At 72.0% G+C, this 55,948-nt stretch carries 53 protein-coding genes (1 of these 53 cut by a window edge); 29 read left to right on the top strand and 24 right to left on the bottom strand.

Annotated elements, in window-relative coordinates:
* The 5 genes from ACIGW4_RS10340 to ACIGW4_RS10320 all read left to right on the top strand — a co-directional run.
* Positions 1 to 634, top strand: the 3' portion of a protein-coding gene (locus ACIGW4_RS10340; RefSeq protein WP_359588889.1) for a DUF5936 domain-containing protein. Its footprint begins 254 nt before the window's first position; only the last 634 of its 888 coding nucleotides appear in the window; its start codon lies beyond the left edge, outside the window; the stop codon is at positions 632 to 634.
* 188 nt (positions 635 to 822) lie between these two features.
* The gene (locus tag ACIGW4_RS10335) at positions 823 to 1,032 is read left to right on the top strand and encodes a Flp family type IVb pilin (RefSeq protein WP_399579688.1); all 210 of its coding nucleotides are present in this window, start codon (positions 823 to 825) and stop codon (positions 1,030 to 1,032) included.
* A 44-nt stretch (positions 1,033 to 1,076) separates the two neighbouring features.
* Entirely contained in the window at positions 1,077 to 1,658 is a 582-nt protein-coding gene (locus ACIGW4_RS10330) for a pilus assembly protein TadG-related protein (RefSeq protein WP_399580002.1), read from the top strand.
* Positions 1,659 to 1,686: 28 nt separating this feature from the next.
* The gene (locus ACIGW4_RS10325) at positions 1,687 to 2,271 is read left to right on the top strand and encodes a hypothetical protein (protein ID WP_399579686.1); all 585 of its coding nucleotides are present in this window, start codon (positions 1,687 to 1,689) and stop codon (positions 2,269 to 2,271) included.
* A gap of 9 nt (positions 2,272 to 2,280) precedes the next feature.
* Positions 2,281 to 2,895, top strand: coding sequence for an OmpA family protein (locus ACIGW4_RS10320; protein ID WP_398707225.1), 615 nt, complete (start codon positions 2,281 to 2,283; stop codon positions 2,893 to 2,895).
* Here ACIGW4_RS10320 and ACIGW4_RS10315 read toward each other — a convergent pair.
* Positions 2,892 to 3,812, bottom strand: a complete 921-nt coding sequence (locus ACIGW4_RS10315; RefSeq protein WP_398707226.1) for a hypothetical protein — start codon at positions 3,810 to 3,812, stop codon at positions 2,892 to 2,894. The two genes, ACIGW4_RS10320 and ACIGW4_RS10315, sit on opposite strands and share 4 nt — an antisense overlap.
* Positions 3,813 to 3,934: 122 nt before the next feature.
* Here ACIGW4_RS10315 and ACIGW4_RS10310 point away from each other — a divergent pair, with 122 nt between their 5' ends.
* Complete coding sequence (locus tag ACIGW4_RS10310) at positions 3,935 to 4,345, top strand: hypothetical protein (protein ID WP_123455191.1); 411 nt, start codon at positions 3,935 to 3,937, stop codon at positions 4,343 to 4,345.
* Positions 4,346 to 4,376: 31 nt separating this feature from the next.
* A complete protein-coding gene (locus tag ACIGW4_RS10305; RefSeq protein WP_399579682.1) occupies positions 4,377 to 5,525 on the top strand; it encodes a hypothetical protein in 1,149 nt (382 codons plus the stop codon).
* Here ACIGW4_RS10305 and ACIGW4_RS10300 read toward each other — a convergent pair.
* Entirely contained in the window at positions 5,497 to 5,868 is a 372-nt protein-coding gene (locus ACIGW4_RS10300) for a DUF192 domain-containing protein (protein ID WP_123455193.1), read from the bottom strand. The genes ACIGW4_RS10305 and ACIGW4_RS10300 overlap by 29 nt on opposite strands.
* Positions 5,869 to 5,908: 40 nt before the next feature.
* On the opposite strand from ACIGW4_RS10300, the gene ACIGW4_RS10295 reads away from it, so the two are divergent.
* The gene (locus ACIGW4_RS10295) at positions 5,909 to 6,646 is read left to right on the top strand and encodes an A24 family peptidase (RefSeq protein ID WP_123455194.1); all 738 of its coding nucleotides are present in this window, start codon (positions 5,909 to 5,911) and stop codon (positions 6,644 to 6,646) included.
* Positions 6,647 to 7,049: 403 nt separating this feature from the next.
* On the opposite strand, the gene mgrA is transcribed toward ACIGW4_RS10295, so the two are convergent.
* Positions 7,050 to 8,087, bottom strand: a complete 1,038-nt coding sequence (gene mgrA / locus ACIGW4_RS10290) for an L-glyceraldehyde 3-phosphate reductase (protein ID WP_123455195.1) — start codon at positions 8,085 to 8,087, stop codon at positions 7,050 to 7,052.
* A 110-nt stretch (positions 8,088 to 8,197) separates the two neighbouring features.
* Here mgrA and ACIGW4_RS10285 point away from each other — a divergent pair, with 110 nt between their 5' ends.
* The 5 genes from ACIGW4_RS10285 to ACIGW4_RS10265 all read left to right on the top strand — a co-directional run bounded on the left by ACIGW4_RS10285 (position 8,198) and on the right by ACIGW4_RS10265 (position 13,923).
* Complete coding sequence (locus ACIGW4_RS10285) at positions 8,198 to 8,959, top strand: isoprenyl transferase (RefSeq protein WP_123455196.1); 762 nt, start codon at positions 8,198 to 8,200, stop codon at positions 8,957 to 8,959.
* Between the two features lie 296 nt (positions 8,960 to 9,255).
* Positions 9,256 to 10,581: a PhoH family protein gene (locus ACIGW4_RS10280; protein WP_123455197.1), complete on the top strand. Its 1,326-nt coding sequence runs from the start codon at positions 9,256 to 9,258 to the stop codon at positions 10,579 to 10,581.
* Between the two features lie 377 nt (positions 10,582 to 10,958).
* Complete coding sequence (locus ACIGW4_RS10275; RefSeq protein ID WP_123455198.1) at positions 10,959 to 11,669, top strand: transglycosylase SLT domain-containing protein; 711 nt, start codon at positions 10,959 to 10,961, stop codon at positions 11,667 to 11,669.
* A gap of 155 nt (positions 11,670 to 11,824) precedes the next feature.
* A complete protein-coding gene (locus tag ACIGW4_RS10270; protein ID WP_123455199.1) occupies positions 11,825 to 13,240 on the top strand; it encodes an AI-2E family transporter in 1,416 nt (471 codons plus the stop codon).
* Complete coding sequence (locus ACIGW4_RS10265; protein ID WP_399579677.1) at positions 13,237 to 13,923, top strand: hypothetical protein; 687 nt, start codon at positions 13,237 to 13,239, stop codon at positions 13,921 to 13,923. The genes ACIGW4_RS10270 and ACIGW4_RS10265 overlap by 4 nt, the downstream gene beginning before the upstream one ends.
* Before the next feature lie 52 nt (positions 13,924 to 13,975).
* On the opposite strand, the gene ACIGW4_RS10260 is transcribed toward ACIGW4_RS10265, so the two are convergent.
* Both ACIGW4_RS10260 and ACIGW4_RS10255 read right to left on the bottom strand, forming a co-directional pair.
* Positions 13,976 to 14,509, bottom strand: a complete 534-nt coding sequence (locus ACIGW4_RS10260; RefSeq protein ID WP_030222466.1) for an alkyl hydroperoxide reductase — start codon at positions 14,507 to 14,509, stop codon at positions 13,976 to 13,978.
* Positions 14,510 to 14,522: 13 nt separating this feature from the next.
* Positions 14,523 to 15,077, bottom strand: coding sequence for a peroxiredoxin (locus ACIGW4_RS10255; RefSeq protein ID WP_123455201.1), 555 nt, complete (start codon positions 15,075 to 15,077; stop codon positions 14,523 to 14,525).
* 132 nt (positions 15,078 to 15,209) lie between these two features.
* Here ACIGW4_RS10255 and ACIGW4_RS10250 point away from each other — a divergent pair, with 132 nt between their 5' ends.
* Positions 15,210 to 16,217 (top strand): LysR substrate-binding domain-containing protein, encoded by a 1,008-nt coding sequence (locus tag ACIGW4_RS10250; protein ID WP_399579676.1) that lies wholly within the window; start codon positions 15,210 to 15,212, stop codon positions 16,215 to 16,217.
* Positions 16,218 to 16,313: 96 nt separating this feature from the next.
* Here ACIGW4_RS10250 and ACIGW4_RS10245 read toward each other — a convergent pair whose 3' ends face one another.
* The 3 genes from ACIGW4_RS10245 to ACIGW4_RS10235 are packed head-to-tail and all read right to left on the bottom strand — an operon-like array spanning position 16,314 to position 19,887.
* Complete coding sequence (locus ACIGW4_RS10245; protein ID WP_399579674.1) at positions 16,314 to 18,686, bottom strand: FtsX-like permease family protein; 2,373 nt, start codon at positions 18,684 to 18,686, stop codon at positions 16,314 to 16,316.
* Positions 18,683 to 19,366 (bottom strand): ABC transporter ATP-binding protein, encoded by a 684-nt coding sequence (locus tag ACIGW4_RS10240; RefSeq protein WP_123455204.1) that lies wholly within the window; start codon positions 19,364 to 19,366, stop codon positions 18,683 to 18,685. The genes ACIGW4_RS10245 and ACIGW4_RS10240 overlap by 4 nt, the downstream gene beginning before the upstream one ends.
* On the bottom strand, positions 19,363 to 19,887 hold the full coding sequence (locus ACIGW4_RS10235) for a PadR family transcriptional regulator (protein ID WP_123455205.1): 525 nt from the start codon (positions 19,885 to 19,887) through the stop codon (positions 19,363 to 19,365). The genes ACIGW4_RS10240 and ACIGW4_RS10235 overlap by 4 nt, the downstream gene beginning before the upstream one ends.
* Positions 19,888 to 20,238: 351 nt before the next feature.
* On the opposite strand from ACIGW4_RS10235, the gene ACIGW4_RS10230 reads away from it, so the two are divergent.
* Positions 20,239 to 22,458 carry a transglycosylase domain-containing protein gene (locus ACIGW4_RS10230; protein ID WP_399579671.1) on the top strand — a complete coding sequence of 740 codons (2,220 nt, stop codon included), beginning with the start codon at positions 20,239 to 20,241 and terminating at the stop codon, positions 22,456 to 22,458.
* A gap of 66 nt (positions 22,459 to 22,524) precedes the next feature.
* Here ACIGW4_RS10230 and ACIGW4_RS10225 read toward each other — a convergent pair whose 3' ends face one another.
* From ACIGW4_RS10225 to ACIGW4_RS10215, 3 genes are all read right to left on the bottom strand, one after another.
* Positions 22,525 to 24,534: an ATP-binding SpoIIE family protein phosphatase gene (locus ACIGW4_RS10225; protein ID WP_359588876.1), complete on the bottom strand. Its 2,010-nt coding sequence runs from the start codon at positions 24,532 to 24,534 to the stop codon at positions 22,525 to 22,527.
* 311 nt (positions 24,535 to 24,845) lie between these two features.
* Positions 24,846 to 25,511 (bottom strand): DUF402 domain-containing protein, encoded by a 666-nt coding sequence (locus ACIGW4_RS10220; protein ID WP_398707237.1) that lies wholly within the window; start codon positions 25,509 to 25,511, stop codon positions 24,846 to 24,848.
* A gap of 152 nt (positions 25,512 to 25,663) precedes the next feature.
* Positions 25,664 to 27,064 (bottom strand): class II fumarate hydratase, encoded by a 1,401-nt coding sequence (locus tag ACIGW4_RS10215; protein ID WP_399579670.1) that lies wholly within the window; start codon positions 27,062 to 27,064, stop codon positions 25,664 to 25,666.
* A gap of 106 nt (positions 27,065 to 27,170) precedes the next feature.
* On the opposite strand from ACIGW4_RS10215, the gene ACIGW4_RS10210 reads away from it, so the two are divergent.
* Positions 27,171 to 28,700 (top strand): ricin-type beta-trefoil lectin domain protein, encoded by a 1,530-nt coding sequence (locus ACIGW4_RS10210; RefSeq protein WP_399579668.1) that lies wholly within the window; start codon positions 27,171 to 27,173, stop codon positions 28,698 to 28,700.
* Positions 28,701 to 28,762: 62 nt separating this feature from the next.
* On the opposite strand, the gene ACIGW4_RS10205 is transcribed toward ACIGW4_RS10210, so the two are convergent.
* The gene (locus ACIGW4_RS10205; protein ID WP_399579665.1) at positions 28,763 to 29,404 is read right to left on the bottom strand and encodes a lipoprotein; all 642 of its coding nucleotides are present in this window, start codon (positions 29,402 to 29,404) and stop codon (positions 28,763 to 28,765) included.
* 115 nt (positions 29,405 to 29,519) lie between these two features.
* Between ACIGW4_RS10205 and ACIGW4_RS10200 the strand changes: the two genes are divergently transcribed.
* Positions 29,520 to 30,023, top strand: coding sequence for a dirigent protein (locus ACIGW4_RS10200; protein ID WP_123455212.1), 504 nt, complete (start codon positions 29,520 to 29,522; stop codon positions 30,021 to 30,023).
* Positions 30,024 to 30,028: 5 nt separating this feature from the next.
* Here the strand turns inward: ACIGW4_RS10200 and ACIGW4_RS10195 are convergent, their stop codons facing one another.
* Both ACIGW4_RS10195 and ACIGW4_RS10190 read right to left on the bottom strand, forming a co-directional pair.
* Positions 30,029 to 30,658, bottom strand: a complete 630-nt coding sequence (locus ACIGW4_RS10195) for an HAD family acid phosphatase (RefSeq protein WP_359588870.1) — start codon at positions 30,656 to 30,658, stop codon at positions 30,029 to 30,031.
* A 176-nt stretch (positions 30,659 to 30,834) separates the two neighbouring features.
* On the bottom strand, positions 30,835 to 32,505 hold the full coding sequence (locus ACIGW4_RS10190) for a fumarate hydratase (protein WP_399579661.1): 1,671 nt from the start codon (positions 32,503 to 32,505) through the stop codon (positions 30,835 to 30,837).
* A gap of 379 nt (positions 32,506 to 32,884) precedes the next feature.
* Between ACIGW4_RS10190 and ACIGW4_RS10185 the strand changes: the two genes are divergently transcribed.
* Together ACIGW4_RS10185 and ACIGW4_RS10180 are read left to right on the top strand one after the other, a co-directional pair.
* Positions 32,885 to 33,595, top strand: coding sequence for a DUF1707 domain-containing protein (locus tag ACIGW4_RS10185; protein WP_123455214.1), 711 nt, complete (start codon positions 32,885 to 32,887; stop codon positions 33,593 to 33,595).
* A gap of 156 nt (positions 33,596 to 33,751) precedes the next feature.
* A complete protein-coding gene (locus tag ACIGW4_RS10180; RefSeq protein ID WP_399579659.1) occupies positions 33,752 to 34,123 on the top strand; it encodes a WhiB family transcriptional regulator in 372 nt (123 codons plus the stop codon).
* A 132-nt stretch (positions 34,124 to 34,255) separates the two neighbouring features.
* On the opposite strand, the gene glpX is transcribed toward ACIGW4_RS10180, so the two are convergent.
* On the bottom strand, positions 34,256 to 35,287 hold the full coding sequence (gene glpX, locus ACIGW4_RS10175; RefSeq protein ID WP_359588867.1) for a class II fructose-bisphosphatase: 1,032 nt from the start codon (positions 35,285 to 35,287) through the stop codon (positions 34,256 to 34,258).
* A 127-nt stretch (positions 35,288 to 35,414) separates the two neighbouring features.
* Here glpX and ACIGW4_RS10170 point away from each other — a divergent pair, with 127 nt between their 5' ends.
* Positions 35,415 to 35,939, top strand: coding sequence for a DUF4245 domain-containing protein (locus tag ACIGW4_RS10170; protein WP_123455216.1), 525 nt, complete (start codon positions 35,415 to 35,417; stop codon positions 35,937 to 35,939).
* A 65-nt stretch (positions 35,940 to 36,004) separates the two neighbouring features.
* Here ACIGW4_RS10170 and ACIGW4_RS10165 read toward each other — a convergent pair whose 3' ends face one another.
* From ACIGW4_RS10165 to ACIGW4_RS10150, 4 genes are all read right to left on the bottom strand, one after another.
* Positions 36,005 to 36,595: a malonic semialdehyde reductase gene (locus tag ACIGW4_RS10165; protein ID WP_359588865.1), complete on the bottom strand. Its 591-nt coding sequence runs from the start codon at positions 36,593 to 36,595 to the stop codon at positions 36,005 to 36,007.
* A gap of 164 nt (positions 36,596 to 36,759) precedes the next feature.
* On the bottom strand, positions 36,760 to 37,020 hold the full coding sequence (locus tag ACIGW4_RS10160) for an exodeoxyribonuclease VII small subunit (RefSeq protein WP_399579657.1): 261 nt from the start codon (positions 37,018 to 37,020) through the stop codon (positions 36,760 to 36,762).
* Positions 37,021 to 37,123: 103 nt separating this feature from the next.
* On the bottom strand, positions 37,124 to 38,341 hold the full coding sequence (xseA, locus tag ACIGW4_RS10155; RefSeq protein WP_359588864.1) for an exodeoxyribonuclease VII large subunit: 1,218 nt from the start codon (positions 38,339 to 38,341) through the stop codon (positions 37,124 to 37,126).
* Positions 38,342 to 38,583: 242 nt separating this feature from the next.
* Positions 38,584 to 39,936: an APC family permease gene (locus ACIGW4_RS10150; RefSeq protein ID WP_123455219.1), complete on the bottom strand. Its 1,353-nt coding sequence runs from the start codon at positions 39,934 to 39,936 to the stop codon at positions 38,584 to 38,586.
* 54 nt (positions 39,937 to 39,990) lie between these two features.
* On the opposite strand from ACIGW4_RS10150, the gene ACIGW4_RS10145 reads away from it, so the two are divergent.
* Together ACIGW4_RS10145 and ppgK are read left to right on the top strand one after the other, a co-directional pair.
* A complete protein-coding gene (locus tag ACIGW4_RS10145; protein ID WP_359588863.1) occupies positions 39,991 to 41,022 on the top strand; it encodes a 4-hydroxy-3-methylbut-2-enyl diphosphate reductase in 1,032 nt (343 codons plus the stop codon).
* Positions 41,023 to 41,053: 31 nt separating this feature from the next.
* A complete protein-coding gene (ppgK, locus tag ACIGW4_RS10140; RefSeq protein ID WP_359588862.1) occupies positions 41,054 to 41,809 on the top strand; it encodes a polyphosphate--glucose phosphotransferase in 756 nt (251 codons plus the stop codon).
* Between the two features lie 146 nt (positions 41,810 to 41,955).
* On the opposite strand, the gene ACIGW4_RS10135 is transcribed toward ppgK, so the two are convergent.
* Positions 41,956 to 42,633 carry a DUF6542 domain-containing protein gene (locus ACIGW4_RS10135; protein WP_398707250.1) on the bottom strand — a complete coding sequence of 226 codons (678 nt, stop codon included), beginning with the start codon at positions 42,631 to 42,633 and terminating at the stop codon, positions 41,956 to 41,958.
* Between the two features lie 161 nt (positions 42,634 to 42,794).
* Here ACIGW4_RS10135 and ychF point away from each other — a divergent pair, with 161 nt between their 5' ends.
* A complete protein-coding gene (gene ychF / locus ACIGW4_RS10130) occupies positions 42,795 to 43,883 on the top strand; it encodes a redox-regulated ATPase YchF (RefSeq protein WP_123455223.1) in 1,089 nt (362 codons plus the stop codon).
* Between the two features lie 160 nt (positions 43,884 to 44,043).
* On the opposite strand, the gene ACIGW4_RS10125 is transcribed toward ychF, so the two are convergent.
* Genes ACIGW4_RS10125 through ACIGW4_RS10115 form a run of 3 tightly spaced genes read right to left on the bottom strand, consistent with a single transcriptional unit; the run spans position 44,044 to position 45,047 of the window.
* A complete protein-coding gene (locus ACIGW4_RS10125) occupies positions 44,044 to 44,388 on the bottom strand; it encodes a DUF6000 family protein (RefSeq protein ID WP_398707268.1) in 345 nt (114 codons plus the stop codon).
* 3 nt (positions 44,389 to 44,391) lie between these two features.
* Positions 44,392 to 44,805: a hypothetical protein gene (locus tag ACIGW4_RS10120; RefSeq protein WP_399579655.1), complete on the bottom strand. Its 414-nt coding sequence runs from the start codon at positions 44,803 to 44,805 to the stop codon at positions 44,392 to 44,394.
* Positions 44,802 to 45,047 (bottom strand): CPCC family cysteine-rich protein, encoded by a 246-nt coding sequence (locus ACIGW4_RS10115; RefSeq protein WP_399579654.1) that lies wholly within the window; start codon positions 45,045 to 45,047, stop codon positions 44,802 to 44,804. Before ACIGW4_RS10115 ends, ACIGW4_RS10120 begins: the two co-directional genes overlap by 4 nt.
* A 202-nt stretch (positions 45,048 to 45,249) precedes the next feature.
* Between ACIGW4_RS10115 and ACIGW4_RS10110 the strand changes: the two genes are divergently transcribed.
* Both ACIGW4_RS10110 and ACIGW4_RS10105 read left to right on the top strand, forming a co-directional pair.
* Positions 45,250 to 47,895, top strand: a complete 2,646-nt coding sequence (locus tag ACIGW4_RS10110) for a BTAD domain-containing putative transcriptional regulator (protein ID WP_399579653.1) — start codon at positions 45,250 to 45,252, stop codon at positions 47,893 to 47,895.
* A gap of 129 nt (positions 47,896 to 48,024) precedes the next feature.
* A complete protein-coding gene (locus tag ACIGW4_RS10105) occupies positions 48,025 to 48,801 on the top strand; it encodes a DUF4232 domain-containing protein (RefSeq protein ID WP_398707275.1) in 777 nt (258 codons plus the stop codon).
* A 55-nt stretch (positions 48,802 to 48,856) separates the two neighbouring features.
* Here ACIGW4_RS10105 and ACIGW4_RS10100 read toward each other — a convergent pair whose 3' ends face one another.
* Positions 48,857 to 49,969: a threonine synthase gene (locus tag ACIGW4_RS10100; protein ID WP_399579651.1), complete on the bottom strand. Its 1,113-nt coding sequence runs from the start codon at positions 49,967 to 49,969 to the stop codon at positions 48,857 to 48,859.
* Between the two features lie 185 nt (positions 49,970 to 50,154).
* Here ACIGW4_RS10100 and ACIGW4_RS10095 point away from each other — a divergent pair, with 185 nt between their 5' ends.
* The 4 genes from ACIGW4_RS10095 to ACIGW4_RS10080 form a co-directional block, all read left to right on the top strand.
* Positions 50,155 to 51,729, top strand: a complete 1,575-nt coding sequence (locus ACIGW4_RS10095) for a S8 family peptidase (RefSeq protein ID WP_123455229.1) — start codon at positions 50,155 to 50,157, stop codon at positions 51,727 to 51,729.
* Between the two features lie 272 nt (positions 51,730 to 52,001).
* Positions 52,002 to 53,084 (top strand): DUF4190 domain-containing protein, encoded by a 1,083-nt coding sequence (locus tag ACIGW4_RS10090; RefSeq protein WP_399579649.1) that lies wholly within the window; start codon positions 52,002 to 52,004, stop codon positions 53,082 to 53,084.
* A 376-nt stretch (positions 53,085 to 53,460) separates the two neighbouring features.
* The gene (locus ACIGW4_RS10085; RefSeq protein ID WP_123455230.1) at positions 53,461 to 54,213 is read left to right on the top strand and encodes a GntR family transcriptional regulator; all 753 of its coding nucleotides are present in this window, start codon (positions 53,461 to 53,463) and stop codon (positions 54,211 to 54,213) included.
* Between the two features lie 614 nt (positions 54,214 to 54,827).
* The coding region (locus ACIGW4_RS10080) for an IS110 family transposase (RefSeq protein ID WP_399579646.1) at positions 54,828 to 55,948 on the top strand (1,121 nt) is incomplete at its 3' end.

The following is a 55,948-nucleotide window of genomic DNA, read 5'->3' as shown; positions in this document are numbered from 1 at the left end:
CGGCCTGACCATCGACCGGTACGGGGCGAGGCGGGCGGTCTACGGCTTCCTGGGCGGCCTCGGCGGCCTGGTGATGCTGAGCAAGGGCTCGTACGTGACGGCTCTGCTGCTGCTCGCGTTCGGCGCGTTCTGGACGGAGGTCGGGATCTGGTCGGCGGTCAGGATCCGCAAGGACCAGATTGAACGCACGCTGCCGGACTTCCTGGACGTCCTGGCGGTCGTGGTCAGCGCCGGTCTGGGCTTCCGGCAGGCGCTGGAGCGGGTCGCGGAGAAGTACGAGGGCCCGTGGGCCGACGAACTCCGCATCACGCTCCGGCAGATGGACATGGGCGTCAGCCGCCGGCAGGCCTTCGACGAACTGCGGCGGCGCAACGACTCGGAGCAGGTGGCGCAGTTCGTGACGGCGCTGCAGCAGGGGGAGGAGCTGGGAGCGCCGATCGTCGACACGCTGATCCAGATCGCCAACGACATGCGGCGGACGGACGCGCAGAACGCGCGGCGCAAGGCGGCGAAGGCGGTCCCGAAGGCGACGATGGTGATCACGACGCTGATGGTCCCGGCGACCATGATCCTGCTGGGCGCGGGCCTGTTCCTGGGCACGGGGACGGACTTCGGGTCGGTGACGGGCAAGTGAGGGCGGTGACATATTCGGGGGAAACGGCTTCGGGCGCGCAACCCGATGTGCCAGAGTGCGGACTGAGTGTGAGGGGGGTGGAGCCGATGGACCGGATCGCCGCGACCCGCGCCATCCGGCCCACCCGATGACGGGCCCGTCGGCGCACGGTGCCCATACGCAGGCGTCCGAACGCGGAGGGGACCACGATGTACGACGCGATGCTGAAGGCCCTGACGAGGGCCAAGTTGGAAATGAGCGACCGGCTGCGGCGGGAGGACCGTGGGCAGACGGCGGTGGAGTATCTGGGGATCATTGTGGTGGTGGTGGCGATCGTCATCGCCATCACGGGTACGGACATCGGACAGTCGATCAAGACCGCAATCACGGAGAAGATCGCAGACCTGACCGGCGACTAGCGCGGCGGACTCAAGGAGACTCCGGGCAGGCGTTTCCCGTCTATATCGCGGTCATCGCCGGGCTCCTGTTTCTTGCATTCGCCTACTTCCTGGTGGGGCAGGCGGCTTTGACACGGAACAGCGCCCAGACTGCTGCGGACGCGGCGGCTCTCGCGGCCGCCCAGGATGCCCGCGAGCAGTTGCGGGACGGTTGGATCGAAGTGATACACGATCCCCAACAGTGGGACCGTTTCCTCCAAGGCGAGGTAGACACCGAGGTTTCTGCGTGTCGACAGGCAGCGGAATTCGCAGCGCGGAATGAGGCGGTTCTTGCGGGAGACGGGTGTGTGTCTCTTGCCACCGGTGATCATGGATTCAGAGTGACCGTCAGTACGGCCGGCCGGGAGACGCATCGCGCTACGGCGTCTGCTGAAGCCGTACTGGAACCGCGTTGCAGGTCCGACGCGCCGGAACCCACTCCGGATCCGTCGGAGCCCACACCGGCTCCGACGCCCACCAGCCCCGATGAGCCCGAGGAGAAACCCATAGTCGGCCTTGTCTGCGATGGCGAGCCGTGGGTGATCGATCCTGACAACCCGAGCCTCCCTGGCGCCGTTGACCTCTTCAGAGTCCGATTGTCGGACTGACTCGCGACGAGCAAAGGAAGCACGCTTCATGAACGCGCGCTACACAAGGAAGACCCGCAGAGGGGTGATCGCTGTCGCGATCACGTCCGTGGCACTCTTCGTGGCCGGGTGCGGCGCCGACGAGAAGCCCAGAGAGAACAAGCCGACCGCGACGAGTGCGACATCCCACGGCGGAACTACCGCCGCCCCTGGCTCGTCGGAGGCTGAAGAACCCACGGAGACGTTGGCTGTCCTAAAGGGGCAAAAGGGGCTTCAACTCGCCATTACGTCGGTGGAGCGAGACGCTGGCGGCTTCCTTACCGTTAAGGGCCGGCTGAGCAACGCTGGGGAATCGGGAAGTGCTGTTCCCGCTCAGGTCAGCGGGGATGAGACCGAAGTGGTCAAACACGGCACATCCTTGGGCGGGGCCACACTTGTTGATTCCGTCGGGAAGAAGAGGTACTACGTGCTTCGTGACACGGATGGGCGCCCCTTGACGACGACTGGTCTCGGCGTCGTCAGGGCCAGCGACGCAGTCGACGTCTTCCTCCAATTCCCCGCACCCCCCGCCACCACCACCGAAGTCAGCTTCCAACTCCCCACCTTCGAACCCGCCACCCTCAAGCTCTCCTGAGGCGACCCCATGACGACGACGAGAAACCGCCGCCTCGCCTCCCTCCTCCTCGTGTGCGTGGCCCTCGGGCCGTTCGCCGGGCCCCCCGCGTACGCCGATGACGGGCCCGGGCCCGCCGGTACCTCCTCGCCCCCGCCCGTCATCGATCCCGACTCGCCCGGGCTGATGCTGCCCGACGGTGCCACCCTCGCCCCCGCCAAGGTGCTCGACATCAAGCAGATCGTCGAGGAGGAGGGCGGCCAGGAGCGGCGGCAGGACACCAACGTGGACGTGACGTTCGCGCTGCAGGCCGAGGTGCTGTTCCCGAAGAACAGCGCCAAGCTGTCGCCCGACGCCACCGCCCGTATCGCCGCCATCGCCGCAGAGGTCAGGAAGATGGGGTCCGGGCGGGTCCGGGTCTTCGGGTTCACCGACAACCTGGGGACGTACGAGCACGGGCTCAAGCTGTCTAAGGAGCGGGCCGTGGCCGTGCAGCAGGTGCTGGCACGGGCCCTGGACCCGGGGACGACCTTCGACATCCGCGGGTACAGCGAGGACTACCCGATCGCCGACAACCGCACCGAGGAGGGCCGGAAGAAGAACCGGCGCGTCGAGATCTCCTTCCCCCGGACGACGGCGCCCTAGAGCGCCAGCGCCGCCCGGATCGTCGCCGTCATGCGGTCCGGGTGGCGGAAGACCTCCCTCGCCGTGAAGCGCAGCACGCGGCGGATCTCCGGGCAGGACTGGAGCGCGTTGAAGCGGGCGACGTCCCGTTCGTGGGCCCGGCGGGTGCCGTGGAAGGCGTGGCCCTCGATCTCCACCGCCAGGCCCGCCGTGCGGAAGAGGAAGTCGGGGCGCAGGGGCCGGCCGTCCGCCGTGAGGAGGGTCGGCTGGCACTCGGGGACCAGGCCCGTGTCGCCCATCCTCAACCGGGCGACCGTCTCCGCCGGGGAGCCCGACGCCGGTTCGGCCAGCCGGAGCCAGCTCCGGGCGCGGGCCGCTCCCCGCCGGGGAGCCGCGAGTTCGGCGGTGAGCTCCTCGGGGCGGACGAGCGCCTCGCGCCGTACCCCTTCGACCACGCGCCGCGCGAGCGCGGAGTCCGCGACGGCCACCGCCTCCTCCCGGGTCGCCGAGGCCCGTATCAGGTCGCCGACCGTCCGCGCCGGGGTCGTCGTGCGCAGGCCGCGCCGGACGGACCGGTCCGCGTCCGTCAGGAAGGTCGTGGTGTGGAGCCGTATCCGGTCACCGCGGGACGACCTGGCCGGCGGCGGTGCCGTGAAGTCGAGGCGCTCCTCCGGCTCCTTCCCGCCCAGGACCTCGATGCGGTGCAGCCGCGCCGCCGTCCCGTGACTGCACACCAGTTCCGGGCGGAGGAGCTGGAGGGCCGTCGCCCTCAGCCGCCAGTCCACCTCCCTCCCCGGGGCCGCCCAGGCGCCCCGGCAGATCCGCTGCCAGCCGTCCCGGCGCAGCCGTCCGGCCAGCCGGCCCGGCGGCCAGCCCGCCGCGACCGCCCAGACCGTCAGGAGGACCCCGCCCCTGGCGAGGATCGCCAACTCGTACATATGCCCAACGATCCACGGAAGAGGGACACTTCGCACCCCCTGTGGAAAACCCGGCGAAAGACGTCGCCAGGAAAGCGTAAATCCGGCGGGACATCCCTCTTCGGCGGGAGCATTCTGGACAGATGACGGCGACCCCGAGCGCGAACCCGAACGTGACTCCGAACGCGAACCCGAACGCGACTCCGAGCGTGCAGTTGGTCAGTGATCTCGTCACCCGGATCCCCGAGTTCCGAGGGGTGTACGAGACCCACGTCTTCCATCAGGGCGGTGTCCTGCCGCACGTCTTCTTCTGGGACGTCGTCCAGGACACCGTCCGGTCCTTCCTCGGCGAGGCCCCCGCCGCCGCCGACTGGCGCCGGACGCTCGACTTCCTGGAGGAGCAGAGCGCGCGCGGCGTCCTCGGCATCGACGAGGTCATCGTCACGTCCTTCCTCGGCGACCTGCCCTCGCCGCAGGAGCCCGGGCACGCCATCGTCGAGCAGCTCGGTCCCGTCATGGCCGCGAAGTTCGTCCGCATAAGGCCTCTCGGATGAGCCCCGCGCACGCCCCCGGATAATCGGGCGCATGCCCCGGACCGCCAGCCCGACCAGCCCGACCACCCCCACTGGTTCCATCAGCCCCATCAGCCCCATCAGTCCCACCCTCCTCGCCCTCGGCGGCTACGCCGTCACCCGCCTCGCCGGCCTCCTCGTCCTCGCCGTGGCCGCCGCCGCGACCGGCGAGGACGGGCTGCACCGGCTCAAGGGACGCTGGGACTCCGTCTGGTACGTCCGCATCGCCGAGCACGGGTACGGCCACCGGGTCACCCTGCCCAACGGCGACGTCCACTCCGACCTCGCCTTCTTCCCGCTCCTCCCGGCCCTGGAGCGCGGCCTCTCCGCCGTCCTCCCCGTCGACGCGGCCACCGCGGGGCTCCTCGTCTCCTGGACCGCCGGACTCGTCGCCGCCGGGGGCATCGCGAAGTGCGGCGCCCACGTCGCGGGGCCACGCGTCGGCGTCCTCCTCGCCGTGCTCTGGGGCGTGTACCCGACGGCGTTCGTCCAGTCCATGGCGTACACGGAGACCCTGTTCACCGCCCTCGCCGCCTGGTCGCTGTACGCCGTGCTGCGCGGGCGCTGGATCCCGGCCGGGGTCCTGTGCGCGGCCGCCGGGCTCACCCGGCCGACGGCCGCCGCGCTGATCGCGGCTCTCGGGATCACGGCCCTCGTCGCCCTCGTACGGGAACGGCGGCTGCCCGCCCGGACCGTGGCCGGGGTGCTGATCGCCCCGCTGGGCTGGCTCGCGTACGTCGCCCACGTCGGGGTCCGGGAGGGCAGTCCCACCGCCTACTTCGACGTGCAGGCCGCCTGGGGCAACTCCATCGACGGCGGTGTCGCCCTCGTCCTGTTCATCGCCGGGCTTCCGTGGCCCGCCGCCCTCGGCCTGTGCGCGGCGCTCGCCCTGCCGGTCTGGCTGATCGTCCTGTGCGTGCGGCAGCGGCAGCCGCTGCCGCTGCTCGTGTACACGGCCGGCGTCGTGTTCGTCTCCCTCGTCGGCGCCGCGTACTTCGGCTCCCGGCCGCGCCTGATGATGCCCGCGTTCGGGCTGCTGCTGCCGCCCGCAGTGGCCCTCGCGCGCGTGCGGACCCGTACCGCCGTGCCCGTCCTCGCCGGGCTCGCCCTCGCCTCCGGTGCGTACGGGGCGTTCACGCTTCTCGGCTCGGGGCCCCCGTGACGTCCACGCGCACGCGTACTCCCGGTTCCAGGCCCCATCCCGCCATCGCGCCCGCCTCCGCCTCCAGGACGTGCCGGCCGAGCGGCCGGATCATGCCGAGCCGTCCCGGCCGCATCGTCACCACGGACCGGACGGTGAAGGAGCCGTCCAGGTAGGCCACGTCGATCGGGAACCGCATCCCGAAGGTGTGCACGCTGTTCGTCCGGACGATGAGCAGCGCCCCCGCGAGCCCGTCCCGGCCCAGGAGGCCCCGCCGCCGCGCCCGGTACGAGGCCGCCACCTCCAGCGGGACGTCCAGAGCGGCCACCGTCAACGTCCCCGTGCCGTCCACCCATTTCCCCATGCGGCAGACCGTAGCGGCACGGCCGCCTAGGGTCTCGTCCGTGGACGTCACGCTGATCGCCGTCGCCGCCCTGTGGGGGGCCGCCGTCGGGCTGCTCGTGCCCCGGGCCGCGTACCGGCTCGCCGTGGAACCGGGGGAGCCGTGGCGGGACCGCTGCCCCGCCGGGCACGTCCTGGCGGGACCCGGGCGCGGCTGGCTCGGCGGCCCCGGCCGGCAGGGCTGCGCGACCACCGCGAGCCCGTACGCCGCCCCGCTGCTCACCGCCCTGGTCTGTGCCGCGCTCGCCGCCGCCACCGGCGGGCCCCGGCCCGAGCTCGCGGTCTGGCTGCTCGGTGCGCCCTTCGCCGTCCTCCTCGCCTGTGTGGACGCGCGCGTGCACCGGCTCCCGGACGGTGTCACCCTGCCGCTCGCGGTCGCCGTCCCGCTGCTGCTCGGCGGCGCGGAACTCCTCCCGTACGACGCCGGGTCCTGGATCCACGCCCTCCTCGGCGGGCTCGTCCTCGGCGGGGCCTACCTGGTGCTGTTCTGGATCAGCCCGAGTCAGCTCGGCTTCGGCGACGTGAAGCTGGCGGTCCCGCTGGGCGCCGCCCTCGGCTGGTACGGCTGGGGCGTGCTCTTCGCCGGGGCCTTCGCGGGATTCCTCCTCGGCGCGGTGTACGGCCTCGGCCTCGTCCTGCTGCGCCGGGCCGGGCTCTCCTCGGCGATCCCGTTCGGCCCCTTCATGCTGGGGGGCGCGCTGCTCGGCCTCCTCCTCGGCGCGTTCACCGCGCTTCCCTGACGGAGGCCGCGATCCGTACGCATGGCTACGGGACCGATCCGTACGCACGGCCATGGGGGCCGATCCGTACGCCATAGCTTCGGGGACCGATCCGTACGCACGGCCACGACACCGTCGCCCGCCGTGACGGATGCGCGTCGCTTCGTCAATGCCGCGCCCGTCCCGTCCGGTCCCTCTTCGGAGGGACGGAACCCCGCCGCCACGCCGGGGCGCAAACCCGCCACAGGGCCCCGGAGCCCTTGTCCCGCTTGGGATCCGGGGAATCCGGGGCGGTTCGTTCGGCGTACGTGGCGCGCAGGAGGACTATCGAAGGGTTATGGTGGAAACCCCCCCTCGGGCCGGTCCGTATCCCCCCCACGGACCGGCCCGTTTTCTTGTCCGGGGCCAGGGGAAGAGCCGATGCTCAGCCGCGGCCGGCCCAGATGTTCGTGCCGGCGGTGTCGACCGCGAACGAGTCGATCTCCTTGAGCTCCTCGTCCGTCAGCGGCGCGCCCGCGAGCGCCGCCACGTTCTCCTCCAGCTGGGCGACGCTGGACGCGCCGATCAGCGCCGAGGTCATCCGCTCGTCCCGCAGCACCCACGACAGCGCCAGCTGGGCGAGGGACTGCCCGCGCCGCTCGGCGATGTCGGCGAGGCCGCGCAGGCGCCGCAGGACCTCGTCGGAGAGCAGGTTCGGGTCGAGGGACTTGCCCTGGGTGGCCCGCGAGCCCTCCGGGATGCCCTTCAGGTACTTGTTGGTGAGCAGCCCCTGCGCGAGCGGGACGAAGGAGATGCAGCCCATGCCGGCCGCCTCCAGGGTGTCGAGGAGGGCGTCCTCCTCGGTCCACCGGTTGATCATGGAGTACGAGGGCTGGTGGATCAGCGGGCGGACGCCCATGTCCGTCAGGATCCGGGCCGCCTCGGCGGTCTGCTCACTGTTGTACGAGGAGACGCCGACGTACAGCGCCTTGCCCTGCTGGACGGCGGAGGCCAGGGCCCCCATCGTCTCCTCCAGCGGGGTGTGCGGGTCGAAGCGGTGCGAGTAGAAGATGTCGACGTAGTCGAGGCCCATCCGGTTCAGGGAGGCGTCGAGCGAGGACAGCAGGTACTTGCGGGAGCCCCACTCGCCGTACGGGCCGGGGTGCATCAGGTAGCCGGCCTTCGTCGAGACGATCAGCTCGTCGCGGTAGGGCGCGAAGTCCTGGGCGAAGATCTTGCCGAAGTTCAGCTCGGCGGAGCCGGGCGGCGGCCCGTAGTTGTTCGCCAGGTCGAAGTGGGTGACGCCGAGGTCGAAGGCGCGGCGCAGGATCGCGCGCTGGGAGTCGAGCGCGCGGTCGTCGCCGAAGTTGTGCCAGAGGCCGAGCGAGATCGCCGGGAGCTTGAGGCCGCTGCGGCCGGTGCGGCGGTACTCCATGGTCTCGTAGCGGTCCGCGGCGGCGCGGTAGAGGGGGGAATCAGTCACGTATCTCTGCTTATCACGGACTTGTGACAGTCCCGGGCTGGGAGGCCGTCGCCCGTCCGCAGTAGTGTGGCGGCTTCGGGGGCCGACACTGCATGGAGGGGTAAAGAACAGTGAACCTGCGCGACCTGGTGTACGGGCTCTACGCACGCCGGGTGGAAGGCCGCCTCGACCACACCCAGGTGCCCAAGCACATCGGGGTCATCCTCGACGGGAACCGTCGCTGGGCCAAGGCGTCCGGCGGGACCCCCGAGCAGGGACACAAGGCCGGCGCGGACAAGATCCAGGAGCTGCTCGGCTGGTGTGCCGAGACGGACGTCGAGGTCGTCACGCTCTGGATGCTCTCCACGGACAACCTGAACCGCCCCGAGGAGCAGCTCGTCCCGCTGCTCGGCATCATCGAGAACGCGGTGCGCGCGCTGGCCGCCGACGGCCGCTGGCGGGTCCACCACGTCGGCACGATGGACCTGCTGCCCTCCCGCACCCAGACGGTGCTGAAGGAGGCCGAGGAGGCCACCCGCACCAACACCGGGATACTCGTGAACGTCGCCGTGGGCTACGGCGGCCGCCAGGAGATCGCGGACGCGGTCCGTTCGCTGCTCCTGGAGCACGCGGAGCGGGGGACGAGCTTCGAGGAGCTCGCCGAGATCGTCGACGTCGAGCACATCTCGGAGCACCTGTACACGCGCGGTCAGCCCGACCCGGACCTGGTGATCCGCACCAGCGGCGAGCAGCGGCTGTCCGGTTTCATGCTGTGGCAGAGCGCCCACTCCGAGTACTACTTCTGCGAGGTCCACTGGCCGGCCTTCCGGAAGGTGGACTTCCTGCGCGCGCTGCGGGACTACGCGGCCCGGCACCGTCGCTACGGCACCTGAGCCCCTGTCGGTCACTCCCGGTCGGAACCGATCACCTGGTGTTCATGAACACGTCGTCATATGCCATGGCATGGCAGAGGGTGTTCGAGGGCATATCCCTGTTGAAGTGAGCGGCACGGAGACCGCCACCCGGGAGGCCCCTTGCACCAGGACGACCGTGCGGGACAAGCACGGGAGAAGCGGAGGGCCGTGGTTCGGCCCGCGCATCGCGGCCTGAGCCCGGTCCCATTCCGCAGCGACACCGGTTCCGTCGCACCCCGACCTCACAGGGGTCTTCCGAGGGGGTCTGTCCTTCCGTGGTGACCAGCACGAAGCGCCGCCTTTCCGACCGGCGCACCTATGTTCTCGACACCAGCGTCCTGCTGGCCGACCCCAAAGCCGTCTCGCGCTTCGAGGAGCACGAGGTGGTGCTCCCGATCGTCGTGGTGACGGAGCTGGAGGCCAAGCGGCACCATCCCGAACTCGGCTACTTCGCCCGGCAGGCGCTGCGCCTGCTCGACGACTTCCGGGTCCGGTACGGACGCCTCGACGCCCCGCTCCCCATCGGGGACCTGGGCGGCACCCTGCGTGTCGAACTCAACCACTCCGACCCCGGCGTCCTGCCCGCCGGCTACCGGTCGGGAGACAACGACTCACGGATCCTCGCGGTCGCGCGCAACCTCCAGGCGGAGGGGTACGACGTCACGGTCGTCTCCAAGGACCTGCCGCTGCGCATCAAGGCCTCCTCGGTCGGGCTCCTCGCCGAGGAGTACCGCGCCGAACTCGCCATCACGGACGCCAACGGCTGGACCGGGATGTCCGAGCTGGCCCTCTCCGGGGAGCAGGTGGACCTGCTCTACGACCAGGACTCGCTCTACGTGCCCGAGGCCGCCGAGCTCCCGGTCCACACGGGCCTGGTGCTCCAGTCCGAGCGCGGCAAGGCGCTCGGCCGGGTCACCGCCGAGGGGAACGTGCGGCTCGTCCGCGGCGACCGGGAGGCCTTCGGGCTCCGCGGCCGCAGCGCCGAGCAGCGGATCGCGCTCGACCTGCTGCTCGACCCGGACGTCGGCATCATCTCCATGGGCGGCCGGGCCGGCACCGGCAAGTCCGCGCTCGCGCTCTGCGCGGGCCTGGAAGCGGTCCTGGAGCGCCGTCAGCACCAGAAGGTGATGGTCTTCCGTCCGCTGTACGCGGTCGGCGGCCAGGAGCTGGGGTACCTGCCCGGCAGCGAGTCCGAGAAGATGAGCCCGTGGGCCCAGGCCGTCTTCGACACGCTGTCCTCGGTCGCGGGCCGGGAGGTCATCGAGGAGGTGCTCGGCCGCGGGATGCTGGAGGTCCTGCCGCTCACCCACATCCGGGGCCGCTCCCTCCACGACGCCTTCGTCATCGTGGACGAGGCCCAGTCCCTGGAGCGGAACGTCCTCCTGACCGTTCTGTCCCGTATCGGGGCGAATTCGCGGGTCGTCCTGACCCATGACGTCGCCCAGCGCGACAACCTCCGGGTCGGCCGGTACGACGGAGTCGTCGCCGTCATCGAGAAACTGAAGGGGCATCCGCTCTTCGCCCACGTCACCCTCACCCGCTCCGAGCGCTCCCCGATCGCCGCGCTCGTGACCGAGATGCTGGAGGACATTCAGATCTGACCGGTTCGTACCCGTCTGCACGGGTAAAGGAGTTGGCGCCGCCCGGCGAAGCGCAGGAGCTTAGCCGGGCGGCGCCGCGCTGTCGCCCTCATCCGCCAAATCCCGTGCGTCCAAACAGGTGTGAGCTTTCCCACGCAACGCGGAATTGCCTTGCGGTGTCGCCGTCCGGCAGAGTCTTGCTTCCGTCAGGCCCCGCATACGGCACACGTGCACCCTCAGGGGTGCGCACCGCACCACACAACTCCACAGCCGTCGCCGTATGCCGCCCACAGCACCACGGGCCCGTGTCTTCTGTGACCCCGTACGTCGGAGACCAGTGCCAGGGGCAAGATTTCGCCCGCGTGGTCACCTGTGCGGGCGTGCTGGAAGGAAACCGTGTGAGCCGGATCTCGGTCCGGGGATTCGCGGTGGCTTCGGCCACTGCGGTCACCACTGTCGGCGCCATCGCCGGTGTCGCCTCGGGCAACGCCGCTCAGCCCTCGGACGACAACTTCGAGGCCACCGCGGCCGACACGACGCTGCTCGCGGACATCCCCGCGGGCGAGCAGGCCCAGGTACAGGTCTCGTCCCTCTCGGAGCAGGCCGACGTCCAGGCCGCCGCCGCGGACGCCGCCGCGAAGAAGTCCGCGGAGGAGTCGGCCCGCATCCGCGCCGCCAAGGACGCCGAGGCGAAGAAGGAGGCCGCCGACAAGGCCGCCGCCGAGGCCAAGGCCGAGAAGGAGCGCAAGGAGGCCGAGGAGCGCGCCAACCGCTCCTCCATCCGCAGCGCCTCGTCCTTCGCCACGCAGGGCTCCTACAGCATCGCCGAGGTCCAGGCGATGGCCCGGCAGATGATGTCGGCCGACCAGTTCTCGTGCTTCAGCAACATCGTGGACCACGAGTCCGGCTGGAACTACCGCGCCACCAACGCCTCTTCGGGCGCCTACGGCCTCGTCCAGGCCCTCCCGGGCTACAAGATGGCCTCGGCCGGCGCCGACTGGCAGACCAACCCCGCCACCCAGATCAAGTGGGGCCTCAACTACATGGACAGCCGCTACGGCAGCCCGTGCGGTGCCTGGTCGTTCTGGCAGGCCAACCACTGGTACTAGGCCGCGTCGTCCGGGGGCGCCCCCCGACGCCGATGTGCTCAACCTCCGGGAGCCCCTCACCGTCCTCAGGTGGGGGGCTTCCTGCGTGTAGGTTCGAAGGCCCCACGGGGTCCCGGGGGAGCGAGCGGGAAGAAACGGCGGGGAAGAAGGAAGAGATGTCCAGAGTGCCAGGATGGCTGAGCCGGCTGGGCGAGAGCCTGAGCCGCGTGGGTGAACGCCTCGACGAGCGCCGGGCCGAGGCGGAACGGGACGATCCGCTCGGGCCGCCGTACGGGACCCCCCACGAGGCCCCGCCCCCCACCGCCCCCGCCCGGCCGGACGTCGACCCGGACACCGCCGCGCCCCTCCCGGATTCCGAGGCCGTCAACGGGGCGAGCCGCTCCGTCCCCGCGCCCCCCTCGTACGCACCGGCCGTCGCCGCCCGCCCCGACCCCGTCGCCGCCATCCCCTGGGGGATGCGCGTGGCCGCCGAGGCGGGCTGGCGGCTGCTCGTCCTCGCCGGCACCGTCTGGGTGCTGATGAAGGTGATCAGCTCCGTGCAGCTGGTCGTCCTCGCCTTCGTCGCCGCGCTCCTCGTCACCGCCCTGCTCCAGCCCACCGTCGCCATGCTGCGCCGCAAGGGACTGCCCCGGGGCCTCGCCACCGCCGTCACCGCCGTCTCCGGCTTCGTCGTCATGGGCCTGGTCGGCTGGTTCGTGGTCTGGCAGGTCATGGACAACGTCGACAACCTGTCCGACCGCGTCAAGGACGGCATCGAGGAGCTCAAGCACTGGCTGCTCGACAGCCCGTTCCACGTCACCGAGCAGCAGATCAACGACATCGCCAAGAACCTCAGCGAGGCCATCGGCGCCAACGCCGAGCAGATCACCTCCGCCGGACTCCAGGGCGTCACCGTCATCGTGGAGGCCATGACCGGCATCCTGCTGGCCATGTTCTGCACCCTCTTCCTGCTCTACGACGGGAAGAAGGTCTGGGAGTGGACGCTCAAGCTGGTGCCCGCCCAGGCCCGCCCCGGCGTCGCCGGCGCCGGGCCGCGCGCCTGGCGCACCCTCACCGCCTACGTCCGCGGCACCGTCCTCGTGGCCCTCATCGACGCCGTCTTCATCGGCCTCGGACTCTGGTTCCTGGAGGTCCCGATGGCCGTCCCGCTCGCCGTCTTCATCTTCCTCTTCGCCTTCATCCCCCTGGTCGGCGCGGTCATCTCCGGAGCCCTCGCCTGCCTCGTCGCCCTCGTCACCAACGGCGTGTTCACCGCCCTCATGGTGCTCGTCGTCGTGCTCGCCGTGCAGCAGATCGAAGGCCACGTCCTCCAGCCGTTCATCCTCGGCCGGGCCGTCCGCGTCCACCCCCTCGCCGTCGTCCTCGCCGTCGCCGCCGGCGGCCTCACCGCCGGGATCGGCGGCGCCGTCGTCGCCGTGCCGCTGGTCGCCGTCCTCAACACCGTCGTCGGCTACCTGCGCGCGTACAGCACCGAGCAGGCCCTGCGCAGCACCCCGGAGCCGCGCGGCGCGACGGCCTTCGCGGTCGCGCCCGTCCCGGCGCCCGGCGCCGGGACGGGGGAGGGCAAGTGATATCGGAGCCGGAGCTCGTGGGCGGCGAGGAGTTCGACGCCCCCGAGGTGCTCACCGACGTCCCGCCGCCCCGTCCGCCGCGCCCGTCCCGGACCCGCCGCCCCTGGCTGTGGGCGCTCGGCGGCGCGGTGCTCGCCTCGGCGGTGTGGGGCGGCGGGCTCTACGCGTACCAGCAGCGGCGGGATCCGGGGCCCGACCTGGGTGGATACCGGGACGCCGAGGACTTCTGCCGCACGCTCCGGCTGAAGGCGCTCGAAGGCGTCCTGGGGAAGCCCGGGCAGGACGGCGACGGCGAGTCCATCAAGGACCCCGCCCTGTTCCGGGTCGGGTGCTCGATCACCTTCGGCCCCCCGGACAAGGGGTACAGCGCCTCGATCACGTACACCCTGCACAAGAAGTCGGACCCCGGCCCCGAGTTCGCGCCGAAGAACAACCGCGGCGGGGCCATGCAGTCCGTCGACGGCCTGGGCGAACAGGCCTTCTTCGACCAGTCGGGGAACGAGGGGGCGCAGCTGGTCGCCCTCGACGGGCAGGCGGAGTTCGAGCTCAGCATCTGGTCGCAGTACGACTACAACTCCAGCACGGGGGAGGCGACCGTGAACACGCGGGAGATCGACCTCTCCGGGATCGACGTCCCCATGACCCAGGACCTGCTGGCGCTGATGGCGGCGCTCAAGAAGTGACGGAAGGGCCCCGGGGCGGACAGCCCCGGGGCCCTTCTCGTACGGCTCGGCCCTACTCGGCGAGCACGGCCTCCGCGTCCAGCGTGACGCCGACCGCCTGGATCACCGCGGCGATCTTCACGGCCTCCTGGATCGTGGCGCGGTCGACACCGGCCTGGCGCAGGACCTGCTCGTGCGAGTCCAGGCACTGGCCGCAGCCGTTGATCGCGGAGACGGCCAGCGACCACAGCTCGAAGTCGACCTTCTCGACGCCCGGGTTGCCGATGACGTTCATCCGCAGGCCGGCGCGCATCGTCCCGTACTCGGGGTCCGACAGCAGGTGCCGGGTCCGGTAGAAGACGTTGTTCATCGCCATGATCGCGGCGGCGGACTTGGCGGCCTGGTACGCCTCGGGCTTCAGGTTCGCCTGGGCCTCGGGCTCCAGCTCCTTGAGCACCTTCGGCGAGCGCGAGGCGATCGCGCAGGCGAGGACGGTGCCCCACAGCTGCTGCTGGGGGAGGTCGCTGTTGCCGATGACCGAACCGAGGTTCAGCTTCAGGTCCTTGGCGAAGTCCGGTATGGCGGACTTCAGTTCGTCGAGAGCCATGTCGGATCCGCCCTTACTCGCCCGAGAGGAGAGCGGCCGCGTCGAGGGTGCTCTCGCCCTTGTTCCAGTTGCACGGGCACAGCTCGTCGGTCTGCAGGGCGTCGAGGACCCGCAGGACCTCCTTGGGGTTACGGCCGACGGAGCCGGCGGTCACCATGGTGAACTGGATCTCGTTGTTCGGGTCCACGATGAAGACGGCGCGCTGGGCGAAGCCGTCCTCGCCCTCGACGCCGCAGTCGCGCATGAGCTCGTGCTTCGAGTCGGCCAGCATCGGGAAGGGCAGGTCACGCAGGTCGGCGTGGTCCTTGCGCCAGGCGTGGTGCACGAACTCGGAGTCGCCGGAGACGCCGAGGATCTGGGCGTCGCGGTCGGCGAACTCGTCGTTCAGCTTGCCGAACGCGGCGATCTCCGTCGGGCAGACGAAGGTGAAGTCCTTCGGCCAGAAGAACACCACGCGCCACTTGCCCTCGTAGGCCTTGTGGTCGATCTGCTCGAACTCCTTGCCGCTCTCCAGCGACACGCAGGCGGTCAGGTCGTAGGCGGGGAACTTGTCACCGACAGTGAGCACGCGCTCTCCTTGCAAACAGGAAGGGTCCCTTTTGGGGGCTTCCATGGGGGTTGGACGTCTCACATCCTGGCACGGGGTGCATTGATCAGTGAAATAGCTAGTGTGGGTCGCGTTGATCGAAGGTGGTTATCAGTGGCATCCCCGTACAACCCCCCGCGCGGCCCGCACCGAGGCAAGCAGCCCAGCTTCTCGCAGCTCAGGGCCTTCGCGGCGGTCGCCGAGCATCTGCACTTCCGCGACGCGGCGGCCGCCATCGGCATGAGCCAGCCCGCCCTCTCGGGCGCGGTTTCGTCTCTCGAAGAGGCACTCGGTGTCCAGCTCCTCGAGCGTACGACGCGGAAGGTGCTGCTCTCGCCCGCGGGAGAGCGGCTCGCGGTCCGCGCCCGGACCGTCCTCGACGCGGTGGCGGAGCTGATGGAGGAGGCGGAGGCCGCCCAGGCACCCTTCACCGGCGTCCTGCGGCTCGGCGTGATCCCGACCGTCGCCCCCTATCTGCTGCCCACCGTCCTGCGGCTCGTCCACCGCCGCTGGCCCGAGCTCGACCTCCAGGTCCACGAGGAGCAGACCTCCTCGCTCCTGGACGGACTCGCCGCCGGCCGGCTCGACCTGCTGCTGCTCGCCGTGCCCCTCGGCGTGCCCGGCATCACCGAACTCCCCCTCTTCGACGAGGACTTCGTCCTGGTCACCCCGGAGGGGCACCCGCTGGCCGGACGGGACGCCATCCCGCGCGAGGCCCTCAAGGAGCTCCGGCTGCTGCTCCTCGACGAGGGGCACTGCCTGCGCGACCAGGCCCTCGACATCTGCCGGGAGGCCGGGCGCACCGAGGGCGCCGAGGTCACCACCACCGCCGCCGGACTCGCCACCCTGGTCCAGCTCGTCGCGGGCGGCCTCGGGGTGACCCTGCTGCCCCGCACCGCCGTGACCGTCGAGACCGCCCGCAACACCGCCCTGTGGACCGGGGGGTTCGCCGACCCGGCACCCTCGCGGCGGATCGCCCTCGCGATGCGGACGGGCACGGCCCGGCACGCCGAGTTCGAGGAGCTGGCGGAGGCCCTGCGCGGGGCGATGGAGGAGCTTCCGGTACGGGTGGTGGGCGGCGGGGACCGATCCGGCACGGGTGGGCCGGGCTCCGGGGCCTGACCCCGTACGCGTCGAGGACGGGGGTTCCTGACACCCCCCGGTGCCAGGAACCCCCGCCCCATGTCCCCCGTGTCCCTCGGACATCCGGTCGACGGGTTACTCCGTCCGCAGCCCGTCCGCCCGCATCAGCCGCCACAGCACCGGCAGGCTGAGCAGCGTCACGGCCGCGATCAGTCCGAAGCCGATCCCGACGACGGGCAGGAAGCCCCACCAGTCGCCGACCTGTTGGCCGCTCGTCTTCAGCAGCACGAAGCCGAGGCCGAGACCGCCCGCGACGGCGAGGGCGAGCCCGAGGAGGATCGGCACCGCCGTCTGCCACAGCACCGACCAGCCCAGGGTCGAGCGCCGGGTGCCGAAGGCGACCAGCGAGGAGAGCAGCCGCTTGCGGTCCCGCAGCTGCTCCAGGGTCGCGACCAGCAGCGAGGCCGCCACCAGGAGCATCGTCAGGGTGGAGCCGACGAGGATGCCGGTGCGGACGCTGGAGAACGCCGCGTCGCGCTCGATGTCCTTCAGGGTGCGCACCCAGGCCGTCGGATCGATGGCCGCCGCCGTGTTCCGCACGTGCTCGGCGGCGTCGGGGACGGCCGGGTCGAGCCGGACCATGGTCTGGGTGTCGGGCTCGTCGAGCAGGGCGGTGTCGATCGCCTTCGGGGTGGCGAGGACGCCGTACTCGTACATGCCCGTCGGGTCGGGTCGGGAGTCCACGATCCGGGCCGTCGTGGGGATCCGCCACTGCGGCAGCGGGGTGCCCTTCGGGGGCTTCGGCGCGCTCGGGTGCGGATGCGGGTCGCGCAGGGCGACCGTGGCGCCGGGGCGGGCGGCCCGGGTGACGAAGGAGTCGTCCGGGTTGCCCTGGGCGCCGTGCGCGAGGAAGACGAAGACGTCGCCGTCCGTGCAGGAGGGGAGCGTGGCGTACTCCCGGAGGGAGGCGCAGTCACCGACCCGGAGCGAGGTCTGCGGGGCGAACTCCTCGCCCTGCTTCAGGGGTCCGGGCCGCCACACGCTCGACTCGACGGTGCCGATCACGCCGGTGACGCCCTCGGTCCGCCGGAGGCGGTCGATCGTCCCGCGGGCCTCCTCGGCGTTCTCGGCGTCGATGCCGATCGCGAGCTGGGCACGGGAGGTGTCCTCGCCGCTGTACTGGGTGAAGTCGCTCTCCATCGCCTGGAAGAGCATCTGGAGCGCGATCGCCCCGGTCGCCGCGACGACGATGCCGCTGACCGCGCGGGCCGCCGTGCCGCTGCTCAACTGGAGCCTGCGGACCGCGAGCTGCCAGGCCACCGGCCCGGCGTGCAGCCGCTTGACGCCCGCCTCGACGAGCCATGGCAGGAGCGTGGTGAGGCCGATCAGGACGAGCGTCGTGCCGGTCGCGACGCTCACGGTGTCGATGCCGGCGTCGGTCACCTGGATGTCGCCGACGAGCGGCACGAGGAAGGCCGCGCCGGCCGCGAGGAGCAGCAGCCGCCACCACAGCCGGCGGCGGCGCGGGGTGGAGGTCCGCACGACGCCCAGCGGTTCGATCGCCACGCCGCGCAGGGCGAACATGGTGACCACGACCGAGGCGACCGGGACGACGGCGAGGACGAGCACGGCGAGGGACGGCATCGGCACCACGTCGCCGGGGTAGGCGTTGACGTCCCAGATGGTGAAGGTGCCCGCGAACTGCCGGGCCGCCGCGAAGAGTCCGAGGCCCACGAGGAGCCCGAACAGCGCGCCCGCGAGGGACTCGCCGGCCGCGATCCGCCGGGTCGTCGCGGTGTCCGCGCCGATCAGCCGGAGCGCCGCGAGCCGCCGGTCGCGCTGCTCGCCGCCGAAGCGGACGGCGGTCGCGACGAAGACGAGCACCGGCAGGAGCAGGACGACGCAGGCCACGACGACCAGGAGGACGAGGAACGCGTTCATCGGTTCCTCGGGCACCGACCAGCCGTAGCGGGTGCCGCGCCCGTCGAGGTTCTCCGGGCCCAGGAAGTCGACGTGGGCGACGTACCGGAGTTCGGCCGGGCCGATGAGTCCGGCCGGTCCGATCGTCCCGACGGCCTTGTAGGGGAGCCGTTCCTTGAGGAGGGCGCCCTCGGGGGAGTCGAGGAGCTCCCCGAGCGCGGGGGAGACCAGCATCTCGCCGGTCCCCGGGAACCTGTCCGCGCCCGGCGGGACCGGGGGCGCGTCGCCCTCGGGGCGCAGCAGCAGTCCGCTGACGACGTCGTCCCGGTAGACGGTGTTCCGGCCGAGGTGGAGGAAGGAGTCGGGGCGGGGCGAGGTGACCTGCTCGCTGCCGTCGACGGCGCGGACCGACTCCCGGACCTCCCGCTGGAAGAGCATGTTCGGGAAGGAGGCGGCGAGCAGCAGCAGGGCCACGCCGAAGCCGACGCCGGTCGCGGTCAGCAGGGTGCGGAGCAGGCCGGAGCGGCCGCCGGCGACCGCGAACCGGGCGCCGAGCGTCAGGTCGCGGGCCCAGGTGCCGAGGCTCATGCGGCCCACTCCGCGTCCCGTACCGAACCGTCCCGTACGACGACCTCGCGGTCGGACCAGGCGGCGACCCGGGCCTCGTGGGTGACGAGGACGACGGCGGCGCCGGTGTCCCGGGAGGCGTCGGTGAGGAGCCGCATGACCCGCTCGCCGTTGAGGGAGTCGAGCGCGCCGGTCGGCTCGTCGGCGAAGATCACGCGGGGGGCGGTGACGAGGGCGCGGGCGACGGCGACGCGCTGGCCCTGGCCGCCGGATATCTCGCCGGGGCGCTTGCCCGCGACGGAGTCGACCTCCAGGCGGGCGAGCCACTCGGCTGCCCTGGCCTCGGCGGCCTTCCGCTTCTCGCCGTTCAGCCGGAGGGGGAGGGCGACGTTCTCGACGCAGGTCAGTTCGGGGACGAGCTGGCCGAACTGGAAGACGAAGCCGAAGTCGGTGCGGCGCAGGGAGCTGCGCGCGCCGTCGGAGAGCGCGGTGAGTTCGCGTCCGTCGTAGGTGATGGTGCCGGCGTCGGGGCGCACGATGCCGGCCAGGCAGTGGAGGAGCGTGGACTTGCCGGAGCCGGAGGGGCCCATGACGGCGACGACCTCGCCGGCCCGCAGGGCGAAGTCGGCGCCGGCGAGCGCCGGGGTCGGTCCGTAGGCCTTGTCCAGGCCGGTGGCGCGCAGCAGCGGGGCGGAGCTCATCGGCGGACCTCCTCGGCGAGCGCGTCGAGGCGGGCGGCGGTCAGTTCCAGCCAGCGCAGGTCCGCTTCGAGGTGGAAGAGGGCGTGGTCGCAGATGAGCTGGTCGGCGAGGTCGCCGTCGCGCTTGCGCCGGGTGAGCTCGCGCATCAGGCGCAGGTGCTCGGCGCGCTGGGTGTCGAGGATGTCGGCGGCGCCGCGGCCGGTGAGCAGGGCCAGGACGACCTTGGTGTAGAGCGTGGACTGGAGGTACGGCTCGGGCTTCTCGGGGGTGGCGAGCCACTGGGCGACATCGGTGATGCCGGCCTCGGTGATGGCGTACCGCTTCCGCTCGGGGCCGCCGCCGGCCTCGACGCCGTCGACGACGACCAGGCCGTTCTTCAGGAGCCGGGACATGGTCGAGTAGACCTGGCCGTAGTGGAGCGGCCGGTCCTGGCCGAACTTCTCGTCGAAGGCGCGCTTGAGGTCGTAGCCGTGGCGCGGTCCGGACTCCAGGAGCCCGAGGAGGGTGTGACCGATGGACATGGCGTCACTGTACACGCTGTGTATACGCACGATGTATAGACGGGCCGGCCGTCAGGGAGGCCGGGCCGGCCGCGAGGGAGACCGGGTCGGCCGCGAGGGAGACCGGGCCGGCCGCGGGGTGTGACCGGGCCGGCCGTGGGGTGTGACCAAGCGGAACCGTCCCCTCACGCAACCATCCGGCCCCCTCGGACGTCGGTTTCTCTGGGCGTGGGTGCTGATTCTCACGTCCGGAAAAGACGTGATCGGTTGTCCTTTGTCCGCCTCGTCGGTGTTAGCTTGCTGAGCTGATCCGACGCGGGCGGGGTCAGCACCGAGGGCGCCGGACACAAGACGAGCGGAGCGACTGGACACATGGGCCGACCGGACAAGGGCAAGGCGAAGAAGAGCGGCATACGCCGCCTCTTCACCTGGAAGAAGCTCCTGGGCACCTTCATCGTGTTCTGCCTGCTCGGCATGGGCGCCCTCTACGTCGTCTACCTGCTGGTCCCGGTGCCCTCGGCCAACGCCGAGGCGACGATGCAGAGCAACATCTACAAGTACTCCAACGGCAAGATCCTCGGCCGCACCGGCAAGATCAACCGTGAGATCGTCGGCCTCGACAAGATCCCCCTGCCGGTCCAGAAGGCGTTCGTCGCCGCCGAGAACAAGACCTTCTACAAGGACAACGGCGTCGACATCATGGGCACCACCCGCGCCGCCTGGAACACGGTCACCGGCAAGGGCAAGCAGGGCGGCTCGACGATCACCCAGCAGTACGTCAAGAACTACTTCCTGAGCCAGGACCAGACGGCCACGCGCAAGCTCAAGGAAATGGTCATCGCCATCAAGGTCGACCAGAAGATGAGCAAGAGCGACATCCTCGCCGGGTACATGAACACGAGCTACTACGGCCGCTCCGCCTACGGCATCCAGGCCGCCGCCCGCTCGTACTACGGCGTCGACGCCGCCAAGCTCACCACCGCCCAGGGCGCCTACCTCGCCTCGCTGCTCCAGGCGCCCAACCAGTACGACTGGACCTCCGCGAGCCCCACCGGCCGCAAGCTCGTCGAGGACCGCTGGAACTACGTCCTCGACAACATGGTCGGCGAGGGCTGGCTCAGCCCCTCCGAGCGCGCCGGCATGAAGTTCCCCGTCCCGCAGAAGCCCAAGCCCGCCCCCGGCATGGAGGGCCAGACCGGTTACATCATCGAGGCCGCCAACCAGGAGCTGATGCGGCAGGGCGTCAGCGAGGAGGACATCAAGGCCGGCGGCTGGACGATCACCCTCAACATCGACGAGAAGAAGCAGAAGGACCTCGTCAAGGCGGTCGACAAGCAGCTGGAGGCCAAGCTCGACCGCAAGGGCAACGAGAAGCAGGCCACCGTCCAGGCCGGCGCCACCTCCGTCGACCCGAAGACCGGCGCGGTCGTCGCCCTCTACGGCGGCGTCGGCGCCACCGAGCACTGGATGTCCAACGCGACCCGTCGCGACTACCAGCCCGCCTCCACCTTCAAGCCGATCGTCCTCGCCTCCGCCATAGACAACCACGCGGTCACCCAGGACGGCCGCCGGATCGGCCTCGGCACGATCTACAGCGGCGACAGCAGGCGACCGGTCGTCGGCAGCCCCATCGACTTCGCGCCGGAGAACGAGGACGACCACAGCTACGGCCCCGTCACCGTCCAGAAGGCCACCAACAGCTCGATCAACTCGGTCTACGCCCAGATGATCGTCGACGTCACCCCGGCCAAGGCCAAGAAGACCGCCCTCGCCCTCGGCATGAAGGACGGCGCCGGCTTCCCCGAGACCCCCGCCATCTCCCTCGGCACCATGGGCGCCTCCACCATGGACATGGCCGGCGTCTACGCCACGCTCGACAACCACGGCAAGAAGGTCACCCCGACCCTGGTGAAGACCGCCGAGCACAAGGAGCGCACGGTCAAGAGCCCCTCGGCGATCGGCGAGCAGGTCATCAGCCGAGAGGCCGCCGACACCGCCACCCAGGCCATGACGGGCGTCGTGCAGAGCGGCTCCGGCTTCCGCGCCGCCGGCGACTACGAGGCCGCCGGCAAGACCGGCACCTCCGAGAACAACCGCTCCGCCTGGTTCGTCGGCTACACCCCCGAACTCGTCACCGCCGTCGGCCTCTTCGGCGAGGACGCCAAGGGCAACCAGGTCACCCTCACCGACACCATCAACGAGGGCCGCGCCAACGGTGGCCGCACGCCCGCCCAGATCTGGGGCGACTACACCGAGCGCGCCCTGAACGGCGGCTCGGACGCCTCCTTCGACCTGGAGACCGACGGCTCCGCCCCGGACGGCACGCTGCCCGACCCCACCTCGACCACCACCGAGGCGCCGACCGAGGAGCCGACCGAGGCGCCGACCACGGCCACCACGGCCCCGACCGCCCCGCCGACCTCGACGGCCACCACGCCGCCGCAGCCGACGCGCGACCCCGTCACCACGCCGCCGCAGCCCACCCAGGAGCCGACGGCGACCGAGGAGCCGACGGCCCCGCCGACCTCGATCCAGCCGCCGGACGCCGGCGGCGACCCGGGTGTGAACAGCACCGTCCGCCCGCCGCGCTGACGACATGACCGAAGGCCGGACCCCGCTCGGGGTCCGGCCTTCGGTGCTTCCACGGAGGTACGGGGATCAGGTACGGGTCGCCAGCTCGAACCAGACGACCTTGCCGCCCGACAGCCGGGTCGCCCCCCACCGCCGGGCCAGCCGGTTGACCAGGAACAGGCCGCGCCCGCCCTCGTCGGTGTCCCGCGCCCGCCGCTGCCGCGGCAGCTGCGGGGAGTCGTCGCCGACCTCGCAGCGCAGCACGTCCGTCCGCAGCAGCCGCAGGGTCACCGGCCGCTCCGCGTACCGCACGGCGTTCGTCACGACCTCGCTGACCAGCAGCTCGACCGAGTCCGTCAGCTCCTCCAGGTCCCAGCGGGCCAGGGCCCGCCGGGCCAGCCGCCGGGCCCGCCCCGGGGCCGCGTCCTCCGGCTCCAGGAACCAGTACGCCACGTCGCTCGGCGCGATCCCGTCGAAGCGGGCCGCGAGCAGCGCGATGTCGTCGTCCCGGTCGCCCGGACCCAGCATGTCCAGGACGTCGTCGCACAGCGCCTCCAGCGGCGGCGAGTGGTCCGGGCCCGTCAGCTGGGCGGTAGCCGCCAGGCGCTCGCGCAGCTGCTCGATCCCGGTCCACACGTCCCGCAGCCGGGACTCGACCAGACCGTCGGTGTAGAGCAGCAGCGTGGCCCCGGCCGGGGCGTCCAGCTCGACCGCCTCGAAGTCCACCCCGCCGACCCCGATGGGGGCGCCGGGCGGCACCCGCAGCACCTCGGCGCGGCCGCCCAGGTGCAGCAGTATCGGCGGCGGATGGCCCGCGTTGGCCACGGTGATCCGGTGCGAGACCGGGTCGTACACCGCGTACATGCAGGTCGCCATGCGGTTCTCGCCGAGCCGCTGGGCCTGCTCGTCCAGGTGGTGCAGGACCTCCTGCGGGGGCAGGTCGAGACCGGCCAGGGTCTGCGCGGTCGTGCGCAGCTGGCCCATGATCGCCGCCGAGGTCATGGAGTGGCCCATGACGTCGCCGACGACGAGGGCGACCCTGCTGCCGGGCAGCGGGATCGCGTCGTACCAGTCACCGCCGACCCGGGCCGTCTCGGCCGCCGGCAGGTAGCGCGAGGCCAGCTTGACGCCGGTCGGCTGCGGCAGCGAGTCCGGCAGCATCGTCCGCTGGAGCTCGTCCGCGATGTACGCCTCACGGCCGTACAGCACGGCCTTGTCGATGCCGAGCGCGGTGTGCGTGGCCAGCTGCGCCGCGACGAGCAGGTCGTTCGGCTCGAACCCGGCCCGCTCGGGACGGCGCAGGAACACGGCGGCACCGATCACCCGCCGCCGGCCGCGCAGCGGGGCCAGTATCGCCCGCAGCCCGCCGGGCAGCGGATGTTCGGCACCGAGCAGCTCGGCCAGCGCCGTCCTCGCGGCCGCGCCGTCGCCGAAGACCGGCCGCACCCCGCGCAGCACCTCGGCCAGGGCCCCGCCGGCCCGCACCTCGCAGAGTTCGGCCGCGGGGGTCGGATCCGGATCGGGTACGAGGACGAGGTCCTCGCCCTCCAGATCGCTTAACCGCAGCCGGTCGGTGCGCCGCAGCCGCAGCACGAAGGGCGCCACAGGCCGCTCGTCGCCCACCGGCAGCGGGTCGCGGAGGTAGACCAGGATCTCGTCGGAGAAGGTCGGCACGGTGGCCCGGCACAGCCCCAGGACGATCTCGTCCAGGTCGATGCCGCGCGCGATGCGCCGGGTCGCGGCGCCGACGAACCGCAGCCGGTCGCCCTCCCGCCGGGCGGAGGTGTCCCCGCCGCCGGGATGCTGCGGGGAGACGGCGAGGGCCACGGCGCCGGGGTGTCCCGTACCGCCGGGGAAGCCGGGGGAGTTCGGGTGGCCCGTGCCGCCCAGGGGGTCGGGGTGGCCCGCGCCCGCGGCGGCGGCCGGTCCGGCCGGCTGCGCGTCCGGGGCCGGGGTCGCGGCGGCCGTCGGGCCGCCCGCCTGGCCGGGCACGTCGGAGGGCAGGCCGGCCGCCGCCTCCTGGCGAGGGCGAGCGCGTTCCTGCGGCCGGGCAGCCAGGGGCTGCCGGCCTTCGTGGGAGGTGGGATGCTCCGTCACGCGTGGGATTCCGTCCGTCCGGGCCGGTGGTGCGATGCACTCGCTCTGTTGGCCGATGCCGCGCCTTCGGCAGGGCTAAACCCCGCATCCGCGGTGGATGCGGAGCTTCCGCGAACGGCGGCAAGGGCGGGGGTCGGCACACCCGGGCACACGTCCGGCACTGCTCTCCCCCTCGTGGATGACTTCTGGTCAGTTCCTGCGCTGGATCACGCCTTTGACGTGCTGTTCGGTCGGTCTGACGTGCTCTTCGCTCGGTGTCGGCCTTGCGGAGGACGATCCTACGTTTGAACCCCGGGGGCGCATCAAGGGTCTCACGGAGCCGTGTGCGCCGGAGTGCGGTCCCAGTCCGCCGGGAGCGTCGGAACCGGCCAGGAGGGGTCGGGCCGCCAGGCCTCCCAGCCGTCCGCGAACGGCGTCCCCCAGGAGGTGATCAGCTCCACCGCCTCCTGCCCGGCGGCCAGGACCCGCGCGGCCTGCTCGGGCCCCATCAGGCCGGCCCGCTGGGCCTGGGCGAACTCGTCCTCGTCCCGCCACAGCCAGCTGCGGTCGGGGTAGACGGAGATGTCGAGGAAGTGGTCCTCGGAGTCGATGCCGCCGGACCAGCGGGCCCGCGGCTCCTCCAGGTTCACGTACCAGCTGCGGAAGCGCCAGCCGCGCTCCCAGAACAGCCACACCGACCAGGGGTCCTTCGGCCGGGCCAGCTTGAGGACCCCGGTGCCGGACCAGCGGGCGCGCTCGGTGGTGCGCGGGGCGGTGTAGCGGGTGGCGAGCGGCTCGTCGTGCACGGAGGTGCCGTCGGCGAGCACGGGCCGCACGCACTCGGTGCCGGGAGCCATCCAGACGGCGAGCAGCTCGGGCGTGTCCTGGACGACGGTCACCGGGCGGCAGATGGCCACGTCTTCGGTGCCGTTGCCGCGGTAGCGCCAGAGGATGTGCTCCCCTGGCGCCCAGTGCTGGGAGCCGTCCGATCCTGTCATGCGCAGATCTTAGGGGCGCGCTCCCATCGGCGCTGCGGCACAGGTCACGGATGAGTCATCCGCAGCGCGGGTCACGGACGGCTCGTCCGCGCCACGGGTCACGGACGGCTCCTCCGCGCCGCGGGTCACGGACGGCTCCTCCGCGCCGCGGGTCACGGACGGGTCATCCGCAGCACGTCCAGTGCCTCGTCCAGCTGCTCGACGGTGAGGTCGCCCCGCTCGACGTAGCCGGACTCCAGCACCACCTCGCGGATGGTCTTCCGCTCGGCGAGCGACTTCTTCGCGACCTTGGCGGCCTCCTCGTAGCCGATGTACTTGTTCAGCGGGGTGACCACGGAGGGCGAGGACTCGGCGTACTCGCGGGCGCGCTCGGCGTTGGCGGTGGCGCCGTCGACCGTGCGGTCGGCGAGGAGCCGGGAGGCGTTGGCCAGGAGTCGTACGGATTCCAGCAGGTTCTTGGCCATCACCGGGAGCATTACGTTGAGCTCGAAGTTCCCGGCCGCCCCCGCGACCGCGACCGTGGTGTCGTTTCCGGTCACCTGCGCGGCGACCATCAGGACGGCCTCGGGGATCACCGGGTTCACCTTGCCCGGCATGATCGAGGAGCCGGGCTGGAGGTCGGGGAGGTTGATCTCGGCGAGGCCGGTGCGCGGCCCGCTGGCCATCCAGCGCAGGTCGTTGGCGATCTTGGTGAGGGAGACGGCGATGGTCCGGAGCTGCCCGGACGTCTCCACCAGGCCGTCGCGGGCGCCCTGGGCCTCGAAGTGGTCGCGGGCCTCCGTCAGCGGCAGCCCGGTCGCGCGGGCGACCTCCGCGATGACGGCCGCGGAGAAGCCGGCCGGGGTGTTGATGCCGGTGCCCACCGCCGTACCGCCGAGGGGGAGTTCGGCGAGCCGGGGGAGCGAGGCGCGCAACCGCTCGACGCCGTACCTGACCTGGGCCGCGTAGCCGCCGAACTCCTGGCCCAGGGTGACCGGGGTGGCGTCCATCAGATGCGTGCGGCCGGACTTCACCACCGACGCGAATTCGGCCGATTTTCGCTCCAGGGAGGCGGCCAGGTGGTCGAGGGCGGGGATCAGGTCGCGGGTGACGGCGGCGGTGGCCGCGATGTGGATGGAGGAGGGGAAGACGTCGTTCGAGGACTGCGAGGCGTTGACGTGGTCGTTGGGGTGGACCTCGCGTCCCTCGGGGAGCCGCTCGGTGGCGAGGGTGGCGATCACCTCGTTGGTGTTCATGTTGGACGAGGTGCCCGAGCCGGTCTGGAAGACGTCCACGGGGAAGTGCTCGTCCCAGCGGCCCTCGGCGACCTCCTCCGCGGCCGAGACGATCGCGTCGGCGCGGTCCTTCTCGACCACCCCGAGCTCGGCGTTGACCTTGGCGGCGGCGGCCTTGATCCGGGCCAGGGCCTCGATGTGGGCGCGCTCCAGGCGCTGGCCCGAGATCGGGAAGTTCTCCACCGCCCGCTGGGTCTGGGCCCGCCACTTGGCGTGCGCGGGGACCCGCACCTCGCCCATGGAGTCGTGCTCGATGCGGTACCCGTCCGTGTCGTTCATGTTTCTCAACCTCCAACAAAAGATGAGCACTTGTCTTGTTCGATGTATTCCCAAGGCGCGTACCGGCCAGTAAAAACCGTGGGTAACCCCACTTCCAGGAGGCGCAGTGAAGCGCACCAGGTCCAGACTCCGCTGGTCCGTCGCGGCCGTCGCCGCCGCGGCGGCGGCCCTCGGCAGCATGACCGCCGCCGCCCCCGCCGGCGCGGCCGACACGAGCACCGCGGCCGGAATCACCTCCGTACCGCTCTCTCCCGAGCTGGAGGCGATCCGGGCGGCCGAGGCCACCAAGATCTACGGAAGCCCCGAGGAACGGCCGTTCGCCCAGCGCAGGACCGGCCTGATCTCGCTCGGCGACAGCGAGATCTCCGGCGAGGGCGTCGGCTCGTACGAGTCCCCCACCAACGGGCCCACCAACTGGTGCCACCGCTCCCCGGACGCCGCCATCCACCGCACCGGGATCCCCGCGGACCTCACCTTCAACGTGGCCTGCTCCGGCGCGTACACCGGGAACATCCGGATCGGCGGCTCCAAGCAGTACGCCGACGAGCTCGTCCAGAGCGACAACCTCGCCGTCAAGGCCCGCAACACCCGGATCAAGATGGTCCTGCTCGTCGCCGGCGCCAACGACGACCTGCAGTTCGGACCCGTCATGACCGACTGCGTCCAGCGCTACGTGCTCAGCCAGGGCACCTGCGAGCCCAAGTACGCCCCCGGCTGGCAGGCCCGCGTCGACGGACTCGTCCCCAAGGTCGAGCAGACCGTCCGCGACCTGAGGACGGTCATGCGCGACGCCGGATACGCCGACGGCGACTACAAGCTCGTCGTCATGGGCTACCCCAGCCCCATCGGCCCCGACTTCTACGACAACCCGAACTTCTCCGGGAAGCTCGCCTGCGGCGGCATGGGCTACGACTCCGACACCAAGTGGGGCCGCAACGCCGCCGTCCCGGCCTTCGAGCGCGGCATGCGCACGGTCGCCGCCGACACCGGGGCGGTCTACCTCGACAACTCGCGCCTCTTCAACGGCCACGAGGTCTGCATGGAGGACACCTGGGCCCGGGGCCTCTACATCGACCTCTCCAAGCCCGGCGGCCTCGACGAGAACTCCGTCCGCCAGTCCTTCCACCCCAACAGGAGCGGCCACGGCGCCTTCGCCTCCTGCCTGACCCAGATCTACAACTCGGGCCTGCGCGAGGCGAGCTGCGCCGACGTCAACTCCTCCGGCACCCCGACGCTCTTCCCGCTCGCCTGGGACGACGCGTACAAGCCGCTGAAGAACCAGGCGACCGGCAACTGCCTGGACGTGAACGCGTCCGAGTCGGCCAACGGGACCGCCGTCCTCGGCTGGGACTGCCACGGCGGCCGCAACCAGGGCTGGTGGTACGACTCCGCCCGGGGGACCGTCCACACCCAGCTCACCCAGGACCGCTGCCTGGACGTGCCGGGCGCCGTCTACCAGACCGGCAAGGCGCTCATCGTCTGGAACTGCAGCGGCGCCGCCAACCAGAAGTTCGTCCGCGACGGCGCCACCGTCCGCCCCGCGGCCGCGACCGGCCTCTGCCTCACCCAGAGCGCGGCGAAGGAGCCGGTCCGGCTCCAGAACTGCGACGGCTCCGCGAACCAGAAGTTCGCGTAGGGGCTCGCCCCGGGAACGCCGCGGCCCCCCGTCCGGTGCGGGACGGGGGGCCGCGGTCGTGCTCAGAGCGCCTTCGCGGTGCCCTTCGCCAGCTCGTAGGCCGGGAGCATCGCCCGGTGCTCCTCGGTGTCCATACCGCCGAGGTGGACGATGACGACCGCGCCCTTCGGAGTGGTGACGGCGAAGGCCCGCTGCTCCTTGTCCTCGTCCGTGAGCGCGCTGCGCGACGTGTACGTGACCTCGGTGGCGGCCAGCGCGCCCGCCCGCGTCTCCCGGTAGACGACGGCGGAGGGCTTGTCCGCCGCCTTCACGAAGCCTTCGAGAGCGGTCCGGGCGGGGCCCTTCGCGACCGTCCACACCCGCAGGTAGCCGATGTTCCCGGCGGGCTTGGCGTCGACCTCGCAGCGCATGACGGCCGGGCCCTGCCGGGTGAGCTCCGCGAGGTCCGGGTTCTCGGCGTCCTTGATCGCCTCCGGCTTCCAGCCCTCCGCGAGGGCGAAGGAGACGGGCAGCGCGCAGGCCGTCCCGGGACCGCCGAGCGTGGCGGCGGCCTTGACCGCGGGAGCGGTGGGCCTGGCGGCGGTCTCCGCCGGGGCGGCCTCGGCGTCGGGCTTCGGGGTCGTCCCGCAGGCGGTGAGCAGTAGTCCCGCCGCCACCAGGGCGGCGGAGACGGCCGTACGCATCGGTCGTGCTTTCTCTGGCATGGCGCCATGATCCCCGACCGGACGGCCCGGATTGCGCCGGACGGGCGAATCCCGAATGGTCATCGGACAATGTGAAGCATGCCGAGGGGGGACCCCACCCCACGGGAGGCAGGACATGACCCGCAGCTCCAGGAGGATCGGCGCGCTCTGCGCCTGCACGGTCGCGGCGGCCGCCTTCGCCGCCGCCCCCGCCCCCGTCTCCGCCGACGACGGAGACGGCTTCGAGTTCACGCTCTACGCCAAGCAGATCCCGCCCCCCGCGACGAGCGAGAGCAACCCGCCGCCCAAGGTCGGGGACACCCCCGTCTTCGCCGACGACCTCTTCCGGACCAAGGGCGGCGACAAGGTCGGCCGCGACGGCGTCAGCTGCGCCGTGGTGCGCGTCTCCGGCGATCAGGTCGACATGAACTGCGTCGGCACCATCGTCCTGAACGGCGGACCCGGCGGACAGCTCACCGCCCAGGCCCTCACCACCTTCGACACCTCGAACGATTCTCCGTCCGCCTTCGACCTCGCCGTCACCGGCGGCACCGGCGACTTCAAGGACGCGCGCGGATACATCCGCTCGACCCCGGACGGGGACTACGACCGGATGGAGTTCCACATCAACACGCGCTGAGCCCGTTACGACAGCTTGCCGCCGTAGTCCGGGAGCTTGAAGGTGCGCTCGGCGTGCCCGCCGACGAGGTCGGACGTGTTGTTGCCGATGTTCGCGATGATCGTGTAGCCCTTGGCCTCGATCTCGGCGCGCTTCTCGGTCTTGTACGCGCTGACCTCGCCGAACAGGTCGGGGAGCGAGCGCACGTACAGCCCGTCGACCGGGTAGCCGGCCTTCTTCAGGTTCCAGTCGGTCAGGGAGTAGATGATCCCGGGCCGGGCGGTGACGAAGAAGACGGCCACCCCGCGCGCGTGGGCGTCGCGGACGAGCGCGCGCACGTCCGCGATGGCCGGGGTCGGCAGCTCCCAGAAGGGGTGGAAGTCCGTCTCCAGGGAGCTGTTGTCGATGTCGAGGACGATGGCCTGCTTCTCGCGGCCGGCGTTCCCGGAACGCGCCTCGACGTACGGGCGCGCCTCGGCGACGACGGCCGCCACGTCACGGCGCCAGGTCGTGTAGTCGACATCCGCGAGGGCCGCGGCCGACGTGACGTGGCTGTCCGGGTCGGCGGCGGAGGCGGCGGGCGCCGGGCCGAGGACGAGGAGGGCCGTCAGACCGAGGGCCGTGGTGGCCGTGGCGGTGGCTTTGGCGGAGGGCATGGGGGGCTCCCGAGGGGGTCGACCGGCTCAGTGGTTGACATGCTCGCGCCCCATACTGACCAGTAGGCGACGGGAGGACTACCGGTCGGTAGCGACTTTCTGAGCGAAGATCGACACCGGGAGCGGCGGAACCCCCCGGTCCGAGGACGGACCGAGGGGTTCCGGGGCCATGAGGGTCAGCCGAGGCCGGGGCCGCGCACCGGGATGTGCGTGAACGTCGGCTCGGGCGCCGGGTTCTGGAAGAAGTCGTTGCCCTTGTCGTCGACGACGATGAACGCCGGGAAGTCCTCGACCTCGATCTCCCAGACCGCCTCCATGCCGAGCTCCTCGTACTCGACGACCTCGACCTTCTTGATGCAGTCCTGCGCCAGCCGGGCCGCCGGGCCGCCGATCGAGCCCAGGTAGAAGCCGCCGTGCGCGCCGCACGCGTCCGTGACCTGCTTGGACCGGTTGCCCTTGGCCAGCATGACCTTCGAGCCGCCCGCCGCCTGGAACTGCTCCACGTACGAGTCCATGCGGCCGGCCGTCGTCGGGCCGAAGGAGCCGGAGGCGTAGCCCTCGGGGGTCTTCGCCGGGCCCGCGTAGTAGACCGGGTGGTCCTTCAGGTACTGCGGCATCTCCTCGCCCGCGTCGAGCCGCTCCTTGATCTTGGCGTGCGCGATGTCGCGCGCCACGACCAGCGGCCCGCTGAGGGACAGCCGGGTCTTGACCGGGTACTTGGTCAGCTCGGCGAGGATCTCGTCCATCGGCTGGTTGAGGTCGATCTTGACGACGTCCTCGTCCGTGGCGAGGTGCTCGTCGGTCGTCTCCGGCAGGAAGCGCGCCGGGTCGGTCTCCAGCTGCTCCAGGAAGACGCCCTCGGCGGTGATCTTCGCGACGGCCTGGCGGTCGGCCGAGCAGGAGACGGCGATCGCGACGGGCAGCGAGGCGCCGTGGCGGGGGAGACGGACGACGCGGACGTCGTGGCAGAAGTACTTGCCGCCGAACTGCGCGCCGATGCCGATCTTCTGCGTCAGCTCGAAGACCTTCTCCTCCAGCTCCTTGTCCCGGAAGCCGTGGCCGGTCTCGGCCGAGCCCTCGGTGGGCAGCTCGTCCAGGTAGTGCGCGGAGGCGTACTTCGCGGTCTTGAGCGCGAACTCGGCGCTCGTGCCGCCGACGACGATCGCCAGGTGGTACGGCGGGCAGGCGGCCGTGCCGAGCGAGCGGATCTTCTCCTCCAGGAACTTCATCATGGAGGCCTCGTTCAGGACCGCCTTGGTCTCCTGGTAGAGGAAGGACTTGTTGGCCGAGCCGCCGCCCTTGGCCATGAAGAGGAACTTGTACGCGCCGCCGTCGGTCGCGTACAGCTCGATCTGCGCGGGCAGGTTCGAGCCGGTGTTCTTCTCCTCCCACATGGTGACCGGCGCCATCTGCGAGTAGCGCAGGTTCAGCTTGGTGTAGGCGTCGTAGATGCCCTTGGACAGGGCCTCCTCGTCACGGCCGGAGGTCAGCACGTTCTGGCCGCGCTTGCCCATGACGATCGCGGTGCCGGTGTCCTGGCACATGGGAAGCACGCCCGCGGCGGCGATGTTCGCGTTCTTCAGGAGGTCGAGCGCGACGAACTTGTCGTTGCTCGACGCCTCCGGGTCGTCGATGATCCGGCGCAGCTGGGCCAGGTGGGCCGGGCGCAGGAAGTGCTGGATGTCGTGGATGGCCTCGGCGGCCAGCTTGCGCAGCGCCTCCGGCTCGACCTTGAGGAACGTACGCCCGTCGGCCTCGAAGGTGGAGACACCTTCGGAGGTCACCAGGCGGTAGGGCGTGGTGTCCTCTCCCAGGGGGAGCAGATCGGAGTACGCAAACTCAGGCATGACGGCGGCCATTCCTCACTCGGCAGACAGCAGCGCCGCCTCCGTTGGCGGCGCGCCCTCCAGCGTAAGACGCGGGGGCGGCCCGGATCCTGTGAGGTAAGGCTCACTAGGTGCGGAGAACGCGCCGGAATGGCGTGTTCGGTTCCGGACGGCGTCTCCTGCCGGGTCGCGGGGGCGCCTTCCGCCGGATCCCGGCCGCGCCTTCCGCCGGATGCCCGCCGCGCCCCCGTCGGATCCCCGCCGCGCCTTCCGCCGGATCCCCGCCGCGCCCCGGTCGGGTCCCCGCCGCGTCCCCTAGGGGACGCGGCCGGGGCGTTCGGGGGCGAGCCCGGGGTGTTCCCTCTGGTCGCGATCTATCGCGTGTCGCTACGCTGACTCCGTGGACCTCGAAAAGCAGCCCGAACCCGAGAAGCAGCCGCAGCCGCAGCGGCCGGCCGCCCCCGTCGAGCACGCCCCCGCCTTCGCCGATCCGCAGGGCTCGCTGCGGGCGTCGGACGCGGACCGGGACCGGATCGCGGACATCCTGCGGGACGCCCTGGCCGAGGGACGGCTCGACGCCGAGGAGCACTCGGACCGGATCGAGGCGGTCTACCGGGCCAAGACCGTCGGCGAGTTGGAGCCGATCGTCCGCGACCTGCCGAGCGCCCGCACCGCCCGGGACGCCGAACCGGCCTTCGCCTACGGCCCCGACGACTCGGAGGGCCCCGCGGACAACCTCGTGGCGATCTTCTCCAGCACGACCCGCAAGGGCCGCTGGCGGGTGAGCCGCCGGACGAACGCCTTCGCGCTCTTCGGGAACATCGAGGTGGACCTGACCGAGGCGATCTTCGCCCAGCGGCTGACCACCATCAACGCCACCTCGATCTTCGGGAACGTCGAGGTCCGGGTCCCGGAGAACATCAGCCTGCGCGGCAACGGCAGCGGCATCTTCGGCAACTTCGAGGTCGTGACCCTGGAAGGGGCCGACCCGCAGGCACCGGTCGTCGTCGTCAACGGCTACTCGGTCTTCGGGAACGTCGAGGCCAAGCCCAAGCGCGGCAAGTGGATCACCGACCTCCAGGGCAAGTTCCGCAAGCACCTCGGACACTGACGCCGGAGCCGTCCGGCGGCGACCGGAAGGTGACCGGAATTCGCCCCCGGGTATCCGCAGTGCGGAACGGCGGGGCACGCAGTGCATAGGCACGCGCACAGCGGGTAGGGCTGGTGCATCGCCGCTCGCTCGCGAAGCCGTCGTCAGGAGTAGACCGTGCTGCAACTGCCGCATCAGCCCCTCCAGGTCGCCGCCGTGCCCCCTCAGCGTGCCCCTGCCCGGGAGGGCGAGGCCGGTCCATGGCACGCGGAGGCGGTGTGCCGCCGGGACGAGGCCGGGCTCTTCTTCGCTCCGTCCAAGGAGCCGACCGCCGCGCGGCTCGCCCGCGAGGAGGCGGCCAAGCGGGTCTGCGCGCGCTGTCCCGTGATGGTCGAGTGCCGGGAGCACGCGCTGCTCCAGCCCGAGCCGTACGGGGTGTGGGGCGGGCTCACGGCGGCGGAGCGCCGTGTCGTCCTCGCCCGGCGCCGGCGGCGCGAGGTGGAGCTGCGGAAGGCGGCCGCGACCGAGCGGATCGCCCAGGCGGGCTGACGGGACCGCGAGGACCCGCGCCCGGTCCGTCACGGGACCGCGGAGACCCGCCCCCAGGGTCCGTACGAGAAGGGGCGCCCCCACCGCACATGGGGGCGCCCCTCTTCGTACGGCCGGATTCCGGCCGGTCGGCTACTTCGCGCGGTCGAAGTCGATCGCGCTGTACGCGCGCAGCTTCGAGAGCCGGTGCGTCGAGTCGATCTGGCGGATCGTGCCGGACTTCGAGCGCATGACCAGCGACTGCGTGGTCGCCGTCTCGGAGCGGTAGCGCACGCCGCGCAGCAGCTCGCCGTCGGTGATGCCGGTGGCGACGAAGAAGACGTTGTCGCCGGCGACCAGGTCGTTGGTGCCGAGCACCCGGTCGAGGTCGTGGCCCGCGTCGAGCGCCTTCTGACGCTCGGCCTCGTCCTTCGGCCACAGCTTGCCCTGGATCACACCGCCCAGGCACTTTATGGCGCAGGCCGAGATGATGCCCTCGGGGGTGCCGCCGATGCCCATGAGCAGGTCGACGCCGGTGCCCTCGCGGGCGGCCATGATGGAGCCGGCCACGTCGCCGTCGGAGATGAACTTGATCCGGGCGCCGGTCTCGCGGATCTCCTTGACGATGCCCTCGTGGCGGGGCCGGTCCAGGATGACCACGGTGACGTCCTCGGCGGTCATGCCCTTGGCCTTGGCGACCCGGCGGATGTTGACCGAGACGGGGGCGTTGATGTCGACGAAGTCGGCGGCCTCCGGGCCGGTGACCAGCTTGTCCATGTAGAAGACCGCGGACGGGTCGAACATGCTGCCCCGGTCGGCGGCGGCGAGGACGGCGATCGCGTTCGGCATGCCCTTCGCGTTGAGCGTGGTGCCGTCGATCGGGTCGACCGCGATGTCGACCTCGGCGCCGGTGCCGTCGCCGACCCGCTCGCCGTTGAAGAGCATGGGGGCTTCGTCCTTCTCGCCCTCGCCGATGACGACCACGCCGTTCATCGAGACGGTGGAGATCAGGGTCCGCATCGCGTTGACCGCGGCGCCGTCCGCGCCGATCTTGTCGCCGCGGCCGACCCAGCGGCCCGCGGCCATGGCGGCGGCCTCGGTCACCCGGACGAGTTCCAGGGCGAGGTTGCGGTCGGGGGCCTCGGGCGAGACCTCGAGCTCGGGCGGCAAGTGGTGCTCGGTCATCGGAGCGCACCTTTCTGTACGGCGACGGCCGGAAATAAAGAGGGTGCTGCGACTCTATCGTCAGGTCGACAAATTGAGCAGAGGGCCCCACGTATGAGCGAGAACCCTTGATGCGACCATATGGGACGTGGCAGGTATGCGAGGCAGGCAGACGGTACGCGGGATGTTCCAGTCCCTCGCGGTGATCATGGTCGCCGCGGGCGTGATGTATCTCTTCATCCCGCACGACGAGAGCGCCGAACCGGTCAAGGCGAAGGACTACCGGGTCGAGCTCCTCACGGCTCAGCGGGCGGCGCCGTATCCGGTGCTGTCCCCCGAGGGCCTGGGCGAGGGATGGAAGGCGACGGTCGTCTCGTACAAGCGGGAGAAGGGCGACGCCTGGCAGCTCGGTTTCCTCTCCCCGGACACCCAGTACGTGGCGGTCAACCAGTCGACGGCGGAGCCGGGGAAGTTCGTGCCCGAGGTGACCCTGAAGGCGAAGAACACCGGGAAGACCCAGACGGTCGCCGGGCGGGTCTGGCAGCGCTGGGAGGGCCCCAGGTACGACGCGCTGGTCCGTACGGAGAACGGCGCGACGACCGTGGTGACCGGGACGGCCTCCTTCGAGCGGCTGGCCGAGATGGCCGGCTCGCTCCAGGCGCGGAAGGCCTGAGACGGGCTCGACCGAACGGGAAGGGCCCCGCACTCGTGGAGTGCGGGGCCCTTCTCGCGTACCACTCAGACGGTGGTGACGACCTCGTCGTAGGAGAGGCGCGGGGAGCGCGGGAACCAGGCGTCCTCGCCCGGCTTGCCGATGTTGACGACCATCAGCGGGGTGTGGTCGTCGTCCAGGAACTCCTTCTGGACGCCGGCGAAGTCCAGGCCGGTCATCGGGCCGGCGGCCAGGCCGGCGGCGCGGACGCCGACGATGAAGTACGCGGCCTGGAGGGCGGCGTTCAGCAGCGCGGAGCCCTCGCGGACCGGGCGCTCGGAGAAGAACATGTCCTTGGCCTGCGGGAAGTGCGGGAGCAGGGCCGGCAGGTCCTCGTGGAACTCGTTGTCGGCCGAGAGGATCGCGACCAGCGGGGCGGCGGCGGTCTTGGCCTGGTTGCCCTCGGCCATGTGCTTCACCAGGCGCTCGCGGGCCTCGGGGGAGCGGACCAGGGTGATGCGCAGCGGGGTCTGGTTGAAGGCGGTCGGGCCGTACTTCACCAGGTCGTAGATCGCCTGGATCTGCTCGTCGGTCACCGGCTCGTCGGTGAACGTGTTGGCGGTACGGGCCTCACGGAAGAGGAGGTCCTGGGCGACGGCGTCGAGGGCGAGAGACATGCTGCGTACCTTCCGGACTGCAAGGGGGGTTCGCTCGTAGAAGATTCAAGCGATGTCTCGACAGTACGCCCAAGGTTGATGAAAATTCAACTAACCTATCCGGATAGTGATCCGTTTCACTCGGAGTCTACACGCCGGGCCCCGCCCGCCCCCTCCGTCCGCCCCTACTCGTCTTCTTCCTCCTCGTCCGCCTCGGCCGCGCGCTCCGCCGCCAGTGAGGCGTCGAGCCGGGCCCGCGCCCCCTCCAGACGGCGCCGGCACACCTTCGCCAGCTCCTCGCCCCGCTCCCAGAGGGCGAGGGACTCCTCCAGGGACGTCCCGCCCGCCTCCAGGCGCCGGACGACCTCGATCAGCTCGTCCCGCGCCTCCTCGTACCCGAGGGCCGCCTCTTCCGTGCCCGCGTCCGTGCTCGTACCCGCTGCCATGAAGCGCTCCATCCGCCGTGTCCGGTCGTTCTCTCTCGACTGCCGTGTGTTCGGCCGCCCGTGTCTTCCGCGTCCTCCGCGGTTTCCGCTCAGGGTCTTCCGGTCAGGCCGGGTCGGGCGCGCGGCGCACCGTGAACTCGCCCTCGGCGACCCGGGCCCGCAGCTCCTCGCCCTCCGCGACCTCCCCGGGGGAGCGGACCACCGCCCCGTCCGCCCGCTGGAGCACCGCGTACCCCCGCTCCATCGTCGCGGCGGGCGACAGCGCCCGGACCCGCGCCCGCGTGTGCGAGAGCTCCGAGTCCGCCCGGTCGAGCAGGTGCCCGAGGACCCGCCTGCTCCGGGCCAGGAGCGCCGCCACCTCGTCCTCGCGGACCTCCACCATGCGCTGCGGATGCTCCATGACGGGCCGCGCGAGCGCGTGCGCCAGGCCGCGCTCCTCCCGGTCCAGGAGGCCCCGCACGGTCCGCAGCGCCCGGTCCCGCAGCCCGCGCACCCGGTCCAGCTCCTCGCCGACGTCCGGGACGACCTTCTTGGCCGCGTCCGTCGGCGTCGAGGCGCGCAGGTCGGCCACCAGGTCCAGCAGCGGGGAGTCCGGCTCGTGCCCGATCGCGGACACCACCGGCGTACGGCAGCCGGCCACCGTGCGGATCAGCTGCTCGTCCGAGAACGGCAGCAGGTCCTCGACGCTGCCGCCGCCCCGGGCCACGATGATCACGTCCACGTCCTCGTGCGCGTCCAGTTCCTCGACCGCCCGGACGACCTGCGGGACCGCCTTCACGCCCTGCACCGCGACGTTCCGCACCTCGAAGCGGACGGCCGGCCAGCGGCGGCGCGCGTTCTCCAGGACGTCCCGCTCGGCCGCCGACGCCCGGCCGCAGACCAGGCCCACGAGGTGCGGCAGGAACGGCAGCGGCTTCTTCCGGTCGAGGGCGAACAGCCCCTCCGAGGCCAGGCTCCGCTTCAGCTGTTCGAGCCGGGCGAGCAGCTCGCCGATCCCGACCGGCTTGATCTCCACCGCCCGCAGCGACAGCTGTCCGCGCGGCGCGTACCACTCGGGCTTGGCGTGCACGACGACCCGGGCGCCCTCCGAGACGACGTCCGCGACCGCGTCGAAGACCTTGCGGTAGCAGGTGACGCCGATGGAGATGTCGTGCGAGGGATCCCGCAGCGTCAGGAAGACGACCCCGGCGCCGGGGCGCCGCGACAGCTGCGTGATCTGCCCCTCGACCCAGATCACCCCGAGCCGGTCGATCCACCCCCCGATGAGCCGGGAGACCTCACCGACGGGAAGCGGTGCTTCGGCGGACGTAGTCAGAGCCATGGACCGAGCGTAACCGCGCGGTACGACAACGTCAGGGGCGCGCGGCGGCCGCCCGGCCCGCCGGAGAGCTCCGGGCGGGGTCATGCGCGCGCGTGGAACGAGGGCGTCACGCGCGAGCGTGGAAGGAGGCATCACGCCCGTGTGTGGAAGCGGCGACACGCGCGCGTGCGCGGAAGGCTGCGGACGGCGGGAAAGGCCCACGCGCGCGTGGACGCGGCCCACGAGCGCCCGGGGCACCGCGTCTACGCGCGCGTGGACGTCCTCGTCGCGCCCTGGACGGCGAGGACGACGAGGCCCACCCCCAGCCACACCACCCCCACCACCTGCGCGGCGGCCGAGGCCTCGACGATCACCGCGATCAGGATCGCCGCGCCGACCACCGGCATCACGATGTGCTTGAACCAGTGCGGCGGCCCCTCCGCCCGCCGTACGGCGAACCAGCCCACCACGCTCGCGTGCAGCAGGACGAAGGCGGTCAGCGCGCCGACGTCGACCACCGAGACCAGGTGGTCGAGGCCGTCGTCCCGGCGCGCCGCCCACACCGCCGCGATCATCGTCACGGTCGCGGCCACCAGCAGCGCCACCCGGGGGACGCCGCCGTCGGTGCGGGCCAGCAGGTGCGGAAGGCGCCGGTCGCGGCCCATCGCGAACAGCAGCCTGCCGCCCGCCGCCTGCCCCGCGAGCGCCGCGAAGGCCGCGCCGATCGCCTTCGACACGGCCACCAGGTCGTGCAGCCAGCCGCCGACCGAGGCGTCCACGGCGTCGTAGAAGGCCGAGCCCTGCTTGGCCGGGTCGGCGGCGAGCTCGGCCGAGGAGACCGGTTCGAGGAGCGCCACCAGCCAGGTCTGGGCCACGAACAGGACGCCCGCGAGGGCCAGACAGAACAGCACCGCCCGCGCCACCTTCCGGGAGCCTCCCGTGACCTCCTCCGCGAAGGAGGCGATCGCGTCGAAGCCCAGGTACGACAGGACGGCCACCGAGACCGCGCCCACCACCGCGGCGAGCGAGAACGAGGTGTCGCCGGTGAGCGGCGACCACCCGTCGCGCAGCGCCCCGTCCCGTACGAGCACCACCACCGCCGACACGACGAAGACCAGCAGGACGACGATCTCCATCGCGAGCACCGCGAAGCCGACCCGGGCCGCCGCCCGCACGCCCCACAGGTTCAGCAACGTGGTGACCACCACGGCGATCCCGGTCCACACCCACCGGTCCACCTCCGGGACCAGCGCCTCCATCGCGATGCCGGCGAAGAGGTAGGCGACGGCCGGGATCAGCAGGTAGTCGAGCATCGCCATCCACCCGGCGATGAACCCCGGCCCCTCCCCGAGGCCCTTGCGCGCGTACGTGAAGACGGAGCCGGCCTGCGGCGCGACCCGCACCATCTGGGCGTAGCTGTACGCCGTGAACGCCATGGCGACGGTCGCCACGACGTACACCAGTGCGACGGCCCCGTGCGACTTGGCGTCGAGCGTCCCGAAGACGCCGACCGGCGCCATGGGGGCGATGAACAGCAGCCCGTACACGACAAGGTCGCGGAACCCCAGATTCCGACGGAGTCCCTCGTGGTCCGCCGCCTGCGTCTCCTGAGCCATGGCGCCAGTCTCGGCCACGGCGCCGCTCCAACCGCTCACCGACGCGGCCTTACGATGGGACGCATGACTGCAACGCCCGCGCCGACGCCCGATTCCGCCTCCGCGACGAACCGCCCGAAGCGTGTCCTGCTCGCCGCTCCCCGTGGCTACTGCGCGGGCGTGGACCGTGCCGTGATCGCCGTCGAGAAGGCCCTGGAGCAGTACGGGGCCCCGATCTACGTCCGGCACGAGATCGTCCACAACAAGTACGTGGTCCAGACGCTGGAGCGGAAGGGCGCGATCTTCGTCGACCAGGCGACCGAGGTGCCGCCGGGCAACATCGTGATGTTCTCCGCGCACGGCGTCGCCCCCACCGTCCACGAGGAGGCCCGCGTGGGCCGGCTCGCGACCATCGACGCCACCTGCCCGCTGGTCACCAAGGTCCACAAGGAAGCCGTCCGCTTCGCCAAGGAGGACTTCGACATCCTCCTCATCGGCCACGAGGGCCACGAGGAGGTCATCGGCACCTCCGGCGAGGCGCCCGACCACATCCAGCTGGTCGACGGCCCCGAGGACGTGGCCAAGGTCGAGGTCCGCGACCCCTCCCGGGTCGTCTGGCTCTCCCAGACCACGCTCTCGGTCGACGAGACGATGGAGACGGTCGACGCGCTGAAGGAGAAGTTCCCGCAGCTGATCTCCCCGCCGTCCGACGACATCTGCTACGCCACGCAGAACCGCCAGACCGCCATCAAGGAGCTCGCCGGCCAGGCCGAGCTGGTGATCGTCGTCGGCTCGAAGAACTCCTCCAACTCGATCCGCATGGTCGAGGTCGCCAAGCAGGCCGGCGTCCCCGCCGCGTACCTGGTCGACTTCGCCAGCGAGATCGACGAGGCCTGGCTGGAGGGCGTGACCAGCGTCGGCCTCTCCTCCGGCGCCTCCGTCCCGGACGTCCTGGTGCAGGAGGTCCTGGAGTGGCTCGCCGAGCGCGGCTACGCGGACGTGGAGATCGTCAAGACGGCGGACGAGTCCCTGACCTTCTCGCTGCCCAAGGAGCTCCGCAACAAGGACCTGCGGGCCGAGGCGGCGGCCCTGCTCGAAAACGAGTGACGCAGGGCTCCTGCCCGTAACGTATGGGTCCATGAACGTCTTCGGAGTGGACATCGGCGGCTCGGGCATCAAGGGCGCCCCCGTGGACCTGGGACGCGGAGCGCTCGCCGAGGAGCGCCACAAGGTACTGACCCCGCAGCCCGCCACACCCGACGGTGTGGCGGGCTGCGTCGCGGAGGTCGTGACGCACTTCGGCTGGACGGGACCGGTGGGGGTGACCTTCCCTGGCGTCGTGACCGGCTCCACCGTCCGTACGGCCGCCAACGTCGACAAGTCCTGGATCGGCGTCGACGCGGGCACCCTGATCAGCGACCGCCTCGGCGGGCTCCCGGTGACCGTCCTGAACGACGCGGACGCGGCCGGGGTCGCGGAGATGACCTTCGGCGCGGGCCGGGGCCGCAAGGGGACGGTGATCCTACTCACCCTCGGCACGGGCATCGGCTCCGCCGTCTTCGTCGACGGCCGGCTCGTCCCCAACACCGAGCTGGGCCACCTGGAGCTCAAGGGCCACGACGCGGAGACCCGGGCCTCGACCAGGGCCAAGGAGGACGAGGGCCTCACCTGGGAGCACTGGGCGACCAAGCGCCTGCGCAAGTACCTCGCGCACGTCGAGATGCTCTTCTCGCCCGAGCTGTTCATCATCGGCGGCGGCGTGAGCCGCAAGGCGGACAAGTTCCTGCCGCTGATCGAGGGCGTCCGCGCGAAGATCGTCCCGGCGGAGCTGCAGAACGACGCGGGGATCGTGGGGGCGGGAATGGCGGCGGGGACGGCGGCGAGGCTGGTCTGAGGGGCGGGGCCGGGGGACCGGGGCCGGATGGGGGTCCGGCGTCCGAGACCCCGGATCCGCCCCGACCGGCATCGGGACCCCGGATCCGCCCGGACCGGCATCGGGACCTCGGATCCGCCCGGATCCGGCTCAGGCCACCGGCCGGCTCAGGCCGCCGGCCGCCGTCCCGCAGCAGCAGCGGCAGCAGCGGCGGCGGCCGCAGCCCGCTGATGGCGCCGCCCCATGTCCCGCACCTTGCGGACGCTCGCGATGAGACCGGCGACGAGGGTGCCGCCGTAGAGCCAGCCGGCGTGCACGGCGAGGGCGGTCACGACGGCCATGGCCTGGCCGCCGAGGCCGCCCGTGCCGCCCGCGATGGGGACGACCCCGACGGCGAAGGCGATGGGGACGCCGATCGGGGCGGTGACCAGGTCGGCGGTCCGGACCCAGAGCGCGGTCAGGGCGCTGACCGGCAGGAACAGCAGCCCGTAGACGGCGGGGGAGCCGTCCAGGAGCAGCTGGTCGAGGAGACCGAGGGCCAGCATGACGGCGGAGGCGAAGAGCCCGGCGCCGAGCCCGGTGAGGCGGGGCGAGGGGAGCCGGCGCAGGGCGAGGACGACCGGCGGCACGGGCCGGCGCCCGGCGGGCCGCCCGGGCGCACGGACCGGCCCGCCGGCGACCGGGGCCCGCTCCACCCGGGCGCGGCCGGGCGCGCGGCCGGCTCTGCCGGTCACGCGGTAGACGGCCGCGCCCTCCACGAGAGCGCCGGGCGGTGCGACCGGCGGCGTGGTGGGGGTCTGCGGCCTTCGGCGGCCTTGCGGCTGACTTGTCCTGTGCTGCTCCACCTGACCAACGTAGGTCGGAAAGGGGCGGGAACCGGGTCCGGGACACGCCCTTTGGGTGACCTTGCCCCCGAGAACGACCGAAGGTCTCCGTCACTGGCCGGTTCGGCCCGCCCGTAAACTGGGGGATCGGCCCACCATCCACACTTCAGGAAGTCGCCACCGTGTCGCTCACGATCGGAATCGTCGGTCTGCCGAATGTCGGCAAGTCGACCCTGTTCAACGCCCTGACCAAGAACGACGTGCTGGCGGCCAACTACCCGTTCGCCACGATCGAGCCCAACGTCGGCGTCGTCGGTGTCCCCGACCCCCGCCTGGCCAAGCTCGCGGAGATCTTCGGCTCCCAGCGCATCCTCCCGGCGACGGTCGACTTCGTCGACATCGCCGGCATCGTGCGCGGCGCGAGCGAGGGCGAGGGCCTGGGCAACAAGTTCCTCGCGAACATCCGCGAGTCGGACGCGATCTGCCAGGTCATCCGCGCCTTCAAGGACGAGAACGTCGTCCACGTCGACGGCAAGGTCTCGCCGAAGGACGACATCGAGACGATCAACACCGAGCTGATCCTCGCCGACCTCCAGACCATCGAGAAGGTCCTTCCGCGCCTCCAGAAGGAGTCCCGGATCAAGAAGGACGTGGCGCCCAAGGTCGCCGCCGTCGAGGCCGCCCAGGCGATCCTGGAGAAGGGCGACACCCTCTTCTCGCAGGGCATCGTCCAGGGCTCGGAGAAGGCGGAGCTGCTGCACGACCTCCACCTCCTCACCACGAAGCCGTTCCTGTACGTCTTCAACGTGGACGAGGACGAGCTCACGGACGAGGCCTTCAAGGCCGAGCAGAGCGCCCTGGTCGCCCCGGCCGAGGCGATCTTCCTCAACGCCAAGCTGGAGGCGGACCTCGCCGAGCTCGACGAGGAGGACGCCATGGAGCTCCTCCAGTCCGTCGGCGCCGAGGAGCCCGGCCTCGCCACCCTCGCCCGCGTCGGCTTCGCCACCCTCGGTCTCCAGACCTACCTGACGGCCGGCCCGAAGGAATCCCGCGCCTGGACGATCAAGCAGGGCGCGACGGCCCCCGAGGCGGCCGGTGTCATCCACACCGACTTCCAGAAGGGCTTCATCAAGGCCGAGGTCATCTCCTTCGCCGACCTCGTCGAGACGGGCTCGGTCGCCGAGGCCCGCGCGGCCGGCAAGGCCCGCATGGAGGGCAAGGAGTACGTCATGCAGGACGGCGACGTCGTGGAGTTCCGCTTCAACGTCTGACCGCGCGCCCAGAGGCGGCCTGACCTGCGGCGATGCAGGTCAGGCCGTTGTGGTGTCCGCAGCAGTCCGCAGAACTTCAGCCTGGTGAGTCGTTCTCGGGTACAGAGACTGGTGTCGGCGGCCAGGGGGGCGGAAGCGGCCAGTACTCGCGCAAAGCCGGCTACAGCCGCCTGCAGTGGGCGCTGCCGGAGTAGCAGACCTCGCCGGCCAGGAGCAGGTCGCCGATGCGTGCCCGGAACCGTTCGCGGCGGTCGGCGCCGATCAGCCAGGCGGCGGTGAGGCGCGAGCGCCATTCGTACCCGAGGAGGGCTTCCAGCTCCTCGTCGGTGATCGCGGCGGCGTCATTGAGCAGGTGCCGGGTGAAGCGGGTGGTGTGCCACCACCGGGGGCCCAGGAACCGCCCGCCGTTCAGTACGAGGTAGCGCGGGAGGCCCCCGTACGTCCTCGTCACGTAGCTCTCGACCACGTGGTCGTAGCCGATTTCGGCGGGGTGCTGGGACGGCATCGGTCACCTCTCCGGGTGCAGGTCGGTCCGGTCGATCCAAGTGGGGGCGACGAAGATGTCGTCGCCGACGGGGGCTTCGGAGGCTTCCGGCAGGGACCAGACGCGGGACTCCTCGACCAAGTGCTCCCAGGGAGCGGTCCAGTCGAGTTCCCAGTCCAGGCCGGTGTCGGAGACGCCGTACGTGCGGCCGGCGTCCACGCGCCAGAACTGGGAGTGGAGGATCACCTGGGCGTGGTCGCCCACCTCCTCGAAGACCTCGATGGCGGTCAGCTGACCGAAGCCGCCGAGGGAGGGCAGGCCGTCGATGACGGCGGGCATGGCGTCGGCGCCGATCCAGATCAGCTCCGTACGCGCGTCGTAGGACTCGACGGCCTTGCCGTCGAGCTGCTGGACGAGTGTCTCGATGTGGGAGGTCATGACGTGGAGTGGTTCCGGCGCCAGAAGGCGGGCAGCCACCAGCAGGGCACCGAGTGGTCGGCGGGCCATGGGGCGCGGTCCTCGGCCGCCCGGTCCTCGAAGGAGTCCCGTGCCAGGTCGATGGGGCGCCAGGCGGGGTCGAGGGGCTCGTCGTCGGCCGGAGGGCGGACGTAGCAGGCGCCGAACTCCTGGTAGTTGCGTTGGGCCTCGATCAGGGAGACCTTGTTCGCCCTGCCTGCCATGGTCGCCCCGGAAGGGACCGGACCCCGAGAAGCCGGCCGGGCCGGAGCGGCTCCGCTGCCCCGGCCCGGTCGACCGCCGTGTCCGGATAGCGACGGCGGAGGCGTGGGCGGGGAACGGCGGGGGCGGGCGGGCCTCTACCCACAAGTATCCTCGAAGGCCGGAGATGGGGGGCTTCAAGGACAGGGACCGCGGAGGTATCAGGTGGAGTTCAGGCTGCTCGGCTCCGTCGCGCTGGTGACGGAGGACAGGGACGTAGCCTTGGGGCCCGCCAAGCGGTCCAGCCTGTTGGCCATGTTGCTGCTGCGCCCCAACAGCGCAGTGAACGTCGGTCAGTTGATCGACGCCCTGTGGGAGGAGGAGCCGCCCACGCACGCCAAGACCGTCCTCCAGGGGCACGTCTCGCGGCTGCGGGCGCTGCTCGCCGAGCACGAGGCCGAGGCGTACGGGGTCGAGCTCGCGACGCAGGGTTCGGCGTACGTGCTCCGGATGCCCGAGTCGCTCGTGGACGCCCACCGCTTCGAGGAGCTCGTCGGTCTCGCCGGCGTCCAGCGCCGGCCCGCCGACGCGGTGCGGATGCTGCGGGAGGCGCTGTCGTACTGGCAGGGGCCCGCGCTCACCGGCACCGTGCACAGCCGGCCCCTCGAAGCCGCGGCGAGCGGTCTGGAGGAGATGCGGCTCGCCTCGGTGGAGGCGCTGGCGGAGGCGTACGGGCAGCTCGGCGAGCACGGCAGGGCCGCCGCCGTCCTGCGCACCGAGGCCGTCGCCCACCCGCTGCGCGAGTCCCTGGCCGCCGCGCTGATGCTGGCGCTCGCCCGCTCCGGCCGGCAGTCGGACGCGATCGACTGGTACCACAGGACCCGGCGGCTGCTCGCCGAGGAACTGGGCGTCGACCCCGGCGAGGCCCTCGGCGAGGCGTACGCGACGCTGCTCCGTTCCGCCGCGCCCGTCTCCGCGCCCCGTCCCGCCGTCGACGTCAGGGCCCCGGCGCCGGAGGGCCTGCCGCGGGCGCCGCGCGGCTTCACCGGCCGCGCGGCCGAGCTGGCCGCGCTCGACCGTGCCGTGCGCGCCGGGGACGGCCCCGTCTGCCTCGTCACCGGACCGGCCGGCGTCGGCAAGACCGCCTTCGCCGTCCACTGGGCCTACGAGCGGCGCGACGACTTCCCCGACGGGCGGCTCTTCGCCGACCTGCGCGGCTTCAGCGAGACCCCGGCGCCCGAGACGGCCGCCGTCCTGCGGGACTTCCTGCTCGCCCTCGGCGTCTCGCCGCAGCGGATCCCCGAGACCGTCGACGCGCGCGGGGCGCTGTTCCGCTCCCTGACCGCCGGACGCCGGCTGCTCGTCGTCCTCGACAACGCCCGCTCCTCCGAGCAGGTCCGGCCGCTGCTGCCCGGCGGCGACCACTGCGCCACCCTCGTCACCAGCCGCGACCGGCTCGGCGGCCTCATCGCCTCCGACGCCGCCCGCCCCGTGCCGCTCGGGCACCTCAAGGCGGCCGCCTCGGCCGCCCTGCTCACGAGCGTGCTCGGCGAGGAGCGGGTCGCCGCCGAACCGGCCGCCGCCACCCGGCTCGCCCGCCTCTGCGACGGACTGCCGCTCGCCCTCCGGGTGACGGCGGCCCGCCTGGCCGAGCGGCCGCAGTGGACGCTCGACGCGATGGTCGGCGAACTCGCCGACGAGCAGAGCCGGTTGGCGCTGCTCGACGTGGAGGACCGGGGCGTCTCCGCCGCGCTGCGCCTCACCGTGCAGCAGATCCCGGAGTCCGCCGCCCGGATGTTCCGCGCGATCGGCCTGCACACCGGCTCCGACCTGGACCGGTTCGCGGCGGGCGCGCTCGCCGGGACGACGCCCGGGCAGGCCTCCGCCGACCTGGACCGGCTCGCCGCCGCGCACCTGCTCACCGAGGCCGTCCCCGGCCGCTGGACGCCGCACGACCTGGTGCGCCTCTACGCGCGCCATCTCGCCCCGCAGGCCGACCCCGAGGGCCTGCCCCGGCTCCTCGACCACTACCTCTACACGGGCCTCGCGGCCGACGCCGCCGCCGAGCCCGGCTCGCAGCCCTGCTACTCGCTGCCCGCCGACGCCCGACGGCCCGCCGCGACACGGGAGTTCGAGGACCGTACGGCGGCACTCGACTGGTACGCGGCCGAGCGGCCCGCCCTGGAGGGCGCCGTCGCCGCCGCGGCCGCCCTCGGGATGCACGACCGGGCCTGGCGGCTCGCCCTCGTGCCGTGGCCGCTGATGCTCCGGCGCATCGGGGACGGCTGGACCCCGCTCCTGGAGGCCGGACTCGCCTCGGCCGAGGCGATCGGCGACCTCGACGCGCAGTCGCGCGCGCGTGCCCTGCTCGGCTGGATCCTGCACGAGGAGGGCCGGAGCGCCGAGGCCCTGGTCCACCTGGAGAAGGCGCCCGGACTGGCCGCCCGGGCCGGCGACCCGATCAGCGAGGCCATCGGGTACATCAACTACGCCGCCGTCCTGGACGCGACCGGCGAGCACGAGCGGGCCGGGCTGCTCATGCTGCACGCCGTCGACCTCGCCGACCGCACCGGCCACCCCTCCACCCAGGTGCTGACCCTCCAGCACCTGGCGGGCCACTGCCTGAAGGCGGAGGAGTACGAGGCGGCGCTCGCGCACACCCTTCGCGCCGGGGAACTGGTCTCACCCGACGCGGTGGTCGTCCGGGCCTCGCTGCAGATCACCCGGGGCGAGGCGCTGGCCGGCATCGGCCGGCTGGAAGAGGCGGCAGACCAGTTGGAACGGGCGATCGTCGCGGCCGACGCGGCCGGTTTCACCGAGGGTTCGGCGCGGGCCGCCGCGCATCTCTCGCGGCTGACAGCGAATCGTTAGCGGTACGCAAGCGGGACGGCAGCGCCGGCCGGGAAGCTGGATGCAGCACCGGGGAGAACAGTCCGGTGCCGCGGGGCGCGCGCATCGAGCGGACGCCCCGACCGACCGCGTCAACGGGGGAGAACCACCATGCGCAACCACCGCAAGAACACCGTCCTGGCCGCCGCCGCCATTGCCGCCCTCTCGCTGGGGCTGACCGCCTGCGGCGGCGGGGACGACGCCTCGGGCGCCAAGGACGCGGGGAGCGCGACCGCCTCCCCGTCCACCGCCGGTACGGGGGACGGCGGCACGGCCGGCGGCGCGACGGCGAACCAGACCGCCACGAAGGGCGGCTCCGGCTCCACGGGCGGGTCGGCCTCCGGCGGCTCCACGGCGGGCGGCTCCACCGCCTCCACGGGCTCCGCGGGCGGCTCGAAGGCCGGCTCCGGCACGGGCGGCTCCACCGGCTCCACCGGCGGGAAGAGCTCCGCCGCGGCCCCCGCCTGCGCCTACGGCGACATCAAGGTCACGGCGGCGAAGGCGGACGAGGTCCCGACCGAGCACATCACCCTCACCGCCACCAACACCTCCGGCCGCTCGTGCACCCTGCTCGAGTACCCGCTCATCGCCTTCGGCCCGATCCAGACCGCCAAGGACGTCCCGGCCGTCGCGAAGAGCAAGCCGGCCGCGCCGGTCGTCCTGAAGCCCGGCGCGCCCGCCTACGCGAACGTGCGGATCGCGCTCGGCGGCGCCCACGAGGACAACAAGGTCGTGAACGAGTTCAACGTGAACCTCTTCGCCGCCCAGGGCCCGGCCGAGGGCAGCATCGTCGTCAAGGCCCCCGCCGGCGGCCTGGCGGTCGACGAGGCCGCCGCGAAGACGGGTTACTGGACGTACGAGCTCCGCAACGGCGCCGACGAGTTCTGATCCCTCGCCGGAGGTTCCGGTCGCGGGACGGGTGCCGGTCCGCGCCGAGCTCCGGTCACGGCGCGAGGCCGGTCTTCGCGCCCGCCCCGCACAGCGGCACCACCGTGAGGCCGGGACGGGGCGGAGCCGCGTCCACCGCGGCCCAGCAGGCCACGCCGGTCGCCTCGACGAACAGGCCCCGGCGGGCCAGGTCCCTCTGGGCCGTACGGATCTGGTCCTCCGTCACCGTCAGGAACGTGCCGCCCGTCGCGCGGACCGCCCGCAGGATCTGGCGGGCGCGCGGCGGCGCCGGGATCGCGATGCCCTCGGCGAGGGTGGGACGGGCGGCGGCCCGACCGGAGAGGTCCTCCGCGCCCGCGTGGAAGGCCTCGGCCAGCGGGGACACGGCCGCCGCCTGGACGGCGACCAGGGCGGGCCGGGTGTCGACGAGGCCGTGGCGGTGCAGCTCGTCGAGGGCGAGGGCGGCGCCGAGGAGCAGGGTGCCGTTGCCGACGGGGACGACGATCGTGTCCGGGAGGCGCCCGCCGAGCTCCTCCCACAGCTCGTACACATAGGTCTTGGTGCCGTGCAGGAAGTACGGGTTGTACACGTGCGAGGCGTAGAAGACGCCCGGCTCGTCGGCGGCCTCGCGCGCCGCCCGGGCCGTCGCCTCGCGGTCGCCGGGCACCTCGACGACCCGGGCCCCGTGGGCCCGGATCTGCTCCAGCTTCTTGGGTGACGTGCCCTCGGGGACGTACACGACGCAGTCGAGCCCGGCCCGCGCGCCGTACGCCGCGATCGCCGTGCCCGCGTTGCCGCTGCTGTCGGCGAGGACCGTGCGGGGCTCCAGTCGGCGGGCGTGCGCGGCGAGCATCACGGCGCCCCGGTCCTTGAAGGACAGGGTCGGCATGAGGAAGTCGAGTTTGGCCGAAACCGAGTCGGTGAGGCGGACGAGCGGGGTGCGGCCCTCGCCGAGGCTCACCTCGGGCCCGTACGGGAGCGGAGGCAGTGCCTCCGTGTAACGCCACAATGAATTCACGCGTGAGGCGAGTGACGGGAGGGAGACCGGCGCACTCGTGAACGCGAGGTCCCAGGGGCCGCGGCACCGCGGACAACACCAGGTGAGGGCGTCGGTGGGGGACTGGATCCGGCAGCGGGGGCACTCGTAGGCGGTCATGGGGGGCAGCATGTCAGCCGTGTGGCACGGGCGTTGCGGAGCTGTGGGGACCCTTGTGGGATTCCTATGGATCAGACAATCTTTCGCTCGGCAGCCGGACGTTCGGGACGGCGCGGGCCCTCCGCGTCGTATTGACATGTCCATGCCGTAATCGCGTGTCGTGCTCCTGCCTTTCCCCCCACGAGGAGGACCCCCACATGTCAGTGATGCGTACACCGCGTCGCCGGACGGCCACCGCCGCGGCCGTCGCCGTCGCCGCCCTCGCGCTCGGCTCCCTCACCGCCCTCCCGGCGGCCGCCGCGCCGACCGCCCCCGAAGGCGTCATCGAGAACGCCGGCGCCGAGGGCACCGTCCCGGGCAGCTACATCGTCACCCTCGACGAGTCCACGCAGGCGGAGACCGCCCGGGGCCGGGCCGTCGCCGCCAAGTTCGGCGCGAAGATCAAGCGGACCTACACCACGGCGGTCAACGGCTACTCCGTCGAGCTCTCCGAGGCGCAGGCGCGGAAGCTGGCGGCCGACCCGGCGGTGAAGTCCGTCGTCCAGAACCGCGTCTTCCACGTCGACGGCACCCAGCCCTCCCCGCCCTCCTGGGGCCTGGACCGGATCGACCAGAAGGCCCTTCCGCTGAACCAGAGCTACACCTACCCGGACTCCGCGGGCCAGGGCGTCACGGCGTACATCATCGACACCGGCGTCCGCATCACCCACACCGACTTCGGCGGCCGCGCCTCCTACGGCTACGACGCCATCGACAACGACAACACCGCCCAGGACGGCCACGGCCACGGCACCCACGTCGCCGGCACCGTCGCGGGCACCTCGTACGGCGTCGCGAAGAAGGCGAAGATCGTCGGCGTCCGCGTCCTCGACAACTCCGGCTCCGGCACGACCGAGCAGGTCGTCGCCGGCATCGACTGGGTGACGCAGCACGCCGTCAAGCCGGCCGTCGCCAACATGAGCCTCGGCGGCGGCGTCGACTCCGTCCTCGACGACGCCGTCCGCAACTCGATCGCCTCCGGCATCACCTACGCGGTCGCCGCCGGCAACGAGACCGACAACGCCGCCAACCACTCGCCCGCGCGCGTGGCCGAGGCCATCACCGTCGGCGCCACCACGTCGAGCGACGCCAAGGCCAGCTACTCCAACTACGGCAGCGGCCTCGACCTCTTCGCCCCGGGCTCCTCCATCACCTCGTCCTGGGGCACCGGCGACACCGCCACCAACACCATCTCCGGCACGTCGATGGCGACCCCGCACGTCGCCGGCGCCGCCGCCCTCTACCTGGCGGACAACCCGACGGCGACCCCGGCGCAGGTCTCCACGGCCCTGACGGCCGCCGCCACCCCGAACGTCGTCACCAGCCCCGGCACCGGCTCCCCGAACAAGCTGCTGTACGTCGGCGGCGGCACCACCCCGCCGCCCACCGGCCCGAAGTTCGAGAACACCACGGACTACGCGATCAACGACAACGCGACCGTCGAGTCCCCGGTCACCGTCAGCGGCGTCACGGGCAACGCCCCCGCCGCCCTCCAGGTGCCCGTGAACATCGTCCACACCTACATCGGTGACCTCCAGGTCCAGCTGATCGCCCCCGACGGCACGGCGTACACGCTGAAGGCCTTCGGCACCGGCGGCAGCGCGGACAACATCAACACCACGTACACCGTGAACGCCTCCTCGGAGGTCGCCAACGGCACGTGGAAGCTGCGGGTCACGGACAACGCGTCCCTCGACACCGGGAAGATCGACTCCTGGGCCCTGCAGTTCTGAGTCCGGTCCGACGCGGTTCGGGCCCGGCCCGATCCGATGCGTGAGGGGCGGTCGTCTCATGACGGCCGCCCCGTTCCGCACGCCGGGTCCCGAGTGATCACCCCCTCCGCCCGCCGCGTACGATGCGCGCCCGAGCGTTTGTTCGCATCGCCCGTCCGCAACAGGAGCCCGTACTCGTGGAGCCGAGCCAGCCGACCCCGCCGACCCCACCTCCCCCCGGCGGCCCGCGGCCCGGGGGGTGGGCCGCCCCCGGGCCGTACACCTCGCCCGGAATGCCGTACGCGGCCGGCCCCTACGGCGGCCCGCCCGGGGGGCCGGGAGCCGTCCCGTACGGGCAGCCGCCGCGACGCTCCACCAACGGCCTCGCCATCGGCTCCCTCGTCTCCGGCATCGTCTGCTGCCTCCCGCCCCTCGGTCTGGTCCTCGGCCTCGTCGCCCTCCCGCAGATCAGGAAGAAGGAGCAGGCGGGCAAGGGGCTCGCGATCGCCGGCATCGTGCTCTCCGCCGTCAGCTCCCTGCTGGTCGTCGTCGGCTTCGCGAGCGGCGGTTTCAGCGCGGCGTGGAACGGCTTCCAGAAGGGCGTGGACGAGGCCTCCCGCTCCAGGTCCCCGTACGCGCTGCGTACGGGACAGTGCTTCACCGACGCGAGCAAGGGGGAGGAGTACGCGACGGACGTGAAGGCCGTCGACTGCGCCCGCCCGCACGACGGCGAGGTCACCGGGGACTTCAAGGTGACCGGCTTCGACAAGTGGCCCGGCGACGAGACGATCGACAAGCTCGCCGAGACGCGCTGCGAGGCGATCAACTCGGCCTACGCGATGGACACCTGGAAGGTCCCCGAGGACGTCTGGACCTACTCCTACCAGCCCACCAGCCGGAGTTGGCGCTTCGGCGACCGGGCGGTGACCTGCGTGCTCGCCAGTGAGAAGAAGCGGTTCAGCGGCTCGGTGCGTTCCGACAGCCTCACCTTGAACGCGGATCAGATGTCCTTCCTGATGGCCGTCAACCCGATCGAGAAGGCCGTCTACGAGGAGCCGGAGGACGACCCGGACGAGGACTTCGCCTCCAACAGGGAGTGGGCCGGGGAGGTGCTGAAGGCGATCGACGCGGCGCGTGCGGGCCTCAAGGGGCGCCCCTGGCCCGGCACGTCCGAGGCCGAGGTCGCGGCGCTCGGCAAGGAGCTCGACACGGCCTCGAAGCGCTGGGGCGAGCTGGCGACGGCGGCCGACGCGGACGCCTACTGGGAGGCGTACGACGCCGCCTGGGACGTCCTTCCCGAGGACCTGGGCGCCGACGCGCGGACCGCGCTCGGTCTGACGGGCACGCCGCCGGCGGGCGAGGGCACCCAGGCCTGAGCCGGAGCCGTCCGCACGGGGCGGAGGTACGGGAACGGGGCCGGGTCTCCTCCGCCGGGAGGCCCGGCCCCGCCGCGTGCGGACCGGACGGTGCTCCGGGGACGGCGGCCCGTGACCGACCGCCGTCCCCGGGCCCGGCACGCGCGGTGCCGGGCGTGCCGGGCAGAATTTATTGGTCTGGACCAATGGGGGTCAAGGGGTTTGAGCGGGATCCCGGGGGTCTCCTGGAGGTCTCGGGGATCCCCGGGAGACCTTCAGGGGTGACCGCCGGTAGCCGGGATTGTCATCACTTCGAGTGAAACTCTGGCCCATGCTTGCGGATGGCGACCGTGGGTTGTCAGGCTGTAGCTGTCAGTCAACCTGAGGGGAGTGTCCAGTGACGTTCGGTGAGCAGCCCGCCTACCTGCGCGTGGCGAGCGATCTGCGGGAGAAGATCGCCAACGGCTCGCTTCCACCGCATACCCGCCTCCCCTCGCAGGCACGCATCCGCGAGGAGTACGGGGTGTCGGACACCGTCGCGCTGGAAGCCCGCAAGGTGCTCATGGCGGAGGGGCTCGTGGAGGGGCGGTCGGGGTCGGGGACCTATGTGCGCGAGCGTCCCGTGCCCCGGCGCATCGCCCGCTCCGGCTACCGCCCCGCGTCCGGCGCCAGCCCCTTCCGTCAGGAACAGGCCGCCGAAGGGGCCCGCGGCACCTGGGAGTCGAGCAGCGAGCAGGAGCCGGCGAGCGTCGAGGTGGCCGAGCGGCTCGGCATCGAGCCGGGGGAGCGGGTGATGCGCACGCGGTACGTGTACCGGGACGGGGGCGAGCCCATGATGGTCTCCACCTCCTGGGAGCCCCTCGCCGTCACCGGCCGGACGCCCGTCATGCTGCCCGAGGAGGGCCCCCTGGGCGGCTGCGGCGTCGTCGAGCGCATGGCGGCCATCGACGTGGTCGTGGACAACGTGGTGGAGGAGGTGGGGGCCAGACCCGGCCTCGCGGAGGAGCTCCTCGCCCTCGGCGGGGTGCCGGGGCACGTGGTCATGGTCGTGGAGCGCACGTACTACGCCTCGGGCCGCGCCGTGGAGACGGCCGACGTCGTCGTCCCGGCCGACCGCTACCGCCTCACGTACCACCTGCCGGTGCGCTGACCCGCGCCGCCCGCCCGGGCGGCGCCCGCGCGCAGGTGACGGGCGGTCGGTTCCCGGGGCGGGGCGGGGCGGTGACGGTGGGCCGTCGGCCTCCGTGGCGGGGTGGAGACGGCGGCTCCTGCGGCCGAGCGGGGTCGACGAGCGTTCGGCCCCCGGATCGTGCCACGACGACGGGCCGTCAGCCGCACTGCCCCATGGCGACCGCGCACCGCCCCGACGGCCGTCACGAGCCGCCCTTCCGCGCCCCTTCCGCGACCCGACGCACGCCCGACACTGACGCGGTGTCCGTCGCCGGCGACGCGACCGGCGGCGACACGGTGTCCGGCGCCGCCCCCCGTACCAGCCGTCCCCTCCCCCCGTATCAGCCGTCCCCTCCCGTTACCTTCTTCGTGGCTCCGCAATGGGGCTACCGGCCTTCGGGTCCGGCATGACTTCCCCCTCCTGTTGTTGATGATCCGGGGGGTGGTGTCACCGGCCCCGGAGGCATCGACGGACCGCTGATGAGGGGCTTGAGCACCGGCTTCACCCAAGGCCGGAAGAGCTCTCCGTAACGTGGATGTGGCAGCTCGGTGCCCAGGCAAGGCCGGACGAAAGCGTGATGGAGGGGCCTGCACGTGATCGACACCGGCGACATCGACGTCTTCCTCGGCCTGGACGTCGGCAAGGGCGAACACCACGCCACCGCCGTCACACCGGCCGGAAAGAAAGCCTTCGACAAACGCCTGCCCAACACCGAACCCAAGCTCCGCGAACTCTTCGCAAAACTCCAGGCCAAGCACGGAACGGTGCTGGTTGTGGTCGACCAGCCGGCCTCAATCGGCGCCCTGCCGCTCGCGGTCGCCCGGGACATGGGCTGCCCGGTCGCCTATCTGCCAGGACTGACGATGCGACGGATCGCCGACCTCTACCCCGGCGAGGCCAAAACGGACGCGAAGGACGCGTTCATCATCGCCGACGCCGCCCGCGCGATGCCGCACACGCTGCGGGCCATCGACGGCGAGGACGAGACGATCGCCGAGCTGGAGATGATCGTCGGCTTCGACGACGACCTGGCCGGCGAGGCCACCCGCGTCGCGAACCGGCTCCACGGCCTGCTGACCCAGATCCACCCGTCGCTGGAACGGGTGCTGGGACCGCGGCTGCAGCATCCAGCCGTCCTCACGCTGCTGGAACGGTTCGGCTCCCCGGCCCAGATCCGCAAGGCCGGCCGTCGACGGCTGATAACCCTGCTGAGACCGAAGGCCCCGCGGATGGCCGAGCGGCTGGTCGAGGACATCTTCGACGCCCTGGACGAGCAGACCGTGACCGTCCCGGGCACGGAGGCGGCCGCGCTGATCGTCCCGAGCCTGGCCGGATCGCTCACGTCCGTGCTCGACCAGCGGAAACTGCTGGCCGGGCGGATCGAGGAATTGCTGGAGGCCCACCCTCTTTCCAAGGTCCTGACCTCGATGCCGGGAGTCGGCGTCAGGACCGGAGCCAGGATCCTGATCGAGGTCGGCGACGGCAGCACCTTCCCGACCGCCGGCCACCTCGCCGCCTACGCCGGACTCGCACCCGCGACCCGGAGCTCAGGCTCCTCGATCCGCGGCGAACAACCCTCCCGGAGAGGAAACAAGCAGCTCAAACGGGCCTTCTTCCTCTCCGCGTTCGCAGCCCTGGGTGACCCGGCATCCCGGGCCTACTACGACAAGAAGATCGCCCAGGGCAAGCACCACACCCAGGCCCTGCTCTGCCT

The organism is Streptomyces sp. NPDC053513, from assembly GCF_044544765.1.
Lineage (GTDB): Bacteria > Actinomycetota > Actinomycetes > Streptomycetales > Streptomycetaceae > Streptomyces > Streptomyces litmocidini.
Note: the sequence above shows the minus strand (reverse complement) of the source record. Positions and strands in the feature narration are given on the sequence as shown.

Coding starts and splice junctions, on each gene's coding strand:
- ACIGW4_RS10150 (WP_123455219.1), bottom strand. CDS start 39,936: ATGGCTCAGGAGACGCAGGCGGCGGACCACGAGGGACTCCGTCGGAAT.
- ACIGW4_RS10325 (WP_399579686.1), top strand. CDS start 1,687: ATGAACGCGCGCTACACAAGGAAGACCCGCAGAGGGGTGATCGCTGTC.
- ACIGW4_RS10230 (WP_399579671.1), top strand. CDS start 20,239: ATGGGCCGACCGGACAAGGGCAAGGCGAAGAAGAGCGGCATACGCCGC.
- ACIGW4_RS10200 (WP_123455212.1), top strand. CDS start 29,520: ATGACCCGCAGCTCCAGGAGGATCGGCGCGCTCTGCGCCTGCACGGTC.
- ACIGW4_RS10125 (WP_398707268.1), bottom strand. CDS start 44,388: ATGCCGTCCCAGCACCCCGCCGAAATCGGCTACGACCACGTGGTCGAG.
- ACIGW4_RS10120 (WP_399579655.1), bottom strand. CDS start 44,805: ATGACCTCCCACATCGAGACACTCGTCCAGCAGCTCGACGGCAAGGCC.
- ACIGW4_RS10105 (WP_398707275.1), top strand. CDS start 48,025: ATGCGCAACCACCGCAAGAACACCGTCCTGGCCGCCGCCGCCATTGCC.
- ACIGW4_RS10205 (WP_399579665.1), bottom strand. CDS start 29,404: ATGCCAGAGAAAGCACGACCGATGCGTACGGCCGTCTCCGCCGCCCTG.
- ACIGW4_RS10145 (WP_359588863.1), top strand. CDS start 39,991: ATGGGACGCATGACTGCAACGCCCGCGCCGACGCCCGATTCCGCCTCC.
- ACIGW4_RS10240 (WP_123455204.1), bottom strand. CDS start 19,366: ATGAGCTCCGCCCCGCTGCTGCGCGCCACCGGCCTGGACAAGGCCTAC.
- ACIGW4_RS10235 (WP_123455205.1), bottom strand. CDS start 19,887: ATGTCCATCGGTCACACCCTCCTCGGGCTCCTGGAGTCCGGACCGCGC.
- ACIGW4_RS10215 (WP_399579670.1), bottom strand. CDS start 27,064: ATGAACGACACGGACGGGTACCGCATCGAGCACGACTCCATGGGCGAG.
- ACIGW4_RS10090 (WP_399579649.1), top strand. CDS start 52,002: ATGCCGTACGCGGCCGGCCCCTACGGCGGCCCGCCCGGGGGGCCGGGA.
- ACIGW4_RS10160 (WP_399579657.1), bottom strand. CDS start 37,020: ATGGCAGCGGGTACGAGCACGGACGCGGGCACGGAAGAGGCGGCCCTC.
- xseA (WP_359588864.1), bottom strand. CDS start 38,341: ATGGCTCTGACTACGTCCGCCGAAGCACCGCTTCCCGTCGGTGAGGTC.
- ACIGW4_RS10245 (WP_399579674.1), bottom strand. CDS start 18,686: ATGAGCCTCGGCACCTGGGCCCGCGACCTGACGCTCGGCGCCCGGTTC.
- ACIGW4_RS10260 (WP_030222466.1), bottom strand. CDS start 14,509: ATGGCTCTCGACGAACTGAAGTCCGCCATACCGGACTTCGCCAAGGAC.
- ACIGW4_RS10300 (WP_123455193.1), bottom strand. CDS start 5,868: ATGGGGAAATGGGTGGACGGCACGGGGACGTTGACGGTGGCCGCTCTG.
- ACIGW4_RS10270 (WP_123455199.1), top strand. CDS start 11,825: ATGTCCAGAGTGCCAGGATGGCTGAGCCGGCTGGGCGAGAGCCTGAGC.
- ACIGW4_RS10220 (WP_398707237.1), bottom strand. CDS start 25,511: ATGACAGGATCGGACGGCTCCCAGCACTGGGCGCCAGGGGAGCACATC.
- ACIGW4_RS10310 (WP_123455191.1), top strand. CDS start 3,935: ATGACGGCGACCCCGAGCGCGAACCCGAACGTGACTCCGAACGCGAAC.
- ACIGW4_RS10095 (WP_123455229.1), top strand. CDS start 50,155: ATGTCAGTGATGCGTACACCGCGTCGCCGGACGGCCACCGCCGCGGCC.
- ACIGW4_RS10315 (WP_398707226.1), bottom strand. CDS start 3,812: ATGTACGAGTTGGCGATCCTCGCCAGGGGCGGGGTCCTCCTGACGGTC.
- ACIGW4_RS10195 (WP_359588870.1), bottom strand. CDS start 30,658: ATGCCCTCCGCCAAAGCCACCGCCACGGCCACCACGGCCCTCGGTCTG.
- glpX (WP_359588867.1), bottom strand. CDS start 35,287: ATGACCGAGCACCACTTGCCGCCCGAGCTCGAGGTCTCGCCCGAGGCC.
- ACIGW4_RS10335 (WP_399579688.1), top strand. CDS start 823: ATGTACGACGCGATGCTGAAGGCCCTGACGAGGGCCAAGTTGGAAATG.
- ACIGW4_RS10320 (WP_398707225.1), top strand. CDS start 2,281: ATGACGACGACGAGAAACCGCCGCCTCGCCTCCCTCCTCCTCGTGTGC.
- ppgK (WP_359588862.1), top strand. CDS start 41,054: ATGAACGTCTTCGGAGTGGACATCGGCGGCTCGGGCATCAAGGGCGCC.
- ACIGW4_RS10305 (WP_399579682.1), top strand. CDS start 4,377: ATGCCCCGGACCGCCAGCCCGACCAGCCCGACCACCCCCACTGGTTCC.
- ACIGW4_RS10115 (WP_399579654.1), bottom strand. CDS start 45,047: ATGGCAGGCAGGGCGAACAAGGTCTCCCTGATCGAGGCCCAACGCAAC.
- ACIGW4_RS10100 (WP_399579651.1), bottom strand. CDS start 49,969: ATGCTGCCCCCCATGACCGCCTACGAGTGCCCCCGCTGCCGGATCCAG.
- ACIGW4_RS10165 (WP_359588865.1), bottom strand. CDS start 36,595: ATGTCTCTCGCCCTCGACGCCGTCGCCCAGGACCTCCTCTTCCGTGAG.
- ACIGW4_RS10190 (WP_399579661.1), bottom strand. CDS start 32,505: ATGCCTGAGTTTGCGTACTCCGATCTGCTCCCCCTGGGAGAGGACACC.